Below are 57,671 nucleotides of genomic sequence, written 5' to 3'. Positions count from 1 at the left end.
TGGCGTGGAAGGTAACCGCGTACGTCACATGGATTACGGCGTTCAGATCAACAAGCTGATGTACACCCGTCTGCTGAAAGGCGGCGACATCACCCTGTTCAGCCCATCCGACGTCCCGGGCCTGTACGACGCCTTCTTTGCCGATCAGGATGAGTTCGAGCGTCTGTACGTTCAGTATGAAAACGACGACAGCATCCGTAAGCAGCGTGTGAAAGCGGTTGAACTGTTCTCCCTGATGATGCAGGAACGTGCTTCCACGGGCCGTATCTACATCCAGAACGTTGACCACTGCAACACCCACAGCCCGTTCGATCCGGTCGTTGCACCAGTGCGCCAGTCTAACCTGTGCCTGGAGATCGCCCTGCCGACCAAACCGCTGGAAGATGTGAACGACGAAAACGGCGAGATCGCCCTGTGTACGCTCTCTGCGTTCAACCTGGGTGCGATTAATAGCCTGGACGAGCTTGAAGAGCTGGCAGTGCTGGCGGTTCGCGCGCTGGATGCCCTGCTGGACTACCAGGATTACCCAATCCCGGCGGCAAAACGCGGGGCAATGGGTCGTCGTACTCTCGGTATTGGCGTGATCAACTACGCTTACTGGCTGGCGAAAAACGGCAAACGTTACTCCGACGGCAGCGCCAATAACCTGACGCACCAGACCTTCGAAGCCATTCAGTACTACCTGCTGAAAGCTTCTAACGAACTGGCCATCGAACAAGGCGCCTGCCCGTGGTTCAACGAAACCACCTACGCTAAAGGCATTCTGCCGATCGACACCTACAAGAAAGATCTGGACGGGATCGTCAGCGAGCCGCTGCACCTCGACTGGGAAGGCCTGCGCGAGTCGATTAAAACCCACGGCCTGCGTAACTCTACGCTCTCTGCCCTGATGCCGTCCGAGACCTCCTCGCAGATCTCCAACGCCACCAACGGCATCGAGCCGCCGCGCGGTCACGTGAGCATCAAAGCGTCGAAAGACGGGATCCTGCGCCAGGTGGTGCCAGACTACGAGCTGCTGAAAAACAACTACGAGCTGCTGTGGGAAATGCCAAACAACGACGGCTACCTGCAACTGGTGGGCATCATGCAGAAGTTTATCGACCAGTCGATCTCTGCGAACACCAACTACGATCCGTCACGCTTCCCGTCAGGGAAAGTACCGATGCAGCAGCTGCTGAAAGACCTGCTTACCGCCTATAAATTTGGCGTGAAAACCCTGTACTATCAAAACACCCGTGACGGTGCGGAAGATGCGCAGGACGATCTGGTCCCGTCCATTCAGGATGATGGCTGCGAAAGCGGCGCATGTAAGATCTAAGTAATTTTGCCGGGTAGCGTAACGCTTACCCGGCCTACGTTTTTGTAGGCCCGGCCCGCCGGGCAGTACAATCTCAACAGGACACACTCATGGCATACACCACCTTTTCACAGACGAAAAACGACCAGCTCAAAGAGCCGATGTTCTTCGGCCAGCCGGTCAACGTGGCACGCTACGATCAGCAAAAATATGACATCTTCGAAAAGCTGATTGAAAAGCAACTCTCCTTCTTCTGGCGCCCGGAAGAGGTTGACGTTTCCCGCGACCGTATCGATTTCCAGGCTCTGCCGGAACATGAAAAGCATATTTTCCTCAGCAACCTGAAGTATCAGACGCTGCTGGACTCCATCCAGGGCCGTAGCCCGAACGTGGCGCTGCTGCCGCTGATCTCTATCCCGGAGCTGGAAACCTGGGTTGAGACCTGGGCGTTCTCCGAGACGATCCACTCCCGCTCTTATACCCATATCATTCGTAACATCGTCAACGATCCGGCGATTGTGTTTGATGATATCGTCACCAACGATCAGATCCTGAAGCGCGCCGAAGGCATTTCTCACTTCTATGACGACCTGATCGAGATGACCAGCTATTGGCATCTGCTGGGTGAAGGCACGCACACCGTGAACGGCAAAACCGTGACCGTGAATCTGCGTGAGCTGAAGAAAAAGCTCTACCTGTGCCTGATGAGCGTGAACGCGCTGGAAGCGATCCGCTTCTACGTCAGTTTTGCCTGCTCCTTCGCCTTCGCAGAACGCGAGTTGATGGAAGGCAACGCCAAAATCATCCGCCTGATCGCCCGCGATGAAGCCCTGCACCTGACCGGCACCCAGCATATGCTGAACCTGCTGCGCAGCGGCGTGGACGATCCCGAGATGGCCGAAATTGCTGAAGAGTGCAAACAGGAAAGTTACGACCTGTTTGTTCAGGCGGCACAGCAGGAGAAAGAGTGGGCGGAATACCTGTTCCAGGGCGGCTCTATGATCGGCCTGAACAAAGATATTCTCTGCCAGTACGTGGAGTACATCACCAACATCCGTATGCAGGCGGTTGGTCTCGATCTGCCGTTCCAGACCCGCTCCAACCCGATCCCGTGGATCAACACCTGGCTGGTTTCCGATAACGTGCAGGTGGCGCCGCAGGAAGTGGAAGTGAGTTCCTACCTCGTCGGTCAGATTGACTCCGAAGTCAACACTGACGATTTGAGCGATTTCCAGCTCTGATGAGCCGCGTGACGCTTCGTCTTTCTGGCACAGAGCTCCTGTGCCAGGAAGAGCACCCTTCCCTGCTCGTTGCGCTGGAATCTCACCAGATTGAAGTTGAATACCAGTGCCGTGAAGGTTACTGCGGCTCCTGCCGCTGCCGTCTGGTGATAGGCCAGGTCGACTGGATCACCGAGCCGCTGGCCTTCATTAACGAAGGGGAAATTTTGCCCTGCTGCTGCCGGGCAAAAGGGGATATCGAAATCGAAATGTAAGCGCCCTTATCCCCTCTCCCGTGGGAGAGGGTTAAGGTGATGTCTTCGTCTTACCCGACCAACCAAATCTACTTCCGCTGAATAAACTCGACCGCCTTATCCGGGAAGTCGGTAAACAACCCGTCCACACCCGCCTGGTTATACAGCACGTCGTAAAGCTGATTCACGTCCGTCGCATAGTCCGGCAACTGGTCTGCACGCACCGTGTACGGGTGCACCTGCAGCTTGCTGGCATGGGCGTCTTTTACCATCGCCGTCAGCTTAACGTGACCCGGCGTTGAGCCGTCCGCCACCAGCATGTGGTAATCCGGCCCAATACCGTCCGCGTACTGCGCAATTTGCTGCATTGCTCCCGGTTTAAACATCCAGTCGTAGCTGTAGTTGATCCACTTGCCGTCAGGCTGTTTCTCCTGGGTTTCATTCCAGTCGGTATAGGCAATCAGTTGCACCAGATTGAGGTCCATCCCCATCTTCGGCTCCAGCTCGGTTTTGATGCGCTTCAGTTCAGCGGCATCAAAACACTGGAGATAAACCTTGTCCTCTTTGCGGGTGTAGCCGTACTCCTTTAGCACTGCCAGCGTTTTCGCCGCAATATCTTTGCCTTCCTGATGGTGGAACCACGGCGCTTTGATTTCCGGGTAGATACCGATGTTTTTACCGGTGGAGTGGTTCAGCCCCTGAACAAACTCTATTTCCTCTTCGAAAGTGTGAATGCGGAAGTCAGATTTGCCCATCGGGAAACGTCCCGTATAGACCTGCACCTTCTTGCCGTTTTCGATCTCAAAACCTTCGGTAAATTTCAGCGAACGGATTTCCGCCAGCGTAAAGTCGATGGCGTAATAACGGCCATCTTTACGGGCGCGGTCCGGGAAACGTTCCGCCACATCGGTCACGCGATCCAGATAATGATCATGCAGGACAACCAGTTGGTCGTCCTTCGTCATCACCAGATCCTGCTCCAGATAGTCAGCGCCCTGTGCATAGGCCATCGCTTTTGCCGGAAGCGTGTGCTCCGGCAAATAACCGCTCGCGCCACGGTGGGCGATAACAATTTTATCGGCCGCCAGCGCGGAGCCGGTCATCAGCCCCGCCAGCAGCAGGCCAGTCGCTAATTGAGTCAGTTTCAAAGCCCCTCTCCTTATTGACGACGTGCCAGCACTTCAGCGTGGTGACGTTTTTCCCCGATCATGACCACAATCAGCAGCAGTACCGCCAGGACGCTCCCGCCAATCATCACCATAAAGCCGCCGTCCCAGCCGAAGAAGTCAACGGTATAGCCAACAATGGCGCTGGCCGCGACCGAACCGCCCAGATAGCCAAACAGACCGGTAAAGCCCGCCGCTGTCCCTGCCGCTTTTTTCGGTGCCAGCTCCAGGGCGTGCAGGCCAATCAGCATTACCGGGCCATAGATCAGGAAGCCGATGACAATCATGCACGCCATGTCTACGGATGGATTACCCGGCGGGTTGAGCCAGTAAACGATGGTCGCAATGGTCACCAGAGTCATAAAGAAGACGCCCGTCGCACCACGGTTGCCCCGGAAGACTTTGTCCGACATCCAGCCGCATAGAAGCGTGCCCGGGATCCCCGCATACTCATACAGGAAGTAGGCCCAGGAAGATTTATCCAGCGCGAAGTGCTTCACCTCTTTCAGATAGGTTGGCGACCAGTCCAGAATGCCGTAGCGCAGCAGATAAACAAACACGTTTGCCACCGCGATGTACCACAGCAGTTTGTTTGGCAGCACATATTTCATGAAGATCTGTTTTGCCGACAGCTCTTCTTCGTGCTGCTCGCTGTAATCATCGGGATAGTCGTTTTTGTACTCTTCGATCGGCGGCAGGCCACAGGACTGCGGCGTATCACGCATCAGGGCAAAAGCGATAATCGCCACCACGATGGCGCCAAAGGCGGGCATATAGAGCGCCGCTTTCCAGTCGTTGAACCAGGCCATACCGAGCAGGAACAGCAGAGGTGGAATACCGCCGCCGACGTTATGCGCGCAGTTCCACACCGACACGATGCCGCCACGCTCTTTCTGCGACCACCAGTGCACCATGGTGCGTCCACACGGCGGCCAGCCCATCCCCTGGAACCAGCCGCAGAGGAACAGCAGCACAAACATGACCGCAATACTGGAGGTCGCCCAGGGAACGAAGCCCATAAAGAGCATCACCGCTGCCGCCAGAATCAGCCCGGCAGGCAGGAACACGCGCGGATTCGAACGATCCGACACTGACCCCATGATGAACTTGGAAAAACCGTAAGCGATTGAGATCCCGGACAACGCGAACCCCAGATCGCCGCGCGAAAAGCCCTGCTCCACCAGATAGGGCATGGCAAGCGCAAAGTTCTTACGCACCAGGTAATAAGCCGCATACCCGAAGAAAATCCCCAGGAAGATTTGCCAGCGCAGGCGGCGATAAAGCGGATCTATTTCTGCCTCTGGCAGACGCGCCTGATGCGGCGCAGGTTTAAAGATACTGAGCATGACAGCCTCCGTGGCCTTAGAGAAAGTGAGCAGGTGGCTCGCACCTGATTCCAGAGGCGGGGATGTTAAGAAATCACAGCGATTGTTACTGTGAATCAACGCACAGATTGTTACAGAAATATGACAGAATGCGCATAAAGACGCATGGAATGGCGTTTCATTTTCGTATCAGGCGCGTTTATGTTCGAAATCAAACAAACCACAACTTTCATGTGGCTAAATGATAGAAAAACGAACATAGAGGAAAGACGATGACACTTCAGGATCCTCGTTACAGCGATGTGATAATCATCGGCGGTGGCGCAACCGGGGCGGGGATTGCCCGGGACTGTGCGCTGCGGGGCTTAAGCGTTACACTTCTTGAACGCCATGATATCGCGACAGGGGCAACCGGGCGTAATCACGGCCTGCTCCACAGCGGCGCGCGCTATGCGGTCACGGATGCGGAATCCGCACGGGAGTGTATTGCTGAAAACCAGATCCTCAGGCGCATCGCCCGTCACTGCGTTGAACCAACCAATGGTCTGTTTATCACGCTGCCTGAAGATGATCTTTCGTTTCAACAAACCTTTATTTCCGCCTGTACCGCAGCCGGGATCGCTGCTGAAGCGATTGACCCTGCGCAGGCCCGCCGTATAGAACCCGCCGTAAACCCTGCCCTGATCGGCGCAGTTACGGTCCCGGACGGCACGGTGGATCCCTTCCGGCTGACGGCCGCCAATATGCTGGACGCCCGCGAGCACGGCGCGCGTATCCTGACCGGGCATGAGGTCACCGGGCTAATCCGCGAAGGCAACACCGTTCGCGGCGTGCGGGTATTTGATACGCAATACAAAGAGCACAGCGACCTGTTTGCCGCCGTCGTGGTGAACGCGGCGGGGATCTGGGGTCAGCGCATCGCGGAATATGCCGACCTCTCCGTTCGTATGTTTCCGGCAAAAGGTTCCCTGCTGATCCTCGATCACCGCATCAACAACCACGTCATTAACCGCTGCCGTAAACCCTCTGATGCCGATATCCTGGTGCCGGGGGATACCATTTCATTGATTGGCACCACCTCAACCCACGTTGACTACAGCGAAATTGACGCCAACCGGGTGACGGCTGACGAGGTGGATATCCTGCTGCGTGAAGGTGAAAAACTGGCACCTGTCATGGCACAAACCCGTATTCTGCGGGCGTATGCCGGCGTTCGCCCGCTGGTGGCCAGCGATGACGATCCGAGTGGACGTAACGTTAGCCGCGGCATTGTGCTGCTCGATCACGCCGAACGTGACGGGATGGAGGGCTTTATCACCATTACCGGCGGCAAGCTGATGACCTATCGCCTGATGGCGCAATGGACCACCGATGCCGTGTGCCGGAAACTGGGCAACACCAAAACGTGCGTCACGGCGGAAAAGCCTCTGCCCGGCTCGCGTGAAGCAACCGAAAAAACCCTGCAAAAAATCATCTCGCTCCCCGCCCCGCTGCGCGGCTCTGCCCTCTATCGTCACGGTGACAGAACACCCGCATGGATTGGCGGAGGGCGGCTTAGCCGCAGCCTGGTGTGCGAGTGTGAGGCGGTGACCGCCGGGGAGGTTCAATACGCCGTGGAGAACCTGACGGTGAACAATCTGCTGGACTTGCGCCGCCGTACCCGCGTCGGCATGGGAACCTGTCAGGGTGAACTGTGCGCCTGCCGGGCAGCAGGGCTGTTACAGCGCTTTCATGTCACTACCTCAGGCCAGTCACTGAGCCAGTTGAGTGAATTTTTAAACGAGCGCTGGAAAGGCATTCAGCCTGTCGCCTGGGGCGATGCCCTGCGTGAAAGCGAGTTTACCCGCTGGGTCTACCAGGGGCTTTGTGGTCTGGAGAAGGAGTCGCAGGATGAAATTTGATACCCTGATTGTCGGCGGTGGCCTGGCGGGTTTGCTCTGCGGCATCAAACTCACGACGCACGGGCTTCGCTGCGCCATCGTTACCCGGGGCCAGAGCGCGCTGCATTTCTCGTCCGGCTCGCTGGATCTGTTAGGGCCGATGGCCTTTGACGATTTGCCTCCAGCGCACCCGTACCGCCTTACGGGCGTCGAAAACGTTATACGCTACGCCAGGGAAGCGGAAACGCTGCTGGCACGCAGCGGCGCGGGCTTACAGGGCAACGCGCAGCAAAATCATCAGCGTGTGACCCCACTTGGCACCCTGCGATCTGCCTGGCTCAGCCCGGAAGAGGTTCCCGTCGCCCCCTTCGACGCGAAGCGTGTGCTGGTGGTCGGGATCAGCGGTTTTCTTGATTTCCAGCCGCACCTGGCCGCCGCCTCGCTGAGCCAGCGGGGGATTAACGTCGATGCCGCTGAGATCGACCTTCCTGAACTCGACGTACTGCGTGACAACCCCAGCGAGTTTCGTGCGGTGAATATTGCCCGCCTGCTGGATCATGAAGATAAATGGCCGCAACTGTATGAGGCACTCCGGCCGCTCGGCGAAACCTGCGATGCTCTGTTTATGCCGGCCTGTTTCGGCTTAACGGACAATCGCCTCTGGCACTGGCTGTCCGATCGCTTGCCCTGCTCTTTGGGTTTACTGCCGACGCTTCCCCCTTCGGTGCCGGGCATTCGTCTGCATAACCAGCTCCAGCGGCAATTTATTGCCCAGGGTGGCGTATGGATGGCAGGCGACGAGGTCAAAAAAATCACGCTGGCGCAGGGCGCGGTAAGCGAAATCTGGACCCGTAACCACGGCGATATTCCGTTGCGCGCCCGCCATACGGTGCTCGCCAGCGGCAGTTTCTTCAGCAACGGCTTGTTGAGCAGCCGGGACGGCATCCGCGAGGCCATCCTCGGGCTGGATGTTCGTCAAAGCGCCTCGCGTGCAGACTGGTACCAGAGTGATTTCTTCACGCCGCAGCCCTGGCAACAGTTCGGGGTGATCGTCGATGAACGTCTGCGTCCTCAACTCTCCGGTACACCCGTTGAAAATCTCTACGCCATCGGCTCGATTCTGGGCGGCTACGATCCTATTGCCCAGGGTTGCGGCGGCGGCGTATGCGCGATAACGGCACTGCATGTCGCCGGGCAGATTATCCACAGCATGGAGGCCGAACAATGAACGACACCCGCTTTGAAAGCTGCATTAAATGCACGGTCTGCACCACGGTCTGCCCGGTCAGCGGCGTAAACCCGCAATACCCGGGGCCGAAGCAGGCCGGTCCAGACGGGGAGCGCCTGCGCCTGAAGGACGGCGCGCTGTACGATGAAGCACTGAAATACTGCATCAACTGCAAGCGCTGCGAAGTGGCTTGCCCGTCAGATGTCAAAATCGGCGATATCATTCAGCGTGCCCGCGCGCGTTATAGCACCCAAAAACCGACGTTGCGTGATGCCATCCTCAGCCATACCGACCTGATGGGCACTGTTTCAACGCCGTTCGCCCCGCTGGTGAACGCTGCGACCTCGCTGAAACCGGTACGCAAGCTGCTGGATGCCACCCTGAAAATCGACCACCGTCGCAGTCTGCCGAAATATTCTCAGGGGACGTTTCGCGGCTGGTACAAATCCGTGGCGGCGGAACAGGCGCAGTTTAGCGATCAGGTGGCTTTCTTCCACGGCTGCTACGTGAATTACAATCACCCTCAGTTGGCAAAAGATCTGCTCAACGTCCTGAATGCGATGGGCACTGGCGTACAGCTACTGAATAAAGAGAAGTGTTGCGGTGTGCCGCTAATTGCCAACGGCTTCACGGATAAAGCGCGCAAGCAGGCGATCAGCAATGTCGCCGCCTTGCGCGAAGCCATTGTCGGAAAAGGGATCCCGGTGCTCGCCACGTCGTCTACCTGCACCTTCACGCTGCGGGATGAATATCCGCATCTTCTGGATGTGGAGAACACCGACCTGCGCGACCATATTGAACTGGCGACTCGCTTCCTGTGGCGCAAGCTGGACAGTGGACAGACCCTGCCACTGAAACCATTGCCATTGAACGTGGTTTATCACACGCCCTGTCATATGGAAAAAATGGGCTGGTCGCTGTATACGCTGGAATTGCTACGGCTGATACCGGGGCTGACGTTGACGGTGCTGGATTCGCGCTGCTGCGGCATCGCGGGCACCTACGGGTTTAAGCGAGAAAACTACCCCACCTCGCAGGCGATTGGCGCGCCGCTGTTCCGTCAGATTGAAGAGAGCGGCGCAGATATCGTGGTGACGGACTGCGAAACCTGCAAATGGCAGATTGAAATGTCCACCCGCAAACGTTGCGAGCATCCCATTACCTTACTGGCAAAGGCGCTGGGCTAGAGGTTGCCGGGGTGTCCGCCCCGGCAGATTCATCACTCGACAAACACCGACTCAACAACGTTGATCCAGCCGTGTTCGCTGGCGACCTCTTTCCCGTTCAGCCAGCGGCGCAGCATGTTGAGCGCCATCATGGCGCACACCTCCTGACGCACCGCCACACTGTGACGGGTGACACTCATTTTCACCCGCAGCGCGTGTGTGCCTTCCGGCGTCGCCAGCGCAAAGTTAAGGTGCTCGTCATCCACGCCACCGATAGCCAGCGCCAGTCCGGCAAAATGTTTCACTCTGCGTTCTGATGCCCAGCGAGCGGTCTGCGCCAGGGTTTCCTGCTGGAACGGCACCACTTCACTGGCCAGCAGCGGCGCGCTGGCGCGTGAAAGCTGTAATGCCAGCAATCCACCGGTAAACTGCTCGCTCAGGGTCACGCTCAACTGGCGGGACTGCAACTCACGGGCGATCTGCGCTGGCAGCCCTTCGGTCCCCTCAAAAATCAGGCTTTCACCCGCGACACGCTGCACTTCCGGCCACAGCGCCAGCATGGCGGCTTTCTCTGTTGCCGGGCCGGTGAGCTTAAGCTCGATAATCGGCATCGAGGAGCGATAGCCCATCGACACGCCCGGCGGGAGTTGCAGGTGATCCAGGCTCTGGGCCAGATCGCTTTCAGAGCGGCCAAAAGTGGTCAGGCGCAGACACAGAGGCGGCTCCGGCAGGGTAAAACGCTGACGAAGGCGCGGCAGGATCTGCTGCTCAACCATCACTTTGAATTCAGACGGCACGCCCGGCGTGAAGAACATCAGGCAGCGGTTGAGTTGAATGGCAAACCCGCAGGCGGTGCCAACCGGGTTATCAACCAGTTCGGCACTGGCGGGGATCTCAGCCTGTTTGCGGTTGCTCGGGGCCATGACGCGGCCACGATCGGAGAAAAAGCGCTCCATCTGTGCCAGCCACTCTTCATGCATCACCAGCCCTTCGCCTTTCGCTGTCGCGGCGGCCAGAGCGCTGAGATCGTCGCTGGTCGGGCCGAGTCCGCCGTTCACAATCAGCACGTCAGCCTGTTCGCTGCGCTCGCGCAGAATGTTCACCAGTGACTCAAGATTGTCGCCCACCGTATTGCGGCGCGTGAGTGGTAATCCCTGCTCAAAGAATAAATCGGCAAGCCAGGCCGCATTGGTATCAATAATTTGCCCATGCAGCACTTCGTCGCCAGTGGATAACATTTCCACGTTAATCATTGTGTTCTCCCACTTCTATGGTCAAAACACTATAGCGCAATGGTGATGGGTGAAAAGAGAAACTGGCGCAGCAGAGCACTGCGCCGAAATAGATTAGAAGCCCGCGCTCACGCCAACATATGGGCCATCGGCCAGAGCGTTATCGCGATTGCCGTCTTTACCGGCCAGGTTCAGATAACGATAACCGGCTTCAATAGTGATTGGACGCATGATGGTCCAGCGCGCACCGGCGTTGGCTTCTTTATAGCTGTTGATGCCGCTGGAGAGCGAGTCTGGAGAGTAATAGTACTCGCCAAACAGGCCGAAGCTGTCGCCAATCTTCCACTGCAGACCGCCGCCCACCGCCGCGGCGTAACCTTCGTCGCCGTTGTTTGGGTTGGTGTAGATCCCTTTTCCGCCGACAGTGGCCAGGAATGGACCGAGAGGAACGTTCAGACCGAGACCGAGGCTGGCGGCATCGCCATCATCGTCGTTATGGGTCCAGCCACCGGTCATCGCCAGACCGGACGTCTCGGTGCCAAGGCCAAAGCCCAGGTGGGTATAGTCCTTACCCGCCGAGCCGTTAAAAGAGATTGCGTTTGCCGCTGCTGACGCAAACATCAGGCCTAAGCCCAGTAATGCCACTTTTTTCATTGTCGTGATCCCGCGCAATGTGATTAGAATTATTCAAAACCGCGAGATTTTAACGTGAGTCGGCCTGCGATCAACGCTGCGGCGAGATAATAAAAAAATTAGATTGTAACGAGTTGATACTTACAGGTTTTAACAATGTTAAATTCGGAAAAAGCGTTACCCTGAGGATGCCAGCGACGTCAGTTTAACGGCACGGATGCGTTGAATGGCAGCGACGTTGAAAACGAAACGGGAGCCTGGGCTCCCGTTTTTATCGCAGGATGAATGCCTGCGCCCTGCCCTTTACCCGCAGCCGATCACCGCGAAGAGTCGCAATTCAACCTCGTAACGACTGATGAACCCACTGTTGAAGGGCGCGGCGGGCGATTTTAATTCCGCCATTTTTCAGTTCAGCCGGGAGCATAAGCCAGTGTACCGGCTTCTGAAAGCGCGCCAGCTTATCGCTCACCCAGTGCGGTAGCTGGGCGATATCCGTTCCCGCTTCGCACTCGACGACCGCCACCGGCCGTTGACCAAACTCGACATCATCGAAGGGAACCACATACACCTGGTTTACCTGAGGATGGGTGCCGATCACCCGCTCCAGCTCTTCCGGCTGGATCCCCTCCCCGCCGCTGAAAAAGAGATTATCCATCCGACCCAGGATGGTCAGCCGACCGTCGCACAACGCACCGCGATCGCGGGTGGCGAACCAGCCCTGCGCATTGGTCAGCGGGAGCAATGCGCCGTCTCGCCAGTAACCCGCCGCCATACTGCGTGCCTTGATCCAGACTTCTCCCTCGACGACCTGTATCTCTCGCCCCGGCAAAGGGAAACCGACATCTGGTTCTCCGTCCGCCTCTTTGGCGCAGACTGTGGAGGCAAATTCAGTCAGACCGTAACCACAGAAGGTCCGAATGCCCTGCTCGCGTGCCTTCTCCGTCAGCGCCACAGGAATGGCCGCCCCGCCGAGAAGGACGGCTTTCAGGGCGACGCGATGCTCACCATTGATCAGGCGCCACAGTTGGGTTGGCACCAGCGAGGCGTGAGTACAGCCCTGCAATGCCTGCTCCAGCGGCTGTTTCTCACGCACGGTCAGGCGAGCACCTGCTTGCAGCCAGCGCCATAAAATGCCCTGCCCGGAGACATGAAAAAGCGGCAGCGAAAGCAGCCAATCATCGTCGCCGCTAAACGGCATGAGGGCCAGCACACCCTGCGCGCTGGCAAGGTGGGCCGAACAGGTATGTACCGCCGCTTTAGGTAACCCGGTCGAGCCGGAAGTGAGCGTCATGGAGGCCAGACGCTCTGGTTGCCATGCAACGCTGTAATGCCCCCTGTCATCGCGTAAAGCCAGCCCAGGCAGCCCGTCGAACACGCCGGTTAACACCAGCGCAAAACGCAGGGTCATTTGCGGCAATAAGACATCCAGCAGCGGACGCGGCAGCTGAGGGTTAACGGGCAGAATGCGCGCCCCGCACTGAAGCAGCGCCAGCCACGCCAGCAGGGTGTGCGGATGATTGTGGGCGAGCAGCATCACGCCGTCACCTTCCTGTACGCCCTGACGATGAAAACCCGTCGCCAGGCGATCTACACGATCGCACAGCTGTTGCCAGGTGAGCGTCTCTTCGTTCAGGCGTAGCGCAGGTTTATCAGCCTGCCGCGCGCACCAGTGCCGCCACGGCCAGTCGGAAAAACTCATAGCAGCGGCTCCAGCGCCTCGACGTCGAGTTGCGGCAGCGTACTGTCAGGCCATGAGCGGATAAGCTGAGCTTGCATCAGGTTTAGCGTGTCCAGGCCGGGGACCGTGTCTGGCGTCAGCCAGGCTGCGATACGGGCCAGCTGTGTCAGCCCAAGACTGGATTCAATGGAGGAGCTTATCACCGCCGTCAGGCCTGCCGCCTGTGCCGCAGAGACCTGCTGGCGCACTTTCTCCAGGCTGCCGGTGAGGGTCGGTTTGATCACCACGGCGCTGACACCCGGCTCGGCGACAAACGCAAAATCATCCTCGCGCAGGCTTTCATCCCAGGCGATGGCAATCCCTGTCTCCCGGGCAAACGCCAGCGAATCCGCGCGCGTTTTACAGGGTTCCTCCAGAAAGGCGATGCGATCCCGATACGCCGGGTTAACGTACTTCGCAAACTGCTGCGCTTTCAATGGAGTCCAGGCACGGTTGGCATCAAGGCGCAGACGCAGATCCGGGATGGCCTCCAGCAGCAGATTCGCCACCATGCCGTCGCGCACCGCTTCGTATAGCCCCACCTTGATCTTCGCCACTTTTTCGCCCGGCATGGCGGCGAGCACGGCAAAGAGTTCGTCAGGATCCCCGGTACAGAGCGGGGCTGCGCGATAATCGGCTTTCTGCGGCAGCGTACCGTCCAGTTCGGCCAGCGCACAGCTGATGCCAAAATCCACCGCAGGCAGACCGGGCAACTGCGGATCTGCGCCGTCGCGCCAGGCCAGGCACCAGGCCCGCAGCGAGGCGTCCGCCTCCTCCAGCGACTCGCGGCTGAAGCCCGGCAGGGGGGAGATTTCGCCCCACCCTTGCCGATCGCCCTGCTGCAGATGAACGAACAGACCGTCGCGCGTTTTTAACCGCCGTTCGCGCAGAACCACACCCGCGTCCATCGGTACCTGCCAGCGGTAGATCTGTACGCTGCGCATTACGGATTCCGTTTGTATTTGCTGAAGTCTGGCTGGCGCTTCTCGTTGAACGCGTTACGCCCTTCCTGACCCTCTTCGGTCATGTAGAACAGCATGGTGGCATTGCCCGCCAGCTCCTGCAGCCCGGCCTGACCATCGCAGTCGGCGTTCAGTGCCGCCTTCAGACAGCGTAGCGCCATCGGGCTGTTTTGCAGCATTTCACGACACCAGCGCACGGTCTCTTTTTCCAGATCGGCAATCGGCACCACGGTGTTAACCAGCCCCATGTCCAGCGCTTCCTGGGCATTGTACTGACGGCACAGGAACCAGATCTCGCGTGCTTTTTTCTGACCCACGATACGGGCCATGTAGGAGGCACCCCAGCCGCCGTCGAAGGAGCCGACTTTCGGGCCGGTCTGGCCGAAGATGGCATTTTCTGCCGCGATTGTCAGGTCGCACATCATGTGCAGCACGTGACCGCCACCGATGGAGTAGCCAGCCACCATCGCAACAACCGGTTTTGGACAGGTGCGGATCTGGCGCTGGAAGTCGAGCACGTTCAGGTGGTGCACGCCAGAGTCATCCTGGTATCCGCCGTAATCGCCGCGCACTTTCTGATCGCCGCCGGCACAGAACGCTTTTTCGCCTTCCCCGGTAAGGACAATCACGCCGATATTGTCGTCGTAACGGGCATCTGCCAGCGCCTGGATCATCTCTTTAACGGTGACCGGACGAAACGCGTTACGCACCTCGGGACGGTTGATGGTGATTTTGGCGATCCCGTCCGCCGATTTGTGGTAACGAATGTCGGTGTAACCTTCGGAGCAGTCCTGCCATTCCACCGGTGCGTAGAGCATGTTTTCATCAGGGTAGATCATAGAGTGTCCTTTATGGATAAACGGAGTATCTGAGCCAGACGCTCGGCCACCGCAACGGGATTTTCCCGATGGGCGTTATGTCCGGCATGGGAAATTTGATGGCCGATCGCGGGAAGCTCCCGGGCAATCGCCCTGAACTTGTCGTCCCGCTCGCCATACAGATAGAAAAAGGGAACTGCGCACTCAGCGAGCGCAGCCCTTAAATCGGGTTGTTCAGCCAGGGATGTCGCCTGCAACATGGCGGCCAGGGTCGCGCCGTTGTTACGGCTGCGCAGGGCTACCAGCGCCCGACGCTGCGCGTCAGTTAATGAGGCAAAGACCGGCTGTTGATACCAGTCTGCAAACACCGCCTCTAAGGGTTCATGGCGAAAACGCGCAGCCCAGTGGGCATCAGAGGCGCGACGTCTTGCCCGTTCGTCATCATCACGCAACCCCGGATGCGCCCCTTCAACAATCAATCCCTGTAGTCCATCAGGGCGCTGGCAGGCGTGATACATCGCAATGCGGCCGCCAAGGGAGTACCCCACCAGCCAGTACGTTAGTATGTTGTAACTAAGAAGAGTGCGATTCAGCAATGTATGCATGTCGCTGAAATCGTGCACCGCAACGTGCGCCGATTCGCCGTGTCCCGGCAAATCAAGATATAAGCGGGGGTAATCCTCCAGGCACGCTTCGGGCAACTGCCATTCAAGGCGATCGCCGGAAAAGCCGTGCAGGAAAACCAGCCAGGGTTTTCCTGCCGCGTCGGTGCAGTGCGTGCCTTGCAGGATCATAGATGGCTTACCTGCGCCAGCAGGTTTTGCAGCATCTGCGCGCCATCGCTGTCGTTAACCACCACTTCGATAAGCGTGGCGCGAGGTTTGCTCCACGCCGTATTCAGGGCGCTCTCCAGCTCCCCCCAGCTTGTAGGGCGCTGATAGCGGAGGCTGAACATGGCTGCCGCGTGTTCAAACTGCACGTTTTGCGGCATCAGATAGAAGCGCTCACGCTCACTCTGCGGCGTCGGCAGCAGGGAGAAAATCTGCCCGCCGTTATTGTTGATCACCAGCAGCACAAAGGGCGCCGAAGCCTGACGTAACAAGGCCAGCGCGTTCAGGTCGTACAACGCCGACAGATCGCCAACAATCGCCAGCGTCGGGCGTGCGTTGGCACGCTGGACCCCGGCTGCGGTGGAGATCAGCCCGTCAATGCCGCTGGCGCCACGGTTACTGAACACCGGATAGCCTGCCGGCAGGCGGGAAAAGGCATCAATCAGACGCACCACCAGGCTGTTGCCGACAAACAGCTGCCCCTGCTCGGGCAGATAGTGGCGAATACGGTGCGCCAGCTGCGCCTCGCCAAACGCCTCGCTGTGTTGCGCTGTCAGCTGCCAGGCCTGGCGGGAGAGTTCCGGGATCGCCGTGGCCCAGGGGCCGCGTTTTTCCGCCGGATGCAGTTCCAGCCAGTCGGCGACATTCGAGACCAGCCGACGCCCGCGATGGTGCGCCGGATCCAGCCGCCCTTCCCGCGGATCGACCAGCCAGTACTCTTCCGGCGTGCAGGTTGCCTGCCACTGCAGCAGCCGTTTCCCCGTCAGACTGCCGCCCAGCTGGACCACAATCTGCGCCTGCTCCAGTTCGGTAACGGCCTTCGCATTGCCCAGCCACAGATCCGCACACGGCAGCGGCTGCCCGGTCTGGGAGAGTACGTCGCCAATCAGCGGCCAGCCCAGGGTTTGCGCCCACTCTGCCACCTTTTTTCCTTCCGCCGCGCTCATTCTGCCCGCCAGCACCACGCCGCGTTTTTGCCGCCAGAAGAACCAGTCGCGCTGTTCAGGGCTTGAAAGCGCTGCGGGGGCGCGCAGCCAGGGTTTATCGCTCTGCCACCAGTCACCCAGCGCCTGGTGCCAGGCAAGATCGGTATCATCCATTTCGCCATACAGCGGCTCGGCAAACGGACAGTTAATGTGCAGCGCCCCCGCGCGCAATGCGCCCATGGCGTTATCCACTGTGGAGACCAGCCAGCGGGCGGGAATATCCCGGGTCGGACGCGGCAGGGATAGCGTTTCCGAGGGATGTGAGGCGAAGAGACCCGGCTGACGAATGGCCTGGTTTGCGCCACAGTCGATCAGCTCCGGGGGACGATCCGCCGTTAGCAGCACCAGCTTTTCGCCGGTCAGACCGGCTTCAATCAGAGCCGGATAGAGGTTAGCCACCGCGGTACCGGAAGTTACAATAACCGCCACCGGGGTATTACTGGCTTTGGCCAGCCCCAGCGCCAGATGCCCAAGACCGCGTTCATCAAAATGGGTGTGATGAATAAAAGCACGGTTCTCTGCGGCAGCCAGGGTCAACGGCGTTGAACGCGAGCCGGGTGCGATGCAAATGTGCCTGACGCCATGGCGGGTCAGGGCTTCAAGGATCACCGCCGCCCAGCGCCGGTTAAAGGAACTCACTGACATGGAATTGTCCGGTATCAATATTGCGACTAAGTATAAATAATAGGAAAAGATGTAATTTTGATATGAATCGGGTAAGTACGACTCAGTATTAATCCTTTAGGAGGAGAGAACGCAGTCCGGCAGCTTTATTTTCAATCTCCTGCCACTCCTGTTCAGGGTCGGAACCGCTGACGATCCCCGCCCCGGCGTACAAGCGCACGCAGGTCTCCTGCACTCTGGCCGAACGCAATGCCACGCAGAACTCGCTTTGCGCTAACGACAGATAGCCAGCGGACCCGGCATACCACTCCCGATCGAAGGGTTCATTGCGGGCGATAAAATCCCACGCATTTTGGCGCGGCAGACCGGCGACGGCGGCGGTAGGTTGCAGCCGCATCAGGCACTGTTCATCGTCCGGCTGTTGCAATGCAGTCCAGATGCAGCGGCGTAAATGCTGCACCTTACGCAAGCGCACAATTTGCGGCGGCAGCACGTCAAGCACGCCGCCATCACGTTGCAGGCGCTGACAGATATCCTCGACCACCAGCATATTTTCACGCTGATTTTTATCGTCATGCATCAGCCAGTCCCCCATGCGGGCGGCCTGGGCATCATCCGGGTGACTGGCGACCGTACCGGCCAACGCCTCGGTACGCAGCAGGGTTCCACGCCGCCGCCACAGACGTTCCGGCGACGAACCGAGAAAGGCCCGGGTAGCATCAGGGCGCATTAGAAAGTGGTAGCACTGGAAATTCACCCGACGGCTGGCGGCTATCAGAGCGACAGGGTTGACCGGCAGGTTGAAATGCAGATCCGTTGCCCGGGCCAGCACTACTTTATCGAACTCCCCGCGGGCAATGGCGTCGGTTGCGCGGGTGATTAACGTCAGCCAGCCGGATTTCTCAGGCCGGTGGGTTTCGCTCACCACCGGCTGGTTAAGCGCCTTAACGGGCTGGCTGTCCCTGAGGGAACGCAGGAATTCGTGTGCGTGTTGCGCATCGTTTTTCAGCGAGGTTGCGCTGCAAAGTATCAGGCGCAGCGTCGCGGTTCCGCCGCTGCGCTGCCACAGCAGACGCGGCAGGAACAGGTTGCCCTGGTACGGATCGAAGGCGTTAACCCCCACCACCCGAACGTCTGGGCATTGCGGATAACAGTGCAAAAAATGACGGGCATCAGAGAGAGAGGCGAAGTGTTTTGTGGCCCCCAGCGCGGCGTACTCTTCATCACCGTTACGCTGCTGCCAGTAGAACTGAGGAAAACAGTGCTGGGCATTCAGCCAGGCGAGCGGGTCAAACGCATCGTTGAGCGCAAAGGAAACATCGAGGTGATGCAGGCCAGGTACATCAGGAATATCGTCTGCTAACTGGTGGCAAAGGCCTGCCAGCGCGGTGGAAATCGAGTGCACGCGAACTTCTCCCAGCTCAAAGACCTTACATTATACGGGGTACTGGCTGGAAAAAGCAGTACCCACGATTTGGCAGGGAGAAGCGTGCGTGTAGAATTAACGGCGGGCGAGCAGCAGACCGAGCACCAGACCGGCGGCGGCACCTACTCCGATACCTTGCCACGGTTTTTCACGGACATAATCGTCCGCACGATAGACCGCTTTTTTCGCCCGATAATAGTAAGTGTCCGACGCATGGCTTACGCGCGTTTTCACGTCATGCAGTGCCTGTTCAGCACGCGCCTTTAGCTCAATGTACTTTTGATCGGCCGGATCGCCTGAAGAACGAAGGACTTCTTCCAGCGTTTCACTTAACAGCGTCAGATCATCATCAACGTGCGATTCCGAAGATTGGAAGGACATAGTTTTCTCCTTGTAGTTGCATCAGTTCGCTAACTATAGACAATCCTTGCCGATTCTGCCTGCTACGCTTGTTCTGCCTCTTTCGCCATCCCGATATGCGGAATGCCATCTTCATCGTAAATGTCCGTCACGGGCACAAAGCCAAAACGGGCATAAAACGCCTGCAAATGGGCCTGCGCGCCAAGATATAACGCTTTGTTCGGCCACTGTTTTTCGCATGAATGCAGGGTGTGCTCCATCAGCGCATATCCGAGCTTTTCGCCCCGCGCCTGCTGGCTGATAATCACCCGGCCAATCACAACGGGAGAAAAATCGTCGTCGCTTTTCAGAATCCTCGCATACGCCACCAGTTGGTTATCTTTCCAGCCGAGGATGTGCCGGTTCTCCCCCACCAGATCGTCGCCATCGATATCCTGGTAAGGACAGGTTTGTTCCACTACAAAGACTTCGCAGCGAAGCTTGAGTAGCGCGTAAAGCACGGGAACGGTCAGCTCGCTATGGTGCAGATCTTGCCACTGGATCATGGGGGTCTCCTTATCGTGTCGGTAGCCGTTATACTAATGACTTTTCGTCCCTGGCACAGAGGCTGAGTGCATTATGGAGCTGCTTTTTTTAGGAACATCTGCTGGCGTGCCGACCCGGACGCGCAACGTCACCTCAATTTTGCTGGATTTACAGCACCCGACCCGCGGTGGCTTGTGGATGTTTGACTGTGGGGAAGGCACGCAGCATCAGCTGCTCCAGACCGCAAGCCATCCCGGCAAGCTGGATAAAATCTTCATTACCCACCTGCATGGCGATCACCTTTTTGGTCTACCGGGGCTGCTGTGCAGTCGCTCGATGGCGGGCAATCTCCACCCGATGACCATTTACGGCCCGCCCGGGATCCGTGAATTTGTCGAAACCAGCCTGCGCATCAGTGGCTCCTGGACCGATTATCCGCTCGAGATTGTCGAGATAAGCGCAGGAGTGGTGTTCAGCGATGATGCCTGGACCGTGACCGCGGCCGCGCTGAATCATCCCGTGGAGTGTTACGGCTATCGCATTGAAGAGCAGGATAAACCCGGCGCCCTGGATGGCGCGGCGCTGATTGCCGCCGGAGTTCCCTTCGGCCCCCTGTTCCAGCAGCTCAAGCGCGGTGAACGCATCACGCTGGACGATGGCCGGACGATCGATGGCGCAGACTATCTCTCGCCGCCCCGCCCGGGCAAGAAACTGGCTATCTTCGGGGATACCGCCCCCTGTGAGAACGCCCTCGCGCTGGCCAGGGGCGTCGATCTGCTGGTGCATGAAGCCACCCTGGAATCGGCGATGGAGGAGAAAGCCAACAGCCGCGGCCACAGTTCAACGCGTCAGGCCGCCATGCTTGCCCGCGAAGCGCAGGTGAAAAAACTGGTGATTACCCACGTCAGCTCGCGCTATGACGCCGGGGGCTGCGCCATGCTGCTGGCCGAGTGCCGCGCCCTGTTTGCCGACAGCGAGCTTGCAGAAGATTTTGCCGTGGTGCGCGTTTAACGCTCTATTTTTCCCCGGGTCTGCCGATAACCCTTAACAGGCAGGTATTTTTCACTCGAGGGTAGAATGGATAATTTCCAGAAAGACATTGATGACAGGGCAAATCTTACTCTGTCGAACCGTTTTGAGCTGTTGCTGTTCCGTCTCGGCACATCGATGAACGAAAATAAATCTGAGCTGTTTGGCATCAACGTCTTTAAGCTTCGCGAGATTGTGCCCATGCCAGCGTTCACCAAACCGGCGGGCATGAAGTCACCCCTGATGGGGATGGTCAATATTCGTGACCAGGTGATCCCGGTTATCGACCTGGCCGCCGTGGCAGGCTGCAAACCGGCGACGGGTCTGAACATTCTGCTGATCACCGAGTATGCCCGCAGCGTGCAGGCCTTTGCCGTCGAGTCGGTCGAAAACATTATGCGACTGGACTGGAAGCAGGTGCATGCGGCTGAAACCGCCGTCAGCGGACGCTATATCACCAGTATTGCCTGCCTGGACGAGAAGACGGATACCAACGATCTGGCGATGGTGCTGGACGTTGAGCAGATCCTGTATGACATCACCCCGGCCAATCATGACCTGCACGCGACCGACCTGAAAACCACCCAATTTAATATTAAGCCGGGTGCCGTGGCGATTGTGGCGGAAGACTCCAAAGTGGCGCGTTCGATGCTGGAAAAAGGGCTGCAGGCGATGGCGATCCCGGCGCTGATGCATATCACCGGCAAAGAGGCGTGGGAGAAAATTGGCGTGCTGGCAGCGCAGGCGCAGGCAGAAGGCGTACCGATCACCGATAAGATCGCTCTGGTCCTGACCGACCTTGAGATGCCGGAGATGGACGGCTTTACCCTGACGCGCAAAATCAAAACCGACGCCATCCTGAAGGACATTCCGGTGGTGATCCACTCTTCCCTTTCCGGCAACGCCAACGAAGACCATATCCGCAAGGTGAAAGCCGATGGCTACGTGGCGAAGTTCGAGCTGAATGAGCTGTCGTCGGTGATTGAAGAGGTGCTGGAGCGCTCGACGAAGAAGATTGATGGACCGTTGATTAGTCGTAAGCAGTTGGCCTGATTTGCGTTTTTTTGCCCGGCAGTGCGTCGCTTGCACGGGCAGAGGCAGCAAATAGAAAGCATAAAAAAACCCGCTGAGGCGGGTTTTTTCGTTCAGTGCGGGCTGGTGCCCTCACCCCAGCCCTCTCCCACAAGGAGAGGGAGAAGACCATAAAAAAACCCGCCGAGGCGGGTTTTATGTTCAGTGCGGGCTGTTGCCCTCACCCCAGCCCTCTCCCACAAGGAGAGGGAGAAGACCATAAAAAAACCCGCCGAGGCGGGTTTTTGTTTTTACCTTGCTTACATCAGCGGCATCGCGTGCTGCACGATGGTGATCAGCGGCTGCGGATAGATACCGAAGATCAGTACCAGCAAGGCCGAGATCAGCACCACAATACCCCCGGCGCTGTACTGCCAGTTGCCTGGCGCATCGCGGTTGAGCTGCTGAGGTGCGCTCAGGTACAGGCTCACGGCCACGCGCAGGTAGTAGTAGAGACCAATCGCGGAGCCGATAACGACACCCGCTGTCAGCCACCACAGACCCGCCTGCACACCCACTGCCAGCACGTAGAACTTACCGATAAAGCCCAGCGTCATCGGGATACCCGCCAGAGAGAGCATCATCACGGTCATCACCGCGGACAGGATCGGACGGTGCCAGAACAGACCACGGTAGGAGAACAGTGAATCTGCGTCCGGGCCACGGTACGGGCTGGACATCAGGCTTACCACGCCGAACGCGCCGAGGCTGCTGAACAGGTAACCGGCCAGGTAGACACCTACGGTCTCCATGGACATCTGGCCGCTCTGCAGCGCAATCAGTGCCACCATCAGATAGCCCAGGTGCGAGATGGAGGAGTAACCGAGCAGACGTTTGATATTGGTCTGGCTCAGCGCCATCAGGTTACCGAAGATGATGGAGACGAAGGCAATGATACCCAGAACCACACGAACCGCTTCGCTCTCGCCTACCGGTGCGTACAGGAACAGACGCATCACCACACCGAAGATAGCGATTTTGCTCGCTGTCGCCAGGAAGGTGGAGACCGGTGCCGGAGCACCCTGGTAAACGTCTGGCGTCCACAGGTGGAACGGCACCAGAGAGAGTTTAAAGCCGAGGCCTACAATCATCATGCCCAGACCTGCCAGCAGCAGCGGCTCATGCAGCATGCCGTCGCCGAGGCTCTTGCCAAGCGCTTCGAAGGAGAGGTTACCGGACTGAGCATAGATCAGCGCAATACCGAACAGCAGGAAGGACGAAGCAGCAGCAGACAGGATCGTATACTTGATACTCGCTTCCAGAGAGCGCTTCTGACGGAAGGCATAACCAATCAGGCCGAACAGCGGCAGAGAGATCAGCTCAATACCGAGGAACAGCGCCGCCAGATGGTTTGCGTTCGCCAGCAGAATACCACCCAGGGCGGCAATCAGAACCAGCAGGTAAAACTCTTCTCTGTTGTCGTTGTAGCCTTCCAGCCACGGGTACGCAAAGGTACAGGTTGCCAGGCTGGCTAACAGCACCAGCCCGGTGTACAGCATGGCGAAGCCGTCAACGCGCATCAGCGGAGTGACATCCATCGCACCCGCCTGGCCAACAAACCAGAGGGAGACTAACGCAGCGTTCAGACCCAGAACCGCCAGGGTGGCATTCAGGAAGTGATTGCGTCGCCACGCAATGGAGAGCATCACAACCACCACCGTCAATCCGACGATCAGCAGCGGTAGCAGCGCAATCAGTTGTTGTGGAGTTATTGTCATGGCGATTTACGGCCTTGTAGTAGAAGCAGAATTAACAAACCACTGCTGGATGTTGCCCATCGCGGAGTGCGAGGTATCCAGAATCGGCTGCGGATAGAAGCCCAGCAGCACCAGCAGTACGACCAGCAGCAGGATGATGAACAGCTCGCGCAGCGACATCCCCGGCAGCTCTTTGGCAGCGATTTCACTCTTCGCTTTACCGAAGTAAGCGCGGTGCAGCATCGCCAGTGAGTAAACCGAAGCGAACACCAGACCGAAGGTCGAAATCACGGTGATCATCGGCACCACTTTGAAGCTGCCGAACAGGATCATGAATTCGCCAACAAAGTTACCGGTACCCGGCATCCCGAGGGTGGCAACAGCGAAGAACATCGACATCGCTGGCAGCCATTTCATTTTGCCCCACAAACCGCCCATCTGACGCATGTCACGGGTGTGTAGACGTTCGTAAAGCTGGCCGCACAGGATGAAGAGGCCGGCTGCGGACAGACCGTGCGCAATCATCTGGATCACCGCGCCCTGGTACGCCAGCTGGCTGCCGGTGTAGATAGCAATCAGCACGAAGCCCATGTGGGAAACGGAGGTATAGGCGATCAGACGTTTGATGTCGTACTGCGTGAAGGCCATCCACGCGCCGTAGAAGATACCGATCACGCCGAGCCACATGGCAATTGGCGCGAACTCTGCGGAGGCGTTCGGGAACAGCGGCAGAGCGAAACGCAGCAGACCGTAGGCCGCGGTTTTCAGCAAGATGCCCGCCAGGTCAACGGAACCCGCCGTTGGTGCCTGGGAGTGCGCATCCGGCAGCCAGCCGTGCAGTGGAACCACCGGCATTTTCACCGCAAACGCGATAAAGAAGCCCAGCATCAGCAGGTATTCAACACCGTGTGACATCGGGGTCTTCAGCAGGTCCTGATAGTTGAAGGTCCAGACGCCGGTCGCGTTGTAATGCACGAACACCAGCGCCAGGATGGCAATCAACATCACCAGACCACTCGCCTGGGTGTAAATGAAGAACTTGGTTGCCGCCGTGATACGCGTTTTACCGTCGGACGCCTTATGGCCCCACAGCGCGATCAGGAAGTACATCGGCACCAGCATCATTTCCCAGAAGAAGAAGAACAGGAACATGTCGATGGCAAGGAACACGCCGATAACGCCGCCCAGGATCCACATCAGGTTCAGGTGGAAGAAGCCCTGATATTTTTCGATTTCTCGCCAGGAGCACAGGACCGCCAGAACGCCGAGCAGACCGGTCAGCACCACCATCAGCAGCGACAGACCATCAATCGCCAGGTGAATGGTAATACCGAAACGCGGGATCCACGGCAGAATGAATTCAGACTGCCACTGCGGAATGCCCGCAGACTGGGTCAGAGAATAGCCGCCCTGCAACCAGAGTTGCAGGCCAAGCGCAAGCGTCAATCCCATGGTGATCAGCGCAATCCAGCGCGGCATCTTCACGCCAAAGCGTTCGGTCTGCCAGCACAGGAAGCCGCCGATGAAGGGAATTAATATTAGCCAGGGTAGTAACATGGCGATTTGCATTCCTTTTTAAGGCCCCCAGCAGGGGCCTGATTTTCAACGAATTCGAATAAATTCACTTAACGATCAACGCAACACCATCAGCAGCGCCAGCACCACAACCGCACCGATGCTCATGGACGCCACATACCAGCGCAGATACCCGTTCTCGCTGAACAGCAGGCCTTTACCTGCAAAGCGGGAGAGGATCGCCGGAGTGTTCATCAGTGAGTTCAGCGGATCGCGTTTAATCAGCCACGCAATGCCGAGGAATGGTTTCACGAAGATCATGTCGTACAGCCAGTCGAAGCCCCACGCGTTGTACCACCAGGTGCCCAGCAGACGGCCCGGCGCACTGTTGGCAACGGCAGTCACCAGCGTACGTTTGCCCAGCCACAGCCATGCAGCAATCAGGATGCCCGCGATAGCGACCACACCGGAGGTGATTTCAAGCGTCAGAACGCGACCGTGCTCAAGCTCGGTGGTGTCCGGCAGTACGCCCTGCAGCGGTGGCACAATCATCGCGCCAACGAAGGTGGACAGCACCAGCAGCACAATCAGCGGCAGGTGGTGGGTGATCCCCTTCCCTGCGTGAGCGTGAATTTGTTCTTTACCGTGGAAGACGATGAAAATCATACGGAAGGTATACAGAGAGGTCATGAATGCACCGACCAGACCCGCAACCATCAGATTGATATGACCATTTGCCATGGCGCCCGCAAGGATTTCGTCCTTACTGAAGAAGCCCGCGGTGATCAGCGGCAGTGCCGCCAGCGCCGCGCCACCTACCAGGAAGCAGACGTAAACCAGCGGAATGGATTTGCGCAGACCGCCCATCTTGAAGATGTTCTGCTCGTGGTGGCAGGCAAGGATCACCGAACCAGACGAGAGGAACAGCAGCGCTTTAAAGAACGCGTGCGTCATCAGATGGAAAATCGCCGCATCCCACGCCTGTACGCCCAGCGCCAGGAACATGTAGCCAATCTGGCTCATGGTGGAGTAAGCGAGAACGCGTTTGATGTCGGTTTGCACCAGCGCGGCAAAGCCTGCCAGCACCAGCGTCACTGCACCGACGATACCGACCAGGTGCAGAATTTCCGGGGTCATCAGGAACAGACCGTGGGTACGCGCAATCAGGTAAACACCAGCGGTAACCATGGTCGCGGCGTGGATCAGCGCGGAGACAGGGGTTGGACCCGCCATCGCGTCGGCCAGCCATGTTTGCAGAGGCAGCTGTGCGGATTTACCCACAGCACCACCCAGCAGCATCAGCGTTGCCCACCACAGCATGTTGTTGCCTGCTTCGAAGTGCGCTGGCGCCAGCTCCACCATTTCGCGGAAGTTCAGCGTGCCCAGTTCGTTGTAGAGAATGAACAGCGCGAAGGCGAGGAAGACGTCACCCACACGGGTCACGACGAACGCTTTCATGGCTGCTGCGCCATTCTTCGGATCGGTGTAGTAGAAACCGATCAGCAGGTAAGAGCAGAGACCCACGCCTTCCCAGCCGAGATACATCAGCAGCAGGTTATCGGCCAGCACCAGAACGACCATGCTGGCGATAAACAGGTTGGTGTAGGCGAAGAAGCGGGAGTAACCCTCTTCACCGCGCATATACCAGGAGGCGAACATGTGGATCAGGAAGCCCACGCCGGTCACCACGGAGAGCATGGTCAGGGAGAGACCATCCAGCACCAGGTTGAAACCGATGTTGAAATCACCGACCGACATCCAGGTCCACAGCGGCACGCTGTGAGGCTGACGTCCGTTACTGAAGAAGTCGATACCCGCATACGCTGTAACCAGCGCAGCCAGACCAATAGAGCCAATGCCAACGGTAGCAGACAGATTCTCAGACCAGCGGCCGCGAGAAAATGCCAGCAGCAGGAAGCCAATCAGCGGAAAAATAATGGTTAAGGCAAGCATGTTCATCCACGCAACTCACTTACTGAATCGATGTTCAGGTTCTGGCGGCGACGGTGGAGCTGCAGTAACAGCGCCAGGCCAATACTCGCTTCGGCAGCCGCAAGGCTGATGGCGAGAATGTACATCACCTGACCATCGGTCTGGCCCCAGTAGCTCCCGGCGACCACGAAGGCCAGCGCGGCAGCGTTGATCATGATCTCCAGGCCAATCAGCATAAACAGCAGATTGCGGCGGATAACCAGACCGGTTAAGCCCAGCACGAATAAAATCGCTGCGAGGATCAGTCCATGTTGTAAAGGAATCATGCGCGTTCCTCCGTTTTTCTTTTCGCGCTGTCGTCCTTGCGGTTGCTCAGCACTTCACCACTACGCTCTTCGCGGCCCACGTGGAACGCGACAACCAGACCTGCCAGCAGCAGCATCGAGGCCAGTTCAACCGCCAGTACGTATGGCCCAAACAGGGTGATACCCACTGCTTTGGCGCTGATTGGCGTACCGTCGATACCCTGGTCGTTGACACCCAGAATGGCGTAGACGATCACCGCCAGCATGATGGCCGACAGAATTGCCGGACCAATCCACACCTGCGGTTTCAGCCACTGACGTTCCTGTTCGATTTCCGAGCCGCCCAGGTTCAGCATCATCACCACGAAGACGAACAGAACCATAATGGCACCGGCGTAAACGATGATCTCAAGCGCACCCGCAAAGTGTGCGCCCAGCGCAAAGAACACCCCGGAAATGGCCAGCAGCGAAATGATTAAATAGAGCAGCGCATGCACCGGGTTGGTGTGCGTAATCACTCGCAGCGTAGCCAGGATGGCGATCAGGCCACAGATATAAAAAGCGAATTCCATTGCCCCTCTCCTTACGGTAACAGGCTCTTGACGTCGATAGGCTTGGCTTCGTTCTCTGCTTCGCCCTTATCTTTGCCGTCGATTGCCATACCCGCCATCCGGTAGAAGTTATATTCCGGGTATTTGCCCGGACCGGAAATCAGCAGATCCTCTTTTTCGTACACCAGGTCCTGACGCTTGTATTCGCCCAGCTCGAAGTCCGGGGTCAACTGAATCGCCGTGGTCGGGCACGCTTCTTCGCACAGACCGCAGAAGATGCAGCGTGAGAAGTTGATGCGGAAGAACTCCGGGTACCAGCGACCGTCTACCGTCTCGGCTTTTTGCAGAGAGATACAGCCTACCGGACAGGCTACCGCACACAGGTTACAGGCAACGCAGCGCTCTGAGCCGTCTGGATCGCGCGTCAGCACGATACGGCCACGGTAGCGCGGCGGCAGATATACCGGCTCTTCCGGGTACATCCGGGTTTCGCGTTTGGCAAACGCGTGCAGGCCGATCATCCAGATACTGCGTACCTGGGTGCCGAAACCTACCAATAATTCTTTCAAGGTCATGGTCTAAAGCCCCTTATGGCTGCTGCCAGAGAATGACAGCCGCCGTTACCAACAAGTTGACGAGCGTCAGCGGCAGGCACACTTTCCAGCCGAAGGACATTACCTGGTCATAACGCGGACGCGGTAACGCTGCGCGAATCAAAATGAACATCATCATGAAGAACGCGGTTTTCAGCGCGAACCAGATGAACGGCGGTAAGAACGGGCCATGCCAGCCACCAAAGAACAGCGTTACCATCAACGCGGAAATGGTGACGATACCGATGTACTCGCCCACGAAGAACAGACCGAACTTCATACCGGAATATTCAATGTGGTAACCGTCGGCCAGTTCCTGTTCGGCTTCTGGCTGGTCAAACGGGTGACGGTGACACACCGCCACGCCCGCGATAGCAAAGGTAACAAACCCAAAGAACTGCGGGATCACGTTCCAGATATCGGCCTGGTTGTTGACGATGTCGGTCATGTTGAATGAACCGGCCTGCGCCACCACGCCCATCAGGGAAAGACCCAGGAACACTTCGTAGCTCAGGGTCTGCGCAGACGCACGCATCGCACCCAGCAGGGAGTATTTGTTGTTACTGGACCAGCCGGCGAACAGCACCGCGTAGACCGCAAGGCCTGCCATCATCAGGAAGAACAGGATCCCGATGTTCAGATCCGCCACAACCCAGGTCGGGCTAACCGGAACGATAGCAAACGCCAGCAGCAGCGAGGTAAAGGCGATCATTGGTGCCAGAGTAAAGATCACGCGATCCGAGAAGCGCGGAACCCAGTCCTCTTTAAAGAACATCTTGATCATGTCCGCGACCAGCTGGAGTGAACCACCCCAGCCCACGCGGTTCGGTCCGTAACGGTTCTGGAACAGACCGAGCAGACGACGTTCACCGAAGCTCATGAACGCGCCGCAGGTGACGACCACCAGCAAAATAACAACCGCTTTCAGGATGTTCAGCAGGATGTCGATAAGATCAGGCGTTAACCAACTCATGCTTTTGCCTCCTGCAGGTTATCAAGACGCGCGCCCGCCAGCACTGGCGCGATGCCAGGCATACCCATTGGCAGACCCACCTGCCCTGCTGTCAGACCTTCAGAGATAATCAGCGGCAGGCTGATTGTCTGGCCTTCGTAGCTAAAGCTGATGTTAGCGCCTGCGTTCACGCCAAGCTTCGCGGCATCTGCCGGGTTGAGCTTGATGTACGGCTGCGGCATACGGGTCTGGAAGACCGGGGAACGCTGAGACAATTCGTCGCTACCGAACAGATGGTAGTACGGCGCAATACGCCAGTTACCCTCTTCCGCCTGGAAGCTTGCCGGAACGGTAGAGAAGAACGCCAGACCGGTTTCGGAGGCTTCAATCAGGCGCACGCCCGGATCGCCGTGACGCAGAGAACCGCCCACTTCAGCCTGGAACTTGTTCCATGCCTGTGGGGAGTTCCAGCCTGGCGCCCATGCGAACGGGATCTGCGAACGCGGAGCAGACGGCTGGTTGTTCCCTTCCATTGAGAAGGCGAACATGGTGTCTTTATCCTGCGGCTGACGCGGTTCGTGCACGCTGATGTTGGCGCGCATGGCGGTACGGCCGCTGTAGCGGTGCGGTTCACGCGCCAGTTTCTGGCCGCGAATACGGAAGCTTGCTTCCGGCGCCGCATCTTTAATGCCAGCCAGCTGCGGCAGTTGTGCCACGGCGGCGTCGATCACGTGGTCGAGCTGGGTCCAGTCCACTTCACGGCTCAGCACGGTGCTGTGCAGGGAGTGCAGCCAGCGCCAGCTTTCCAGCATCACAATGCTGTTGTCGTAGTACGCCGGGTCATAAACCTGGAAGAAGCGCTGGGCACGGCCTTCGTTGTTCACAACGGTACCGTCGCTTTCTGCGAAGCTTGCTGCAGAGAGCACCAGATGCGCTTTGTCCATGATCGCCGTGCGCTGATGGTCGATAACCATCACCAGCGGCGCTTTAGACAGGGCAGCGTCCACGCGGGCAGCAGAAGCATGACGATGGAGGTCGTTTTCCAGCACCACGACAGCGTCTGCAGCACCGGATTCCAGTTCGCTTAACGCCTCTTCCAGCGAGCCGCCGCCGATCATGCCCAGACCGATGCTGTTTACCGCACGGGCGATCATGGTCACGCCAACGTCAGCACCGCGACCTTTCAGGGCTTTAGCCACGTTGGCCGCCGCTTCAATGATCTCTGTGCTACCGGCGTTAGTACCGGAAATAATCAGGGGCTTTTTCGCACCGGCCAACGCCTGCACAATCACGTCAACCTTGTTCTGCAGATCGCGATCCAGGCCTTCAACGGCCGGGGCGCTGTTGTCCAGCGCGTGAGCGATAGCAAAGCCAAGACGCGCCTGATCTTCAACCGGGGCACGGTAGGTCCAGGCCGCGATGTCGTCCAGACGGGTGTTGTCGACGTTAGTGACAAACAGCGGATGCTTGGCGCGCTGACCGATGTTGAGGATCGCCGCGATCTGCCAGTCAGCCACTTTCTGGGCCGCTGCCATTTCACGTGCTTTACCCTTCACCGCCTGACGAACCGCCAGGGCAGCGCGCGCACCGGTCTGGGTTAAATCTTCACCCAATACCAGAACCGCATCATAAGATTCGATTTCGCGCAGCGCAGGGGTATGAATACCGCCTTCACGCAGCACTTTTAGCACCAGTTGCAGACGTTCCTGCTCGCCCTTAGCGATACCGGTGTAAAAGTTTTCCGCGCCTACCAGTTCACGCAGCGCGAAGTTGCTTTCGATGCTGGCGCGCGGGGAGCCGATACCGATCACTTTCTTCGACTGGCGCAGAATATCTGCCGCGCCCTGCATCGCCTGTTCGGCGTTCAGCGTGATCACGTCATCGCCACGGCGCTGAACCGGCTGACGCGGACGGTCTTTCAGGTTCACATAGCCATAGCCGAAACGACCACGGTCGCAGAGGAAGTAGTGGTTAACGGTACCGTTGTAGCGGTTTTCGATACGACGCAGTTCACCGTAACGTTCACCCGGGCTGGTGTTACAGCCGAGGGAGCACTGCTGGCAGATGCTCGGCGCAAACTGCATGTCCCACTTACGGTTGTAACGCTCGGAGTGCGTTTTATCCGTGAAGACGCCGGTCGGACAGATTTCGACCAGGTTACCGGAGAATTCGCTCTCCAGTACGCCGTCTTCCGGGCGACCAAAGTAGACGTTGTCGTGTGCGCCATACACGCCCAGATCTTCGCCGTCTGCGTAGTCTTTGTAGTAACGCACGCAGCGGTAGCAGGCGATGCAGCGGTTCATTTCGTGAGAGATGAACGGCCCCAGATCCTGGTTGCGGTGGGTACGTTTGGTGAAACGGTAACGACGGAAGCTGTGCCCGGTCATCACGGTCATATCCTGAAGGTGGCAGTTACCGCCCTCTTCACACACCGGACAATCGTGCGGGTGGTTGGTCATCAACCACTCCACCACGCTTTCGCGGAACTGTTTGGCTTCCGCGTCGTCGATAGAAATAAAGGTACCTTCGGCGGCTGGCGTCATACAGGACATCACCAGGCGACCACGCGTGTCTTCCGCGTTTTGATATTGCTTCACCGCACACTGGCGGCAAGCACCGACGCTCCCCAGCGCCGGATGCCAGCAAAAATACGGAATATCAAGGCCGAGGGACAGACAAGCTTCCAGCAGGTTGTCCGCGCCATTGACCTCGTATTCTTTGCCGTCTACATGAATCGTAGCCATTAGCATGCTTCCAGTTGGCTCGGTATAAACCGAGCGTTAATCAAAATTCTTCTTATCACCCTCACCCTACCCCTCTCCCTGAAGGAGAGGATATAGCCCGGTTTTCTCCCTCTCCCTTGAGGGAGAGAGCCGGCTTGAGGGGGAATTACCAGCGCGCTTTCAGCAGGTTCGGCTGAATACCATTGATTGAATGGGTATTGCTGAACGGCTGCTTGATGCCTGCTTCGAATTCGTCGCGGAAATATTTAATCGCGCTCTGTAGGGGTTCAACCGCACCTGGCGCATGCGCACAGAAGGTTTTACCTGGACCCAGGAATCGACACAGTTGCTCAAGTGTCTCGATATCACCAGGCTGGCCTTCGCCACGCTCGATAGCACGCAGGATCTTAACGCTCCACGGCAGACCATCACGGCACGGGGTACACCAGCCGCAGGACTCACGGGCGAAGAACTCTTCCAGGTTACGCACCAGCGATACCATGCCGATCTCGTGGTCGACGGCCATCGCCAGCGCCGTACCCAGACGGCTGCCTGCTTTACCAATGCTTTCGAATTCCATCGGCAGGTCAAGGTGGGCTTCGGTCAGGAAGTCTGTTCCTGCCCCACCTGGCTGCCAGGCTTTGAATTTCAGGCCATCACGCATGCCGCCGGCGTAGTCTTCAAGAATTTCACGTGCGGTGGTGCCAAACGGCAGTTCCCAGACGCCCGGATTCTTCACGCGACCGGAGAAGCCCATCAGCTTGGTACCGGCATCTTTACTTGAAGAGATGCCCTGATACCACTCCACGCCATTAGCAAGGATAGCCGGGACGTTGCACAGGGTTTCGACGTTGTTTACACAGGTCGGTTTACCCCACACGCCGGAGCTTGCCGGGAACGGTGGCTTGGAACGTGGGTTAGCACGGCGGCCTTCAAGGGAGTTAATCAGTGCGGTCTCTTCACCACAGATATAACGCCCTGCCCCGGTGTGCACGAACAGCTCAAAGTCAAAACCGGTGCCGAGAATGTTTTTGCCCAGCAGGCCCGCTTCGGTGGCTTCAGCGATCGCGCGACGCAGGTTCTCTGCCGCTTCGATGTACTCACCGCGCAGGAAGATGTAGCCGCGGTAGGCTTTCAATGCGAACGCGGAGATCAGCATGCCTTCCACTAGCAGGTGCGGCAGCTGCTCCATCAGCAGACGGTCTTTATAAGTCCCTGGCTCCATTTCATCGGCGTTACACAGCAGGTAACGGATGTTCATGGATTCGTCTTTCGGCATCAGGCTCCACTTCAGACCGGTGGAAAAGCCTGCGCCGCCACGCCCTTTCAGGCCAGCGTCTTTTACTGCATTGACGATCTCATCAGGCGCCATACCGCCCAGGGCTTTGCGCGCCCCGGCGTAACCGTTTTTGCTTTGGTATTCTTCAAGCCATACCGGCTGTTTGTCATCGCGCAGACGCCAGGTCAGCGGATGAGTCTCAGCAGTACGAATTACAGTTTTCATTTGTACTGCTCCAGCAGGTCAGGAATGGCTTCCGGCGTCAGATGGCTGTGAGTATCCTCATCAATCATCATGGTCGGCCCCTTGTCGCAGTTACCCAGGCAGCAGGTTGGCAGCAGCGTAAAGCGACCATCAAATGTGGTCTGCCCCGGCTTGATATCGAGCTTTTTCTCGATAGCGGCCTGAATGCCCTGATAACCGGTGATGTGACAAACAACGCTGTCACAATAGCGGATCACATGGCGGCCAACTGGCTGGCGGAAGATCTGGCTATAGAAGGTGGCTACGCCTTCTACGTCGCTTGCCGGGATCCCCAGTACTTTTGCGATCTCATAGATCGCGCCATCCGGCACCCAACCACGCTGTTTCTGTACGATTTTCAGCGCTTCAATGGACGCCGCACGCGGGTCTTCGTAGTGGTGCATCTCGTGCTCAATGGCGGCACGCTCTGCTTCACTCAGCTCAAAAGCCTCGGTTTGTGGTTGTTGATTCTCGTGCATAATTAGCGGTCCACATCTGACATAACAAAATCGATACTACCCAGATACACAATCAGGTCGGAGACCAGACTGCCGCGAATGGCGGCCGGGATCTGCTGCAGGTGCGCGAAGCTTGGCGTACGCACACGGGTACGGTAGCTCATGGTGCTGCCGTCGCTGGTCAGGTAGTAACTGTTGATACCCTTGGTCGCTTCGATCATCTGGAAGGATTCTTGCGCCGGCATGACCGGACCCCAGGAAACCTGCAGGAAGTGCGTGATCAGGGTTTCGATATGCTGCAGCGTGCGCTCTTTCGGTGGCGGCGTGGTCAGCGGGTGATCCGCCTTGAACGGGCCTTCCGGCATGTTGTTGAGGCACTGCTCAAGAATGCGCAGGCTCTGGCGCAGCTCTTCCACTTTCAGCATCACACGGGTGTAGCAGTCGGAAACACCGCCGCCAACCGGGACTTCAAAGTCGAAGTTCTCGTAGCCAGAGTAAGGACGGGCTTTACGCACGTCGAAATCAATACCGGTGGCACGCAGACCTGCACCTGTTGTCCCCCACTCCAGCGCCTCTTTCGCGCCGTAGGCAGCAACGCCCTTCGAACGACCAATCAGAATGGTGTTACGCAGTGCGGCTTTCTCATACGACGCCAGACGTTTCGGCATCCAGTCGAGGAATTCACGCAGCAGACGATCCCAGCCGCGCGGCAGATCGTGTGCTACACCGCCGATACGGAACCAGGCCGGGTGCATACGGAAACCGGTAATCGCTTCTACCAGATCGTAGATTTTCTGACGATCGGTAAAGGCGAAGAAGACCGGGGTCATTGCGCCGACGTCCTGAATGAACGTGGAGATGTACAGCAGGTGGCTGTTAATACGGAACAGTTCTGACAGCATCACGCGAATCACGTTAACGCGATCCGGGGTGGTGATCCCTGCCAGTTTCTCAACGGCCAGCACGTAAGGCATTTCGTTTACGCAGCCGCCGAGGTATTCGATACGGTCGGTATACGGAATGTAGCTGTGCCAGGATTGACGCTCGCCCATCTTCTCAGCACCACGGTGGTGGTAACCGATATCAGGCACGCAGTCGACGATCTCTTCGCCATCAAGCTGAAGAATAATACGGAACGCACCGTGCGCAGACGGGTGGTTTGGACCGAGGTTGAGGAACATGAAGTCCTCGTTGTCGGTACCGCGCTTCATGCCCCAGTCTTCCGGCTTGAAAGTCAGCGCTTCCATCTCCAGATCCTGTTTGGCTTTGGTCAGCTCAAACGGGTCGAATTCGGTGGCGCGCGCCGGATAGTCTTTACGCAGCGGATGACCCGTCCAGGTTGGCGGCATCATGATGCGCGTCAGGTGCGGGTGGCCGTCGAAGGTCATGCCGAACATTTCCCAGGTTTCACGCTCATACCAGTTGGCGTTCGGGAAAAGTTTTGTGATGGTCGGCAGATGCATGTCGTTTTCAGACAATGCCACCTTGAGCATGATATCCGTGTTGCGGTCTATTGAGATCAGGTGGTAGAAAACGGAAAAATCCGCCGCGGGTAAACCCTGGCGGTGAGTACGCAGACGTTCGTCCATGCCGTGTAAGTCAAACAGCATAACGTACGGTTTAGGCAGTTTCTTGAGGAAATCAACCACTTCCAGTAACTGTTCACGCTTCACCCAAACAACGGGTACCCCGGTGCGGGTGGCCTGAACAGTAAAGGCATCCGGCCCAAAACGGTTGCGCAGTTCGCCAATGACCGGGTCATCCAGATGATCCCGTGTTTGCCAGGCGGCGTCTTGCGCGGTTAAGTCGGTCATAGTGTTCACCATTGCAAAAGGTCCGTGGTGACTGTCGGGCGTGGCTTCGCGCTATTTGAATAGTGATATGCGAAGGTTATCTCCATGCCCACAGGCGCAAATTAAATTTCGTCTGGTGTACGCAGATTGGTCACTGCAATACGTTCGCCGCGTTTACGCTCGCGCTCGGACTGCATGTTAGCGCGGTATACACCCTGGTCGCCCACGACCCAGGAGAGCGGACGGCGTTCTTTGCCAATCGACTCCTGCAACAGCATCAGCGCCTGCATATAGGCTTCTGGACGCGGTGGGCAGCCCGGGATGTAAACGTCCACCGGGATGAACTTATCTACGCCTTGCACGACAGAATAAATGTCGTACATACCGCCAGAGTTTGCACAAGCACCCATGGAGATAACCCATTTTGGCTCGAGCATCTGGTCGTACAGACGCTGAATGACCGGCGCCATTTTGGTAAAGCAGGTCCCCGCCACCACCATCAGGTCAGCCTGACGCGGAGAGGCACGGAGTACTTCTGCACCAAAACGCGCAACGTCATGCACCGCAGTGAATGACGTCACCATTTCAACGTAGCAGCAAGAAAGGCCAAAGTTGTAAGGCCAGATGGAGTTTTTACGACCCCAGTTGACCATATCGTGCATGGCATTTTCGAGCTTGCCCATGTACACGCTTTTATTGACTTCTTGCTCCAGGGGGTCGGTTACGATCTCCTGTTTTTGCAGGGGGTAACGGTCATTCTCACCGTTAGGATCTATGCGGGTGAGCGTATAATCCATCTTATTGCCTCGCTGTTACTGCTGACGATTAGAGATACTGTTTTCCGGGTTGAAACGTTCACGGCGTGAACGCGCAGGTGTCCAGTCCAGCGCGCCAATACGCACCAGATAAACCAGACCGGCCAGTAACACTAAAATGAAAATTGCGGCCTCGACAAAGCCTACCCAACCACTCTCACGAATGGAGGTTGACCATGCGAACAGGTAAAGCGCTTCCACGTCAAAAATGACGAAGAACATGGCCACCAGATAGAACTTGGCGGACAAACGTAAACGCGCAGTACCTACCGAATCGATACCCGATTCAAATGGCGTGTTTTTGTGCCTTGCCCGGGCGCGACCGCCGAGGAACCAGCCGCCGACAAGCATCAGGCAGCACAGGCCAATGGCTACGATAAGAAAGATTGCGAATGCCCAGTGATGAGCGATGACTTCTGTGGATGTTGACATACTCATTGCTTACTCATCAAAAGTGATACCTAAAATCCTGCTCTTTCTGGCAGATGGGCATCACATCGATTCATGGGGAGGAACAAATAACCTTACACTAACTGTCGAAAAATGAGACATAGACAGCAAAATGATGTGGTTTTTTACTCCTTTCTATAACCTTTTGTCAACTTTAACAAAAGTTTCTTCACATTAGATTACATTGTTCGAACTTCATTAACATTTAATGCCCTTTACCCTCAAAACGTGTGAGGCGCGTTCCGGCGTTGGGGTGTTGAATCGTGTCCGTAGTGATCTAACACAAAGATTACCTGCCTATTTTGACAGGATTTGCTACCGATTCCTCCCCCCAAAGAGGAGTATTTTCTTGATCTGTGACACGCTTTTGTTAATTCAATCAAAAAAACAGCAACATCTTAGCTGCTTTTTTAACATGCCCATTGACTTTGGAGAGAAGCGGGTGAGCGGTTCAGGCAGGGCGCCATCGAGAATTATCAATTTGATAAAGAAGACAATTGTCAAATGATAACGCTAATGTGTACGGAAGCAGATGCAAAAAAAGAACCACTCTGCGGGTTATCAGCCTGAGTGGTTCTTTTTCCGGGAACAAAATGTTAACAAAGCATGAGAAGTTCGTTTACTCGAAATCGCGCTCAATCACCAGGGAGTCATCCCCCCCTTCCGGAGTAACATTATTGTACTGCCAGGGGTTATCGTAATTTTCCATGGCATTGAAAATAGTCTGCGCCAGTTCGTTTTTGCTGAGCGGGTTGTGGCACAGCATATACTCCGTATCCGGCAGCGCAGGCAGCCCATCCGCTTTGCCTAGCACCCGTAAATCCGGGCTCATCATCTCAACCGGACGTGCCGTGACGCCCAGCCCCGCTTTCACCGCTGCGCGAACCGCAGGCAAGGTGGAGGCCACATAGGCGAGTCGCCATGGCACGTTGGCAGCATTGAGCGTAGCCAGCACGATGTCGCGGAACGGACTAGGATCGTCCAGCAGCACCAGAGGAACGGGCTCGCCGCGCTGCAGAGAAAACTCTGCGGCACAGTACCAGTGGGTTGGCGAAGTCCGCAACGTCAGACTCTCAAACTGGCCGGTGCGGTGGGTTGTCACCACCAGATCGACCTCCTGCTCCTGCAACATATCAACCATAAATGCATTGCGTTTTACTCTGACGTCCAGCGCAAGCTTCGGATAAACCGAACTGATTCGGTTGAGCAGGAACGGCAGAATGGTATCGGCCGACTCATCAGATGCGCCTAAGGTTAAGACGCCCTGCAGATTACTAAACATTAAAGATGTACACGCTTCATCGTTGAAACGTAAGATTTTTCTGGCATAACCCAGCAGCTGAATACCGTGTTCCGTTAACAGCTTATTGCGACCATGACGGGCAAAAAGCTCTTTACCCACCAGTTGCTCCAGGCGTTGCATTTGTTGGCTGACCGCAGATTGCGTGCGGCAAACTGCGGCCGCGGCAGCAGCAAAGGTGTTCAGATCGGCGACCGCCACAAAGGTTCTCAGCAGATCGAGGTCGAGATTCAGTATCGGACGATTTGCATTAATCATATCTTTTCACTTACAGGTTGCTCGTACGGAGCTGCCCCGGGTTTAAGCTGTGTGCGTAAAAGTAATACAGTTCCTTCTGAAAAAAATCCTCTGACGTCCCGGTCTGGCAGAGTGCCTGCGTAATGTAATTGTGCTGGGTATATCAGTGGTCAGAAACAACTTATCTGACGATATTTTTATTCTCAAAAACGATTGAGATAAATAGAAGTTTGTCGGTTGATGTAAATTCCGTTAAAGACAATGCCTTTCCGACGTCAACTTTATCGCAGTAGAGGTTAAGCAGCAATGGTGTTACTTAACTTCTCAAGGCAGAGATAATTCAAACAATTACAACAAACTTCAAAGGTTCAGCCAACAAGACCTGCTGTGGCCTGTTATCTTTACTCGCTAAACCCGGTGACATCTTACCCTAAAACCTTTTTATTTATAAGCCTTATTGCGCTTCCAGTGATTTAACCTGGTTGATAACTCGCTAAACTAATTTTATTTATATTAACGAAAGTTGTGATTTTGTCTTTATTTGGAAATAACTAATAATTCGCCCAGGACTTAATGATTAATAATACTTAACATTAATTTCACATGGGCAACCTTTATATAAAGACGCCGTGAAGTAAATGCTAGTGCATTTCATTCAGCTTTTACGAAATGTTGCTTAAGGAAACTGTAGCACTGCTACCCTGAACCTCTCAATAATCGTCTTTTTTGCAGCGTAAAATCCATTTTAATATGCAACAACCAAAATAAATAACCAAATAACAATAAAAATGTGGATTATAAAATACATCATAGCTTAAAAAACAGTTAAAAATGTCGATATCGCTTTTGAGAGATGAACAAAATCTTCTTCTGCCGACGCTTCAAAATTGGCCAAGCGAGGAGTACATTGTTTCGTGCTGGCTTCCACGGCAGGAAGTCGCAATCACAGCGAAAAGGTTAAAGATTCATGTCACCCATCGAAAAATCCAGCAAGTTAGATAACGTTTGTTACGACATTCGTGGCCCGGTTCTTAAAGAGGCAAAACGTCTCGAAGAAGAAGGTAATAAAGTACTTAAGCTCAATATAGGCAACCCGGCGCCATTTGGTTTTGATGCACCGGATGAAATTCTGGTTGATGTGATCCGCAACCTGCCGACAGCGCAAGGCTACAGCGACTCCAAAGGTCTCTACTCAGCGCGTAAAGCCATCATGCAGCACTATCAGGCGCAGGGCATGCGCGATGTGACCGTAGAAGATATCTATATCGGTAACGGTGTTTCGGAACTGATCGTCCAGGCGATGCAGGCCCTGCTGAACAGCGGTGACGAAATGCTTGTTCCGGCTCCGGATTACCCGCTCTGGACGGCGGCGGTATCGCTCTCCAGCGGTAAAGCTGTGCACTACCTGTGTGATGAGTCCGCTGACTGGTTCCCGGATCTGGATGATATTCGCGCCAAAATTACGCCGCGCACCCGCGGGATCGTCATCATTAACCCGAACAACCCGACCGGTGCCGTTTACTCTAAAGAGCTGCTGCTGGAGATTGTTGAGCTGGCCCGCCAGCATAACCTGATCATCTTCGCAGACGAGATCTACGACAAAATTCTCTACGACGCGGCGCAGCACCATTCTATTGCCGCGCTGGCACCGGATCTGTTGACCGTCACCTTTAACGGCCTGTCGAAAACCTACCGCGTCGCCGGTTTCCGTCAGGGCTGGATGGTGCTGAACGGGCCGAAAAAACACGCCAAAGGCTATATCGAAGGTCTGGAAATGCTGGCCTCCATGCGCCTGTGCGCCAACGTACCGGCACAGCACGCTATCCAGACGGCACTGGGCGGCTATCAGAGTATCAGTGAATTTATCGTGCCTGGCGGGCGTTTGTATGAGCAGCGTCAACGCGCATGGGAGCTGATTAACGATATTCCGGGCGTCTCCTGCGTGAAGCCAAACGGCGCGCTCTATATGTTCCCGAAAATCGACATCAAACGCTTTAACATCTTTGACGACCAGAAGATGGTGCTCGACTTCCTGTTGCAGGAGAAAGTGTTGCTGGTTCAGGGGACGGCGTTTAACTGGCCGTGGCCGGACCATGTGCGTATCGTTACGCTACCGCGTGAGGATGAGCTGGAGATGGCCATCAGCCGCTTCGGGCGTTTCCTCGGCGGATACCATCAGTAAAGATAACCCTCGGGCTGCCACTGGCAGCCCGATTTGCATCTCACCGCCCCTCCCCTCACAATGAAATCTGTCGCTATGCAAGACCAAAGGTAACTTATGAGTCAGAGTCATTTTTTCGCCCATCTTTCCCGCCTGAAACTGATCAACCGCTGGCCGCTGATGCGTAATGTGCGCACCGAAAACGTCTCCGAACACAGCCTGCAGGTCGCTATGGTTGCCCACGCGCTGGCGGCCATCAAGAACCGCAAGTTCAATGGTCAGGTGAATGCCGAACGTATCGCCCTGCTGGCCATGTACCATGATGCCTCCGAGGTGCTGACGGGCGATCTGCCGACCCCGGTGAAGTACTTTAATTCGCAAATCGCCCAGGAGTACAAAGCGATTGAGAAAATCGCCCAGCAGAAACTGGTCGATATGGTGCCGGATGAGCTGCGGGATATCTTTGAACCGCTGGTTGATGAGCAGAGCTATAGCGAAGAGGAGCGGTCGATTGTGAAGCAGGCTGACGCGCTCTGCGCCTACCTGAAATGTCTGGAAGAGCTGTCTGCCGGGAACCACGAGTTTTTACTGGCAAAAACCCGGCTGGAAAAGACCCTGGAAGCGCGTCGCAGCGAGGAGATGGACTACTTTATGGAGGTCTTCGTCCCGAGCTTCCAGCTGTCCCTGGATGAGATCAGTCAGGATTCACCTTTATAATGTTTTGCCGGGTAAGGCGCAGCCTTACCCGGCGAATTGTCAGAACGGAAACAGCATCGGGATCATCACGACGCACACCACCATCACCAGGACGGTAAAGGGTACGCCGAGTTTCACGAAGTCACTAAAGGTGTATTTGCCTGGCCCAAGCACCAGCGTATTAACCGGTGAAGAGACCGGGGTCATAAAGGCGGCTGAGGCGGCCATCGCCACCATCATCGCGAACGGATAAGGCGATACCCCCATCGATTTCGCCATTGCCAACGCTATAGGTGCCATCAATACCGCAGTCGCGGTATTAGAGATAAACAACCCGATGGTGGCGCACATGATAAACAGGCACATCAACATCATGTAAGGGCCATAACCGCCCCCCAGCTCCATCAATCCCTTCACCACCAAATCGACACCGCCGGTTTTTTGCAACGCCAACGCGAAAGGCATCATGCCGACAATCAGAATGATGCTCGGCCAGTGGATCGCTTTGTAAGCGCTTTCAGCGTCGATGCAGCGGAATTTCCCCATCAGCAGACAGGCAATGATGGCCGCGATCGGGTTCGGGATTTCGTCGGTCAACATCAGGGCGACCATCAGCACCAGACAGAAAATGGCATGCGGCGCCTGGCTGTGGGCGGGAGACGCATCGCTGACCTCAACGGGTAAGTTCATCACCACAAAGTCCCGGCCTCTCTGGCCCAGTTGGGTGATCAGCTTCCAGTTGCCCACCACAAGGAAGATATCCCCTAATTCAAGAGGTTCATCCACCACCGAGCCGTCCATCGCCACGCCATCGCGTTTTAACCCCACCACGTTCAGACCGTAACGGGTACGGAAACCTATTTCGCGGACGGTTTTGCCGAGCAGCTCCGACTCGGGGATCAGCGATACCTCTGCCATCCCCACGTCCAGCGCCTGATCGGAGAAATACTCTCCGCGCAGCACCATCGGCTCCAGCAACTGTTCGCTACAAAACTCGCGCAGATCGACCTCTGCCGAAGACATATCAATCAGCAACACGTCCCGGGCGCGAAACTCCGATACACCATTAACGTTCACGATCACCCGGCGAAAACGACGCCAGCGCTCTACCCCGATGACGTTAGCCCCGTAACGTTCACGGAGTTTCAAATCATCCAGGCGTTGACCAATCAGCGGCGAGCCGGGGCGGATCGCCAGACGGCGGGCGCGTCCGGTCAGGCGATACTCTTTAATCAGATCGCGGAAGGTGCGGCGCTTCCAGCCGTCGCGGGGTTTATCCTGCTTGTCGCTCTTGAGGGCAAAACGGGTCAGCAGCATATAGATAATGCCCAGCACGAGGATCACCAGCCCCAGCGGCGTCACGCTAAAGAAGCTGAAGCCCTCCAGCCCTTCACGCAGCAGTTCGCTGTTGACCACCAGGTTCGGCGGCGTGGCCACCAGCGTCATCATGCCGCTGATAAGCCCGGCGAAGCTGAGGGGCATCATCAGGCGCGATGGCGAGATCTGCATGCGCATAGAGACGCTCAGCACCACTGGTATAAAGATGGCCACGACCCCGGTGGAACTCATAAACGCGCCCAGACCGGCGACGGTCAGCATCAAAAAGATCAGCATTTTGGTTTCGCTGTTGCCCGCCACGCTCACCAGCCAGGAGCCCATGCTGGTGGCCACGCCGGTACGTACCAGGCCATCACCGATGATAAACAGGGCGGCAATCAAAATAACGTTGGGATCGCTAAAGCCTGAAAAGGCTTCCGGGAGGGTTAAGGTGCCGCTGAGGACAAAGGCTACGATCACCAGCAGAGCCACGGCATCCATACGGACTTTGCCCGTCGCAAAAAGAATAATCGCGATAAGGAGCAGGCTTAAGACCCAAATAAGTTCACCGTTCAAAACAGATCCTTGTCAGAAGAGAGTGAGGCCGATAGTGCCATAAAAAAGCCCCAACAATGTGGGGCTATATCATGGGATTACATTTTTCGGGAGACTGTTACATTCCTGTCGGCAGAGCGGGTGACGTCTACGGCCTCCAGCGTGGTGAGTACCAGGTCCGCTTCGTCCAGTCGTGGCGAATCGGCGGGAACCTTCACAGCGATGACGTGACAGCCTGCGTTAAGGCCCGCCAGCACGCCAGCGGCGGCATCTTCCACCACCACACACTCTTCCGGTGCCAGCCCCAGACGCTTCGCGCCGAGTAAAAAGGCATCGGGTTCCGGCTTGCCGCGCGTCACCTGTTCGGCGGTGATAAACACCTCTGGTACTGGCAACCCTGCCGCTTTATGCCGCGCATGGGCCACAGGAACAGAGCCGGAAGTGACGATAGCCCACGGGATCTCCGCTTCATTCAGATGCTGGAGCAGTTCAAGCGCTCCCGGCAAGGCGGTGATGCCGTCAGTATCGGTGGCCTCAACCTGCTCAAGCCAGGTAAACTCCGCCTGGATATCTGCTTCGCTTCTTCCCTGGAGAAAGTGCCGTAAAGAGGTTATGGCCTGTTTGCCATGGATAAAATTCAGCACCGCCTGATGGTCAATGCCATGCCTGTCGGCCCAGCGACACCAGGAGCGCTCCACCACCGGTAACGAATCTACCAGCGTACCGTCCAGATCAAACAGAAAACCTTTACACTGCACATCAACCTCCGTCAGGCGTTAATAATTTGTTGAATCTCATTGCTGCTCAGATGGTACTGACGCGGGCAGGCGTGCCACACGCTGAGCATACGTTGATATTTGTCCCACATTGGGGTCTGGGCATTAAAGCCATGAGTACCGGCATCGAAATGGGTATAGCGCCCTTCCACATTGACCATAAAGCGAACATAGCTCAGGTAACGGGATTCAGTGGCCGCATCATAGCCCAGGAAGGTAACACGACGCTCGTCAATGGTCTGTGCATCCTTCAGGTTGGTCCATGAAACATGCAGGGCGTGATACATCTCCATGATGTCAATAACGGTACGACAGGTCTCTTCCTTAAGTTCGCCAAACTCGCGATCCAGCTCGCGCATCTGTAAACCGAAACCACGTTCGACGATAGTCTGCAAGCGGCGATAGCGCTCTGCGTTGTCGGGATCAAGCATCGTCATCATTTTGTACTGATTAGACAAAATCAGACGTTGAGCGTGGGTCATTTCCATCTTCGACTCCTGTTGCACATGGCAGCGTAAAAAAAAGACACGGTAACGTTGGGTTACTGTGCCTTCTTTTATTCATCGTTTCGATGATCAATCACAAGTCATCGAGGAATGTTTTATCAAGTTGCTTAAATGCCCGCTTCAGGGTATCTGCCAGCGCCTGATAGTCGGGCTTACCCTCGACCGGCGCCAGCGCCTGACCGGCATCCTGCAACTTACCGCGGACCTCATAGAACCAGGACAGCACCGACGGTGGCAACGGGGTGACCGAACGCTTGCCCAACCACCACAATCCCTGCATCGGCAGGCTCAGGGCAAACAGGGCGGTAGCTACCGCTGGGCCAAGTTGCCCACCCAGCGCAATCTGCCAGCACAGGGTGAAGACCGCGATGGGCGGCATCAGCCGGATAGCGTGGCGGGTGGCGCGAATCACCCGGTTTTCAATAAAGACGGGCGCGAGGCGCTTTTCCAGTGGCCACGTCTTAGAGTAATGCTGTCCCCGGCGAAACAGGCTAAAAAAGCTCACGGAAGGGTTCACAGGTGTCGACATGGCTTACCTCAACTTCACATATAAAAATTAAAATATTCGTGCAAAACAACAACTGGTCATGACAACGTTCAAAAACTTTTGTCAGGGCTACCCAGTATCGGGTATCCTGTGCCGGCCTGCAAAGGCCTTAGACGAGGAATGTTCACTCGTCAAATTATCGCACATTATGCCATTGCCGGAAAAATGCGCAAAATGGCATAAAATCATATGTATTCTTTTCGTCATGCCAAAATGTACTTCGGGCATGATGTTAATCATAAATGTCAGCGATATCTTGCGCTACGATCCTTGACTCACTGACGTTTTTTAGCCACGTATCAATAATAGGTACTTCCATGTCGAGTAAGTTAGTACTGGTTCTGAACTGCGGTAGCTCCTCACTTAAATTCGCTATCATCGATGCGATCAACGGTGAAGAGTACCTTTCTGGTTTGGCCGAATGTTTCCATCTTCCTGAAGCACGTCTTAAGTGGAAAATGGACGGCAGCAAACAGGAAGCGGCTTTAGGTGCAGGCGCCGCTCACAGCGAAGCGCTGAACTTTATCGTTAACACTATTCTGGCACAAAAACCAGAACTGTCCGCTCAGCTGACCGCTATCGGTCACCGTATCGTTCATGGTGGCGAGAAGTACACCAAGTCTGTGATCATCGATGACTCTGTTATTCAGGGCATTAAAGACTCCGCTTCTTTTGCACCGCTGCATAACCCGGCTCACCTGATCGGTATCACTGAAGCGCTGAAAGCCTTCCCGCATCTGAAAGACAAAAACGTGGCCGTGTTTGATACCGCGTTCCACCAGACCATGCCGGAAGAGTCTTACCTCTACGCCCTGCCGTACAAACTGTACAAAGAGCATGGCGTTCGCCGCTATGGCGCGCACGGCACCAGCCACTTCTACGTGACGCAAGAAGCCGCGAAAATGCTGAACAAGCCGGTAGAAGAAGTGAACATCATCACTTGCCACCTCGGCAATGGCGGTTCCGTTTCTGCTATCCGTAACGGCAAATGCGTTGACACTTCTATGGGTCTGACCCCGCTGGAAGGTCTGGTGATGGGTACTCGCTCCGGTGATATCGACCCGGCGATCATCTTCCACCTGCACGATACCCTGGGCATGAGCGTTGAAGATATCAACAAAATGCTGACCAAAGAGTCTGGCCTGCTGGGTCTGACCGAAGTCACCAGCGACTGCCGTTACGTTGAAGACAACTACGCAGAGAAAGAAGACGCTAAACGTGCAATGGACGTTTACTGCCACCGTCTGGCGAAATACATCGGTTCTTACACTGCGCTGATGGACGGTCGTCTGGACGGCGTGGTCTTCACCGGTGGTATCGGTGAGAACGCGGCAATGGTGCGCGAGCTGTCCCTGGGCAAACTGGGCGTGCTGGGCTTTGAAGTTGACCATGACCGTAACCTGGCTGCGCGCTTTGGTAAGTCTGGCTTCATCAACAAAGAAGGCACCACTCTGGCAATGGTTATCCCAACCAATGAAGAGCTGGTCATCGCGCAAGACGCGAGCCGTCTGACTGCCTGATTCCACACCGCCAGCAATGCTGGCGGTGCTGTTTTGTAGCCCGCCCGTTTTCGGCGGTAACGAAAGAGGATAAATCGTGTCCCGTACTATTATGCTGATCCCGACCGGAACCAGCGTAGGCCTGACCAGCGTCAGCCTCGGTGTGATCCGTGCGATGGAACGTAAAGGCGTTCGCCTGAGCGTGTTCAAGCCTATCGCTCAACCACGTGCTGGTGGCGATGCGCCAGACCAGACCACAACTATCGTTCGTGCGAACTCTAATCTGCCCGCCGCTGAACCGCTGAAGATGAGCCACGTTGAGTCTCTGCTTTCCAGCAACCAGAAAGACGTGCTGATGGAAGAGATCATCGCTAACTATCACGCTAACGCACAGGATGCGGAAGTCGTGCTGGTTGAAGGCCTGGTTCCGACGCGCAAGCATCAGTTTGCCCAGTCCCTGAACTTCGAAATTGCCAAAACGCTGAACGCAGAAATCGTGTTCGTAATGTCCCAGGGGACTGATACCCCGGAACAGCTGAAAGAGCGTATTGAGCTGACCCGCAGCAGCTTCGGCGGCGCGAAAAACAGCAACATCACCGGCGTGATCGTGAACAAACTGAACGCCCCGGTGGATGAGCAAGGCCGTACCCGCCCTGACCTGTCTGAAATTTTTGACGACTCGTCCAAAGCGCAGATCGTGAAAATCGATCCCGCTAAGCTGCAGGAATACAGTTCTCTGCCAGTGCTGGGCGCGGTGACCTGGAGCTTCGACCTGATCGCGACCCGTGCGATCGACATGGCGCGCCACCTGAACGCGACCATCGTCAACGAAGGCGATATCAACACCCGTCGCGTGAAGTCCGTGACCTTCTGTGCGCGTAGCATTCCGCACATGCTGGAGCACTTCCGTGCAGGTTCTCTGCTGGTGACCTCCGCAGACCGTCCTGACGTGCTGGTTGCAGCCTGCCTCGCGGCGATGAACGGCGTGGAAATCGGTGCGATCCTGCTGACCGGTGCCTATGAAATGGACCCACGCGTCAGCAAGCTGTGCGAACGCGCCTTTGCTACCGGCCTGCCGGTCTTCATGGTTAACACCAACACCTGGCAGACCTCTCTGAGCCTGCAGAGCTTCAACCTGGAAGTGCCGGTTGATGACCATCAGCGCATCGAGAAAGTGCAGGAATACGTTGCCGGTTGCATCAATGCTGACTGGATTGAATCCCTGACTGCTACCTCCGAGCGCAGCCGTCGCCTCTCTCCACCAGCCTTCCGTTATCAGCTCACCGAGCTGGCGCGTAAAGCGGGCAAACGTGTTGTTCTGCCAGAAGGCGACGAACCGCGTACCGTTAAAGCGGCTGCCATCTGTGCCGAGCGCGGTATCGCGACCTGTGTGCTGCTGGGTAACCCGGATGAGATCACCCGTGTTGCCGCTTCTCAGGGCGTAGAGCTGGGTTCCGGTATTGAAATCGTTGACCCGGAAGTGGTGCGCGAAAGCTACGTTGCCCGTCTGGTCGAGCTGCGTAAGAGCAAGGGCATGACTGAAGCCGTTGCCCGCGAACAGCTGGAAGACAACGTGGTGCTCGGTACGCTGATGCTGGAGCAGGACGAAGTTGACGGTCTGGTTTCCGGTGCTGTTCACACGACTGCGAACACCATCCGTCCACCGCTGCAGCTGATCAAAACAGCCCCAGGCAGCTCGCTGGTCTCTTCTGTGTTCTTCATGCTGCTGCCGGAACAGGTATACGTGTACGGTGACTGCGCGATCAACCCGGATCCGACCGCTGAACAGCTGGCCGAGATCGCCATCCAGTCTGCGGACTCCGCGATTGCCTTCGGTATCGAACCGCGCGTTGCAATGCTCTCCTACTCCACCGGTACTTCTGGTGCAGGTAGCGACGTTGAGAAAGTGCGTGAAGCGACCCGTATTGCACAGGAAAAACGCCCGGATCTGGTTATCGATGGCCCGCTGCAGTATGACGCCGCGGTTATGGCTGACGTAGCGAAATCCAAAGCGCCTAACTCGCCAGTTGCGGGTCGTGCTACCGTGTTCATCTTCCCGGATCTGAACACCGGTAACACCACCTATAAAGCGGTACAGCGTTCAGCCGACCTGATCTCCATCGGGCCGATGCTGCAGGGTATGCGCAAGCCGGTGAACGACCTGTCTCGTGGCGCGCTGGTAGACGATATCGTCTACACCATCGCCCTGACCGCGATCCAGTCTTCCCAGCAGTAAGCAGTATCTAAACGCAAAAAGGCGACCTGATGGTCGCCTTTTTTTATGGTCGCGATTACGCTTCTTCGTGCTTAACCGGCTCGTTGCTGGCGTTGCGGCTCATCCACAGGGCCAGCGCTTTCAGCGAATCGGGTGTGAAGTCATCACAACGGGCGGTGATTTCAGCCGGGGTCATCCAGCAGACTTCACTCACCTCTTCTTCCTGCAGCGCAAACGGGCCGTGGGAGACGCAGCTGAAAAGGCCTCCCCAGACGCGACAGTGGTCATCTTCAAAATAGAACTGCCCATGTTCGGCGAACGGTACGCCAGCAATCCCCAGCTCCTCTTCCGCTTCGCGGCGGGCGGAATCGAGTAACTGTTCATCGGCCTGCACCACGCCACCGGCGGTAGCATCAAGCATCCCGGGCATGAAGTCTTTCGTTTCGGTACGGCGCTGAACCAGAATATTGCCCATCCCATCATGCACCACGATATAGGTCGCGCGATGACGCAGACGCTGCGCCCGCATCTGCTCGCGGCTCGCCTGTGCAATTACCTCATTGTCTTCGTTGACAATATCCACCCATTCCGTACTTGCCAAATGACTGTGCTCCACCATCGGAAACCTTCTCTTTAAAGCGCTCTCGCGGCGCGTTTTACTGTTGAGGAGTAAATTACGGATTAATCTCTGACTGCGCAATAACCTGGCCGTCATTCAGCGTCATAACGCACAAATGGTTTCCTTCCAGCATGCCGTAGCTGGGGGGAAAGCCGCCTTTGGGCAGGCTGACCGAGCCAGGATTGAAATGTATAAGGTCGCCCTGTTTCCCGGCGACCGGAATATGAGTATGGCCGTAAACCAGCACATCGCCAGCATTCAGCGTGGGCAGATTATCCGGGCCAAAAAGATGACCGTGGGTAACAAACAGGCGGCGATTCTCCAGCAGGATTTGCTGCCAGGGCGCGGTAATGGGAAAGTTCAGCAGCATCTGGTCAACTTCGCTGTCGCAGTTGCCGCGCACGGCGATAATCCGCGACGCGTAAGCGTTGAGCCGCCCGGCGACCTCAGCAGGCGCATAGCCTTCGGGCAGCGGATTGCGTGGGCCATGGTTCAGCACATCCCCGAGGATCACCAGCCATTGCGCCCCGCTCTGGTTGAACAGCGAAAGCACCCGTTCGGTCGCCGGCAGCGAGCCGTGGATGTCCGAGGCAAACATCAACTTCATCAGAGTTTCCTTATGTCGAAATGCTGCCCCATCATACCGGAATATCAGCCCGCCCGCTTCGCCGACAACGCCACGTAGCGCTGTACGGAAGCCCGCTGCCACTGGAAGTTAGCGTAATCCACCAGTTGCTGCGGCACGTCATCACCATTGAGCACCAGACGGTTAAGCATCAGTGCCAAATCCGCATCTGCGATACACCACTCGCCGAACAGGTTTTGCTGGCCGTGGGCAAGCAGGGAGGCGGCGATATCATAAAGCTGGTTGGCTGCCCGCTGTGCGGTTTCACTCAGGGCCGGTTTTTTCACTCCACCAAATACCACGTCGGTAGAGCGTTCCTCGCGGATCGGCACCAAATCGCTGCGCAGCCACGCCTGGATTTGTCGTGCACGGGCGCGTTTTTGCAGGTCCAGGGGGTAGATCCGCTCCCACTCCGGCGGCGCAAAATGCTCCTCCAGATATTCAGTGATGGCAGAAGATTCGCTCAGTTCAAAGCCGTCATTCTCCAGCACCGGCACGCGACGGGTCAGAGCATAGCCCCGCCAATGCGGCTGGCGGTTTTCACCCCGGCTGAGGTCAATGGTTTTCAGGGTAAAGGGCAAACCTTTCTCGGCCAGCGCGACATACACGCTCATGACATAAGGGGAGTAATAATCGGCATCTGACCACAAGGTAATTGCAGGTTGGCTCATAAGGTCCTCGTAATGCTTCGGGTGATGGTTGATATCCAAAATATAACCTCCTGCTCCGGCTGTCACTTGATGAAAACTCACGATTTATCATCACCGCCTATACTCGATCCTATGCCGCGATAATCGTTATGACAGGAGTTGCGATGATTGACCTTTACTACGCCCCGACCCCCAACGGGCATAAAATCACGCTTTTTATGGAGGAGGCCCAGCTGGATTACCGCATCCTGCCGGTTGATATCAGCAAAGGTGAGCAGTTCCGCCCTGAATTTCTTGCCATTTCGCCTAACAATAAAATTCCGGCCATCGTCGATCATGATCCTGACGATGGCGGTGCACCGCTGAGCCTGTTTGAGTCCGGCGAGATCCTGCTCTATCTGGCGGAAAAAACCGGTAAATTGCTGAGCGGTGAATTACGGGAACGCCACGTCACCCTGCAGTGGCTCTTCTGGCAAGTGGGCGGGCTGGGGCCGATGGTCGGTCAGAACGCCCACTTTAACCACGTTGCGCCGCAGCCGATCCCCTACGCCATCGAACGTTTCCAGGTGGAGACGCAACGGCTCTATAACGTGCTGAATAAGCGTCTGGAAAAATCACCGTGGCTGGGAGGCGATCATTACAGCATCGCAGATATCGCCTGCTGGCCGTGGGTCAATACCCGAGAAAGCCATCGCGTAGACCTGGTATCGTGGCCAGCGGTGAATAACTGGTTTGAGCGCATCCGTACCCGTCCGGCAACCGAACGCGCCATGCAAAAAGCACAGCAGATATAAACGCTTTCCTCATGTATTATGGTGCCGATAATGACACGGAGGAAGCCTGCAATGTCCCAGAACGACGCGATTATTCGTATTAAAAATTTACGCCTGCGCACCTATATCGGTATCAAAGAGGAGGAGCGCGCTAACCGTCAGGATATCGTGGTAAATGTGGTGATCCACTACCCGGCCGATAAAGCCCGGGACAGTGAAGATATCAATGACGCACTTAACTATCGCACCGTCACTAAAAGCATTATTCAGCACGTCGAGAGTAACCGATTCTCTTTGCTGGAAAAATTAACTCAGGATGTGCTGGATATCGCACGCGAACATCACTGGGTCACCTATGCTGAAGTAGAAATCGATAAACTTCACGCGCTGCGCTATGCCGACTCCGTCTCAATGACGTTAAGCTGGCAACGCTAGGCGCAACCCTGGAGGTTGTATGAAGATCCTGGTAACCGGCGGTACTGGCCTGATTGGCCGGCATCTCATCCCCCGCTTACAGACGCTGGGCCATGAGATAACGGTGGTGACGCGCAGTCCAGATAAAGCGCGTCAGGCATTCGGCTCCGGCATCACTATCTGGAAAGGGCTAACCGAGCATCAGGATCTTAATGGGTTTGACGCCGTCATCAATCTGGCGGGGGAACCCATCGCCGACAAACGCTGGACTGAAGATCAGAAGCAGCGGCTGTGCAACAGCCGCTGGAACATTACCCAGCGGCTGGTGGATATGTTCAAGGCCAGCGACAACCCGCCGTCGGTATTTATCTCCGGTTCAGCAACAGGGTATTACGGCGATTTAGGCGAAGTGGTGGTCACTGAAGAGGAGCCGCCGCACAACGAATTTACCCATAAACTGTGTGCCCGCTGGGAGCAGATCGCCTGTGGGGCACAGAGCGATCATACTCGCGTCTGCCTACTACGCACTGGCGTGGTGCTGGCGCCGAAAGGCGGGATTCTGGCGAAGATGCTGCCGGTATTTAAGCTGGGACTGGGCGGGCCGATCGGCACTGGCCGTCAGTATCTGGCGTGGATCCATATTGATGATATGGTAAACGGCATTCTCTGGCTGCTGGATAACGATCTGCGCGGCCCGTTCAATATGGTCTCCCCTTACCCGGTTCGTAACGAGCAGTTCGCCCATGCTCTGGGGCATGCAGTGCATCGCCCTGCTGTCATTCGCGCACCGGCCACCGCTATCCGCATGCTGATGGGAGAATCCTCAGTGCTGGTGCTGGGCGGTCAGCGCGCGCTGCCGAAGCGCCTTGAGGCCGCCGGGTTTGCCTTCAGGTGGTACGATTTAGAAGAGGCCCTGGGAGATGTGGTAGGTTAAATCTGCCCGATCGACTGTGCTACATTGTTATGCCCGATCTCAGGTTCAGGCGTAACAATGGCAACGATCACCACTTCCAGGCTAACACTTTCCCCCTTTGAGCCATCTGACTGGCCCTTTTTCCGTACGCTACGCGAATCGCCCGACATCATGCGCTATATGGCCGCTCTCGCGCCGGAAAAAGAGACCCGACGCCTGTTTGCCATCCGCCTGACTGCTCCGCACACCTTTGTTATTCGCACTCACGATGATGACACCCCGCTGGGGGATATTGGGCTGCAAATTAGCAATACGTATCCTGAAGAAGCCGATATCGGTTACACGGTCATCCCCGCCGCACAGGGCCGGGGGATTGCCAGCGAGGCGCTGCGCGCCGTCTGTGAATATGCGTTTATTCGGGTGGGGGTAAAGGCGGTTAATGCGTACGTGCTGGCGGATAACGGCGGTTCGGTCCGGGTATTAGAAAAAGCAGGATTTGTGCGCACCCAGATACTGGAACAGGCGTATGAGATTAACGGTGTGCGCTACGACGACTGGGTGTACCGACTGGAGAGTGGGGTGGCCTGAGTGCCGGGCGGGGCTGCGTTTACCCGACCTGCCAAAACCGTAGGCCCGGTAAGCGTAGCGCCACCGGGCGTTTACAGCAGTCGTGCGGCCTGATGCCCTCTCCCACAGGAAGGGGGCGACATCTCATCTACTTCAAGGATCCTTTCAGGAACTGCTGCAGACGTGGGCTCTTCGGATTCGCCAGCACCTCATCCGGGTGCCCCTGCTCTTCGATTATGCCCTGATGCAGGAAAATCACGTGGTTGGAGACATTACGGGCGAAGCCCATCTCGTGAGTTACCACCACCATCGTTTTTCCCTCTTCGGCCAGCTGCTGCATAATACGCAGCACTTCACCCACCAGTTCAGGATCGAGCGCCGAGGTCGGTTCGTCGAACAGCAGCACTTCCGGCTCCATCGCCAGCGCACGGGCGATAGAGACACGCTGCTGCTGACCACCGGACAGATGCACCGGGTATTTAATCTGCTGACGCGCGTCGATGCCCACCTTCGCCAGGTATTTTTCCGCACGGGCGCGGGCTTCCTGCTTGCTTAAGCCCAGCACCTGCACCGGCGCTTCCATCACGTTCTCCAGCACCGTCATATGGCTCCAGAGGTTGAAGTGCTGGAACACCATTGTCAGGCGGGTACGCAACATCCGCAGCTGGTGTTTATCCGCCACCTTCAGCTGACCATCTTTATCCTGCACCAGATTAATGTTCTCGCCGCTGACCACAATCTTGCCCGCACTCGGTTTTTCGAGGAAGTTGATGCAGCGCAGGAAGGTACTTTTACCCGACCCTGATGAGCCGATAATACTGATCACATCGCCCGCATTTGCCTGCAGCGACACCCCTTTCAGCACTTCATGTTCGCCGTAGCGTTTGTGCAAATCAATAACGTTTAATTTGTTCTCAGCCATCTTAATTCTCAGTGCGTCGAAGAAGGTTTTATGTGCTGCAACCAGCGTTTTTCCGCTTTGCGGAACAGGCTAATCAGGACGTAAGAAATGATTAAATAGAGCACAGCCGCGATCCCGAAGGCAGTAAACGGCTGATAGGTTGCCGAGTTAATGTCACGGGCAATCTTCAGCAGATCCGGTACGGTGGCGGTAAACGCCAGCGCGGTGGAGTGCAGCATTAAAATCACTTCGTTGCTGTAGGCAGGCAGCGCAATGCGCAGCGCCGACGGCAGAATAATGCAGCGGTAGAGCTTCACAGAGGAAAAACCATAGGCCCGCGCCGCCTCAATCTCGCCATAGGGAACGGAACGAATCGCCCCGGCGAAGATTTCGGTGGTGTAGGCACAGGTATTCAGCGTCAATGCCAGCACGGTACAGTTCAGCCCGCTACGGAAGAACGCGTTCAGCATCTCTGTGCCCTTCACGATCTCCAGGGTATACATCCCGGAGTAGAAGACCAGCAGCTGCACATAGAGCGGCGTACCGCGGAAAATGTAGGTAAACAGCCAGATAGGGAAGCGAATGTATTTGTTATTCGACACGCGGCCAATGGCAAGGAATATCGCCAGAATGCCACCCATCACCACAGACGCAATCAGCAGCCAGAGGGTGATCGCCACACCGGTAAAGCGGTATCCGTCGGTCCACAGCAGTGATTTCCAGTATTCCTGAATAATCTCGATCACAGGTCAGCCCTCTTCACACCCACGGAGTAGCGACGCTCGAGCAGCAGCAGCACACCATTGGAAACGGTGGTAAACACCAGATAAATCAGCCCGCACACGATGGCGAAGTAGAACGGTTCCCAGGTGCTTTTGCCCGCGAGCTGCGTGGCTTTCACCACATCTTCCAGCCCCAGTAACGAGACCAGCGCCGTTGCCTTGAGGATAACCTGCCAGTTGTTGCCGATGCCCGGCAGCGCAAAGCGCATCATGGCCGGAAACATAATACGGCGGAAGGTTTGAGAGGAGGTAAAACCGAATGCAGTGGCCGCTTCGATATGCCCTTTCGGCACTGCGAGATAGGCTCCGCGGAAGGTTTCAGTAAAGTAGGCCCCGTAGATAAAGCCCAGGGTAATGATACCGGCCACCATAGGATCGATATCAATCTGCGCCATACCGATGGCATCCGTAATGCCGTTGAGAGCGATTTGCAGACCGTAGAAAATCAGCAGCATCAGCACCAGGTCAGGCACACCACGAATCAGGGTGGTATAGCCTTCAAACAGCAGAACCAATGCCCGATTGGTCGAAAGCTTCGCGCCCGCGCCCGCCAGGCCTATTAACACCGCCAGCACCACCGAACTGAGAGCCAGTTCAAGGGTGACGAGTGCGCCTTGTAAAATTACGCCAGAAAATCCGTACAGCATACCGCCTGCCCTGTCGTGTCGTGAGTGGTGACGCCGTGTCTTTTCCCCTCCCGTAACAGGAGGGGCCGCACGTTATTGAGTGGGGGGTTTAGCCACCGTAGACATCAAAGTCGAAGTATTTCTTCGCCAGTTTTTCGTAAGTACCGTCCGCACGCATCTCGGCAAAGGCTTTGTTCAGCGCTTCGCGCAGTTCGTTGTCCTCTTTACGCAGCCCCATACCGGTGCCCACGCCGAAGAGTTTCTCGTCCTTAATAGACGGACCGCCGAACTTGTAATCTTTCCCTACCGGCTGCTTCAGGAAGCCTTCGCTGGCAGCAACTTCGTCCTGGAAGGCGGCATCGATACGGCCCGCGGTCAGGTCAGCATAAATATTTTCCTGGCCCTGATAAGAGACGATTTCGATCCCTTTCGGTGCCCAGTGTTCGTTACCGAAAGTCTCCTGGGTAGTGCCCTGCAGCACGCCCACGCGCTTACCTTTCAGCGATTCCAGGGTTGGCTGGATATCAGAAGATTTTGCCACCACCAGACGGGAATCCGCTGCATAAAGCTTGTCGGTGAAGGCAATCTCCTGCTGGCGTTTTTCGGTGATAGAGAGAGACGACATAATGGCGTCGATTTTTTTCGCTTTCAGCGAAGGGATCAGCGCATCCAGTGGGTTTTCAACGAAGGTACACTCTGTTTTGATACGTTTGCACAGCTCTTTCGCCAAATCGATATCAAATCCTACCAGTTCACCCTGCGCATTCTTCGATTCAAAGGGGGCATAAGTCGGGTCAGTACCAATACGAACTTTTTGCGGAATTGCTGCGAACGCCGCAGTGGCGCTGGAAAAGGCCAGAGCCAGAGAAAGTGACAACACCAGTTTTTTCATATCTATCCTCAACAGACTGTCTTCTTACGGGATTTTAACGCCGACGGGCTGCTCTTAATGTGCCATTAATCGCCGCGGCAAGGCAAAAGATTATGCCCCGCACGCGCGAAAAAGTGCATTGCGAGTGCTTAACTATTCACTTTATAACCAGCCCGGCGCAGTGGTTGCACCGCGATGGTTCGCAATTGCCGCTACGCACCATAACGGTGAGCCATTATGGTGCGCACCCGTCAGTAACGGTTAGTCGCCGTAGACATTGAAGTCGAAGTATTTCTTCGCCAGTTTGTCGTAGGTGCCGTCTTTACGCAGTTCGGTAAAGGCTTTATCAAAGGCCGCTTTCAGCTCGGTATCGTCTTTACGCAGGCCGATCCCGGTACCGTCACCAAAGTACTTTTTGTCTTTAACCGACGGGCCAGCAAAAGCAAACTCTTTCCCTGCCGGTTGTTTCAGGAAGCCTTCGCTTGCTGCGACTTCATCCTGGAAAGCGGCATCCAGACGCCCTGCGGCCAGGTCGGAATAGATCAGATCCTGGTTCTGGTAAGCCACGACATCAACGCCCTTTTCACGCCAGTTGGCATTGGCAAAGCCTTCCTGCGTGGAGCCTTGCAGAACGCCAACGTGCTTACCTTTCAGGGAATCGATGGTGGGCTGAACAGGGGAGCCTTTCGCCGCAATCAGGCGTGAGTCGGCTGCGTACAGTTTTTCAGAGAAAGCGATCTCCTGCTGGCGTTTCTCAGTGATAGAGAGCGAAGAGATAATCGCGTCGATTTTCTTGGCTTTCAGCGATGGGATCAGCGCATCAAAGTCACTGCCCACCCAGGTGCATTTCACGGACATGCGTTTGCACATCTCATTCCCCAGGTCGATATCAAACCCAACAAAGTCGCCCTTGGCATCTTTCGATGAGAACGGCGCATAGGTCGCGTCAGTACCGATACGTACGGTCTGTGGGAGCGCCGCATAGCTGCTTGCCGCTGCGCTTAATCCCACCAGCAAAGACAGAGCCAGAACCGTCTTCTTCATACATTACCCTCAAGTGTCGTGA

At 56.4% G+C, this 57,671-nt stretch carries 54 protein-coding genes (1 of these 54 cut by a window edge); 16 read left to right on the top strand and 38 right to left on the bottom strand.

Annotated elements, in window-relative coordinates:
• The 3 genes from nrdA to yfaE all read left to right on the top strand — a co-directional run.
• Positions 1-1,318: the 3' portion of a class 1a ribonucleoside-diphosphate reductase subunit alpha gene (gene nrdA / locus ACF8PE_RS03745; RefSeq protein ID WP_032612721.1), read on the top strand. It extends 968 nt beyond the left edge of the window; 1,318 of the gene's 2,286 nt are visible here — the last part of the coding sequence; the start codon falls outside the window, past its left edge; it ends in the stop codon at positions 1,316-1,318.
• An 89-nt stretch (positions 1,319-1,407) separates the two neighbouring features.
• Entirely contained in the window at positions 1,408-2,538 is a 1,131-nt protein-coding gene (gene nrdB, locus ACF8PE_RS03740; protein WP_032612723.1) for a class Ia ribonucleoside-diphosphate reductase subunit beta, read from the top strand.
• Positions 2,538-2,792 carry a class I ribonucleotide reductase maintenance protein YfaE gene (gene yfaE, locus ACF8PE_RS03735; RefSeq protein WP_032612725.1) on the top strand — a complete coding sequence of 85 codons (255 nt, stop codon included), beginning with the start codon at positions 2,538-2,540 and terminating at the stop codon, positions 2,790-2,792. Before nrdB ends, yfaE begins: the two co-directional genes overlap by 1 nt.
• A gap of 68 nt (positions 2,793-2,860) precedes the next feature.
• On the opposite strand, the gene glpQ is transcribed toward yfaE, so the two are convergent.
• Together glpQ and glpT are read right to left on the bottom strand one after the other, a co-directional pair.
• Positions 2,861-3,919, bottom strand: a complete 1,059-nt coding sequence (glpQ, locus tag ACF8PE_RS03730; RefSeq protein ID WP_204231152.1) for a glycerophosphodiester phosphodiesterase — start codon at positions 3,917-3,919, stop codon at positions 2,861-2,863.
• 11 nt (positions 3,920-3,930) lie between these two features.
• Positions 3,931-5,283 (bottom strand): glycerol-3-phosphate transporter, encoded by a 1,353-nt coding sequence (gene glpT / locus ACF8PE_RS03725; RefSeq protein WP_032612729.1) that lies wholly within the window; start codon positions 5,281-5,283, stop codon positions 3,931-3,933.
• Between the two features lie 251 nt (positions 5,284-5,534).
• Here glpT and glpA point away from each other — a divergent pair, with 251 nt between their 5' ends.
• From glpA to glpC, 3 genes are read left to right on the top strand one after another with little or no spacing between them, the layout of a single operon-like run.
• Complete coding sequence (gene glpA, locus ACF8PE_RS03720; RefSeq protein WP_392494612.1) at positions 5,535-7,163, top strand: anaerobic glycerol-3-phosphate dehydrogenase subunit A; 1,629 nt, start codon at positions 5,535-5,537, stop codon at positions 7,161-7,163.
• Positions 7,153-8,370, top strand: a complete 1,218-nt coding sequence (gene glpB / locus ACF8PE_RS03715) for a glycerol-3-phosphate dehydrogenase subunit GlpB (RefSeq protein ID WP_059307485.1) — start codon at positions 7,153-7,155, stop codon at positions 8,368-8,370. Before glpA ends, glpB begins: the two co-directional genes overlap by 11 nt.
• Positions 8,367-9,557, top strand: a complete 1,191-nt coding sequence (glpC, locus tag ACF8PE_RS03710; protein ID WP_392494611.1) for an anaerobic glycerol-3-phosphate dehydrogenase subunit GlpC — start codon at positions 8,367-8,369, stop codon at positions 9,555-9,557. The genes glpB and glpC overlap by 4 nt, the downstream gene beginning before the upstream one ends.
• A gap of 32 nt (positions 9,558-9,589) precedes the next feature.
• On the opposite strand, the gene ACF8PE_RS03705 is transcribed toward glpC, so the two are convergent.
• From ACF8PE_RS03705 to ACF8PE_RS03660, 10 genes are all read right to left on the bottom strand, one after another.
• Positions 9,590-10,789 (bottom strand): nicotinamide mononucleotide deamidase-related protein YfaY, encoded by a 1,200-nt coding sequence (locus ACF8PE_RS03705; protein WP_059307483.1) that lies wholly within the window; start codon positions 10,787-10,789, stop codon positions 9,590-9,592.
• 93 nt (positions 10,790-10,882) lie between these two features.
• A complete protein-coding gene (locus tag ACF8PE_RS03700; RefSeq protein ID WP_032612739.1) occupies positions 10,883-11,422 on the bottom strand; it encodes a YfaZ family outer membrane protein in 540 nt (179 codons plus the stop codon).
• A gap of 316 nt (positions 11,423-11,738) precedes the next feature.
• On the bottom strand, positions 11,739-13,100 hold the full coding sequence (gene menE / locus ACF8PE_RS03695; protein WP_392494610.1) for an o-succinylbenzoate--CoA ligase: 1,362 nt from the start codon (positions 13,098-13,100) through the stop codon (positions 11,739-11,741).
• Positions 13,097-14,062 (bottom strand): o-succinylbenzoate synthase, encoded by a 966-nt coding sequence (gene menC / locus ACF8PE_RS03690; RefSeq protein ID WP_392494609.1) that lies wholly within the window; start codon positions 14,060-14,062, stop codon positions 13,097-13,099. The genes menE and menC overlap by 4 nt, the downstream gene beginning before the upstream one ends.
• Positions 14,062-14,919 carry a 1,4-dihydroxy-2-naphthoyl-CoA synthase gene (gene menB / locus ACF8PE_RS03685; protein ID WP_032612745.1) on the bottom strand — a complete coding sequence of 286 codons (858 nt, stop codon included), beginning with the start codon at positions 14,917-14,919 and terminating at the stop codon, positions 14,062-14,064. Before menB ends, menC begins: the two co-directional genes overlap by 1 nt.
• Positions 14,916-15,692: a 2-succinyl-6-hydroxy-2,4-cyclohexadiene-1-carboxylate synthase gene (gene menH, locus ACF8PE_RS03680; RefSeq protein WP_392494608.1), complete on the bottom strand. Its 777-nt coding sequence runs from the start codon at positions 15,690-15,692 to the stop codon at positions 14,916-14,918. The genes menB and menH overlap by 4 nt, the downstream gene beginning before the upstream one ends.
• Complete coding sequence (gene menD / locus ACF8PE_RS03675; RefSeq protein WP_392494607.1) at positions 15,689-17,359, bottom strand: 2-succinyl-5-enolpyruvyl-6-hydroxy-3-cyclohexene-1-carboxylic-acid synthase; 1,671 nt, start codon at positions 17,357-17,359, stop codon at positions 15,689-15,691. Before menD ends, menH begins: the two co-directional genes overlap by 4 nt.
• Before the next feature lie 88 nt (positions 17,360-17,447).
• Entirely contained in the window at positions 17,448-18,743 is a 1,296-nt protein-coding gene (gene menF / locus ACF8PE_RS03670; protein WP_077227423.1) for an isochorismate synthase MenF, read from the bottom strand.
• A gap of 96 nt (positions 18,744-18,839) precedes the next feature.
• Complete coding sequence (elaB, locus tag ACF8PE_RS03665) at positions 18,840-19,145, bottom strand: stress response protein ElaB (RefSeq protein WP_032612753.1); 306 nt, start codon at positions 19,143-19,145, stop codon at positions 18,840-18,842.
• Positions 19,146-19,207: 62 nt separating this feature from the next.
• Positions 19,208-19,669, bottom strand: coding sequence for a GNAT family N-acetyltransferase (locus ACF8PE_RS03660; RefSeq protein WP_103792203.1), 462 nt, complete (start codon positions 19,667-19,669; stop codon positions 19,208-19,210).
• A 73-nt stretch (positions 19,670-19,742) separates the two neighbouring features.
• Between ACF8PE_RS03660 and rnz the strand changes: the two genes are divergently transcribed.
• A complete protein-coding gene (rnz, locus tag ACF8PE_RS03655) occupies positions 19,743-20,660 on the top strand; it encodes a ribonuclease Z (protein ID WP_155167090.1) in 918 nt (305 codons plus the stop codon).
• A gap of 66 nt (positions 20,661-20,726) precedes the next feature.
• Positions 20,727-21,731, top strand: coding sequence for a chemotaxis protein (locus ACF8PE_RS03650; protein WP_059307475.1), 1,005 nt, complete (start codon positions 20,727-20,729; stop codon positions 21,729-21,731).
• A 278-nt stretch (positions 21,732-22,009) separates the two neighbouring features.
• Here ACF8PE_RS03650 and nuoN read toward each other — a convergent pair whose 3' ends face one another.
• The 14 genes from nuoN to lrhA form a co-directional block, all read right to left on the bottom strand.
• On the bottom strand, positions 22,010-23,467 hold the full coding sequence (nuoN, locus tag ACF8PE_RS03645) for an NADH-quinone oxidoreductase subunit NuoN (protein ID WP_032612766.1): 1,458 nt from the start codon (positions 23,465-23,467) through the stop codon (positions 22,010-22,012).
• A 6-nt stretch (positions 23,468-23,473) separates the two neighbouring features.
• Positions 23,474-25,003 carry an NADH-quinone oxidoreductase subunit M gene (gene nuoM, locus ACF8PE_RS03640; RefSeq protein WP_032612768.1) on the bottom strand — a complete coding sequence of 510 codons (1,530 nt, stop codon included), beginning with the start codon at positions 25,001-25,003 and terminating at the stop codon, positions 23,474-23,476.
• 75 nt (positions 25,004-25,078) lie between these two features.
• Positions 25,079-26,920 (bottom strand): NADH-quinone oxidoreductase subunit L, encoded by a 1,842-nt coding sequence (gene nuoL, locus ACF8PE_RS03635; protein ID WP_059307474.1) that lies wholly within the window; start codon positions 26,918-26,920, stop codon positions 25,079-25,081.
• Positions 26,917-27,219 carry an NADH-quinone oxidoreductase subunit NuoK gene (gene nuoK / locus ACF8PE_RS03630; protein ID WP_032612773.1) on the bottom strand — a complete coding sequence of 101 codons (303 nt, stop codon included), beginning with the start codon at positions 27,217-27,219 and terminating at the stop codon, positions 26,917-26,919. Before nuoK ends, nuoL begins: the two co-directional genes overlap by 4 nt.
• Complete coding sequence (nuoJ, locus tag ACF8PE_RS03625) at positions 27,216-27,770, bottom strand: NADH-quinone oxidoreductase subunit J (protein ID WP_032612775.1); 555 nt, start codon at positions 27,768-27,770, stop codon at positions 27,216-27,218. The genes nuoK and nuoJ overlap by 4 nt, the downstream gene beginning before the upstream one ends.
• A gap of 11 nt (positions 27,771-27,781) precedes the next feature.
• Positions 27,782-28,324, bottom strand: a complete 543-nt coding sequence (gene nuoI / locus ACF8PE_RS03620; RefSeq protein WP_003861491.1) for an NADH-quinone oxidoreductase subunit NuoI — start codon at positions 28,322-28,324, stop codon at positions 27,782-27,784.
• Between the two features lie 13 nt (positions 28,325-28,337).
• Positions 28,338-29,315 carry an NADH-quinone oxidoreductase subunit NuoH gene (nuoH, locus tag ACF8PE_RS03615; protein WP_032612777.1) on the bottom strand — a complete coding sequence of 326 codons (978 nt, stop codon included), beginning with the start codon at positions 29,313-29,315 and terminating at the stop codon, positions 28,338-28,340.
• Positions 29,312-32,038 carry an NADH-quinone oxidoreductase subunit NuoG gene (gene nuoG, locus ACF8PE_RS03610; protein ID WP_032612779.1) on the bottom strand — a complete coding sequence of 909 codons (2,727 nt, stop codon included), beginning with the start codon at positions 32,036-32,038 and terminating at the stop codon, positions 29,312-29,314. The genes nuoH and nuoG overlap by 4 nt, the downstream gene beginning before the upstream one ends.
• 145 nt (positions 32,039-32,183) lie before the next feature.
• Positions 32,184-33,521: an NADH-quinone oxidoreductase subunit NuoF gene (gene nuoF, locus ACF8PE_RS03605; RefSeq protein WP_032612781.1), complete on the bottom strand. Its 1,338-nt coding sequence runs from the start codon at positions 33,519-33,521 to the stop codon at positions 32,184-32,186.
• Complete coding sequence (nuoE, locus tag ACF8PE_RS03600) at positions 33,518-34,018, bottom strand: NADH-quinone oxidoreductase subunit NuoE (RefSeq protein ID WP_014071107.1); 501 nt, start codon at positions 34,016-34,018, stop codon at positions 33,518-33,520. Before nuoE ends, nuoF begins: the two co-directional genes overlap by 4 nt.
• Positions 34,019-34,020: 2 nt before the next feature.
• Positions 34,021-35,823: an NADH-quinone oxidoreductase subunit C/D gene (gene nuoC, locus ACF8PE_RS03595; RefSeq protein WP_072250777.1), complete on the bottom strand. Its 1,803-nt coding sequence runs from the start codon at positions 35,821-35,823 to the stop codon at positions 34,021-34,023.
• Between the two features lie 89 nt (positions 35,824-35,912).
• On the bottom strand, positions 35,913-36,587 hold the full coding sequence (nuoB, locus tag ACF8PE_RS03590; RefSeq protein WP_032612787.1) for an NADH-quinone oxidoreductase subunit NuoB: 675 nt from the start codon (positions 36,585-36,587) through the stop codon (positions 35,913-35,915).
• A gap of 15 nt (positions 36,588-36,602) precedes the next feature.
• Complete coding sequence (gene nuoA, locus ACF8PE_RS03585; protein ID WP_392494606.1) at positions 36,603-37,043, bottom strand: NADH-quinone oxidoreductase subunit NuoA; 441 nt, start codon at positions 37,041-37,043, stop codon at positions 36,603-36,605.
• 631 nt (positions 37,044-37,674) lie between these two features.
• Entirely contained in the window at positions 37,675-38,613 is a 939-nt protein-coding gene (gene lrhA, locus ACF8PE_RS03580; RefSeq protein ID WP_059307472.1) for a transcriptional regulator LrhA, read from the bottom strand.
• A 946-nt stretch (positions 38,614-39,559) separates the two neighbouring features.
• Between lrhA and ACF8PE_RS03575 the strand changes: the two genes are divergently transcribed.
• Together ACF8PE_RS03575 and yfbR are read left to right on the top strand one after the other, a co-directional pair.
• Entirely contained in the window at positions 39,560-40,774 is a 1,215-nt protein-coding gene (locus tag ACF8PE_RS03575; protein ID WP_032612793.1) for a pyridoxal phosphate-dependent aminotransferase, read from the top strand.
• Positions 40,775-40,870: 96 nt separating this feature from the next.
• Positions 40,871-41,470: a 5'-deoxynucleotidase gene (gene yfbR, locus ACF8PE_RS03570; protein ID WP_032612795.1), complete on the top strand. Its 600-nt coding sequence runs from the start codon at positions 40,871-40,873 to the stop codon at positions 41,468-41,470.
• A gap of 39 nt (positions 41,471-41,509) precedes the next feature.
• Here yfbR and ACF8PE_RS03565 read toward each other — a convergent pair whose 3' ends face one another.
• The 4 genes from ACF8PE_RS03565 to yfbV form a co-directional block, all read right to left on the bottom strand.
• Positions 41,510-43,342, bottom strand: a complete 1,833-nt coding sequence (locus ACF8PE_RS03565; protein ID WP_392494605.1) for an SLC13 family permease — start codon at positions 43,340-43,342, stop codon at positions 41,510-41,512.
• A gap of 77 nt (positions 43,343-43,419) precedes the next feature.
• Complete coding sequence (locus ACF8PE_RS03560) at positions 43,420-44,079, bottom strand: sugar phosphatase (protein ID WP_392494604.1); 660 nt, start codon at positions 44,077-44,079, stop codon at positions 43,420-43,422.
• 11 nt (positions 44,080-44,090) lie between these two features.
• Positions 44,091-44,585, bottom strand: a complete 495-nt coding sequence (locus tag ACF8PE_RS03555) for a YfbU family protein (protein WP_032612801.1) — start codon at positions 44,583-44,585, stop codon at positions 44,091-44,093.
• Positions 44,586-44,676: 91 nt separating this feature from the next.
• Entirely contained in the window at positions 44,677-45,132 is a 456-nt protein-coding gene (gene yfbV / locus ACF8PE_RS03550) for a terminus macrodomain insulation protein YfbV (protein ID WP_032612804.1), read from the bottom strand.
• Positions 45,133-45,467: 335 nt separating this feature from the next.
• On the opposite strand from yfbV, the gene ackA reads away from it, so the two are divergent.
• Together ackA and pta are read left to right on the top strand one after the other, a co-directional pair.
• On the top strand, positions 45,468-46,670 hold the full coding sequence (gene ackA, locus ACF8PE_RS03545) for an acetate kinase (RefSeq protein ID WP_032612806.1): 1,203 nt from the start codon (positions 45,468-45,470) through the stop codon (positions 46,668-46,670).
• 76 nt (positions 46,671-46,746) lie between these two features.
• Positions 46,747-48,885 carry a phosphate acetyltransferase gene (gene pta / locus ACF8PE_RS03540; protein ID WP_032612808.1) on the top strand — a complete coding sequence of 713 codons (2,139 nt, stop codon included), beginning with the start codon at positions 46,747-46,749 and terminating at the stop codon, positions 48,883-48,885.
• A gap of 55 nt (positions 48,886-48,940) precedes the next feature.
• Here pta and yfcD read toward each other — a convergent pair whose 3' ends face one another.
• From yfcD to yfcF, 3 genes are read right to left on the bottom strand one after another with little or no spacing between them, the layout of a single operon-like run.
• Positions 48,941-49,483, bottom strand: a complete 543-nt coding sequence (gene yfcD / locus ACF8PE_RS03535) for an NUDIX hydrolase YfcD (protein ID WP_032612811.1) — start codon at positions 49,481-49,483, stop codon at positions 48,941-48,943.
• A 55-nt stretch (positions 49,484-49,538) separates the two neighbouring features.
• Positions 49,539-50,090, bottom strand: a complete 552-nt coding sequence (gene yfcE, locus ACF8PE_RS03530) for a phosphodiesterase (protein ID WP_392494603.1) — start codon at positions 50,088-50,090, stop codon at positions 49,539-49,541.
• A gap of 44 nt (positions 50,091-50,134) precedes the next feature.
• On the bottom strand, positions 50,135-50,779 hold the full coding sequence (gene yfcF / locus ACF8PE_RS03525; RefSeq protein WP_392494602.1) for a glutathione transferase: 645 nt from the start codon (positions 50,777-50,779) through the stop codon (positions 50,135-50,137).
• Positions 50,780-50,922: 143 nt separating this feature from the next.
• On the opposite strand from yfcF, the gene yfcG reads away from it, so the two are divergent.
• Genes yfcG through ACF8PE_RS03505 form a run of 4 tightly spaced genes read left to right on the top strand, consistent with a single transcriptional unit; the run spans position 50,923 to position 53,446 of the window.
• Complete coding sequence (gene yfcG / locus ACF8PE_RS03520) at positions 50,923-51,552, top strand: GSH-dependent disulfide bond oxidoreductase (RefSeq protein ID WP_392494601.1); 630 nt, start codon at positions 50,923-50,925, stop codon at positions 51,550-51,552.
• A gap of 51 nt (positions 51,553-51,603) precedes the next feature.
• Positions 51,604-51,966, top strand: a complete 363-nt coding sequence (gene folX / locus ACF8PE_RS03515; protein ID WP_032612819.1) for a dihydroneopterin triphosphate 2'-epimerase — start codon at positions 51,604-51,606, stop codon at positions 51,964-51,966.
• Between the two features lie 19 nt (positions 51,967-51,985).
• Positions 51,986-52,879 (top strand): TIGR01777 family oxidoreductase, encoded by an 894-nt coding sequence (locus ACF8PE_RS03510; RefSeq protein WP_392494600.1) that lies wholly within the window; start codon positions 51,986-51,988, stop codon positions 52,877-52,879.
• Between the two features lie 57 nt (positions 52,880-52,936).
• Positions 52,937-53,446 (top strand): GNAT family N-acetyltransferase, encoded by a 510-nt coding sequence (locus ACF8PE_RS03505; protein ID WP_392494599.1) that lies wholly within the window; start codon positions 52,937-52,939, stop codon positions 53,444-53,446.
• 127 nt (positions 53,447-53,573) lie between these two features.
• Here ACF8PE_RS03505 and hisP read toward each other — a convergent pair whose 3' ends face one another.
• From hisP to argT, 5 genes are all read right to left on the bottom strand, one after another.
• Positions 53,574-54,347: a histidine ABC transporter ATP-binding protein HisP gene (hisP, locus tag ACF8PE_RS03500; protein WP_032612825.1), complete on the bottom strand. Its 774-nt coding sequence runs from the start codon at positions 54,345-54,347 to the stop codon at positions 53,574-53,576.
• Positions 54,348-54,355: 8 nt separating this feature from the next.
• A complete protein-coding gene (locus tag ACF8PE_RS03495) occupies positions 54,356-55,072 on the bottom strand; it encodes an ABC transporter permease (RefSeq protein ID WP_032612827.1) in 717 nt (238 codons plus the stop codon).
• Positions 55,069-55,755, bottom strand: coding sequence for a histidine ABC transporter permease HisQ (locus tag ACF8PE_RS03490; protein WP_059307467.1), 687 nt, complete (start codon positions 55,753-55,755; stop codon positions 55,069-55,071). The genes ACF8PE_RS03495 and ACF8PE_RS03490 overlap by 4 nt, the downstream gene beginning before the upstream one ends.
• An 88-nt stretch (positions 55,756-55,843) precedes the next feature.
• Positions 55,844-56,626, bottom strand: a complete 783-nt coding sequence (hisJ, locus tag ACF8PE_RS03485) for a histidine ABC transporter substrate-binding protein HisJ (protein ID WP_032612831.1) — start codon at positions 56,624-56,626, stop codon at positions 55,844-55,846.
• Positions 56,627-56,866: 240 nt separating this feature from the next.
• Complete coding sequence (argT, locus tag ACF8PE_RS03480) at positions 56,867-57,649, bottom strand: lysine/arginine/ornithine ABC transporter substrate-binding protein ArgT (RefSeq protein ID WP_032612833.1); 783 nt, start codon at positions 57,647-57,649, stop codon at positions 56,867-56,869.
• Positions 57,650-57,671 lie beyond the last annotated feature (22 nt).

Origin of the sequence: Leclercia sp. GLN_9, from assembly GCF_043105735.1 — a bacterium.
In the GTDB taxonomy this organism is placed as follows: Bacteria; Pseudomonadota; Gammaproteobacteria; order Enterobacterales; family Enterobacteriaceae; genus Enterobacter; species Enterobacter adecarboxylatus.
This window is presented reverse-complemented; position numbering and strand designations above follow the sequence as displayed.

Bases quoted from the DNA above. Each gene is read 5' to 3' on its own strand.
- menC (WP_392494609.1), bottom strand. From the start codon at position 14,062: ATGCGCAGCGTACAGATCTACCGCTGGCAGGTACCGATGGACGCGGGT.
- ACF8PE_RS03555 (WP_032612801.1), bottom strand. From the start codon at position 44,585: ATGGAAATGACCCACGCTCAACGTCTGATTTTGTCTAATCAGTACAAA.
- ACF8PE_RS03505 (WP_392494599.1), top strand. From the start codon at position 52,937: ATGGCAACGATCACCACTTCCAGGCTAACACTTTCCCCCTTTGAGCCA.
- glpB (WP_059307485.1), top strand. From the start codon at position 7,153: ATGAAATTTGATACCCTGATTGTCGGCGGTGGCCTGGCGGGTTTGCTC.
- yfcG (WP_392494601.1), top strand. From the start codon at position 50,923: ATGATTGACCTTTACTACGCCCCGACCCCCAACGGGCATAAAATCACG.
- nuoJ (WP_032612775.1), bottom strand. From the start codon at position 27,770: ATGGAATTCGCTTTTTATATCTGTGGCCTGATCGCCATCCTGGCTACG.
- yfcE (WP_392494603.1), bottom strand. From the start codon at position 50,090: ATGAAGTTGATGTTTGCCTCGGACATCCACGGCTCGCTGCCGGCGACC.
- menE (WP_392494610.1), bottom strand. From the start codon at position 13,100: ATGAGTTTTTCCGACTGGCCGTGGCGGCACTGGTGCGCGCGGCAGGCT.
- nuoF (WP_032612781.1), bottom strand. From the start codon at position 33,521: ATGAAAACTGTAATTCGTACTGCTGAGACTCATCCGCTGACCTGGCGT.
- ackA (WP_032612806.1), top strand. From the start codon at position 45,468: ATGTCGAGTAAGTTAGTACTGGTTCTGAACTGCGGTAGCTCCTCACTT.
- hisP (WP_032612825.1), bottom strand. From the start codon at position 54,347: ATGGCTGAGAACAAATTAAACGTTATTGATTTGCACAAACGCTACGGC.
- menH (WP_392494608.1), bottom strand. From the start codon at position 15,692: ATGATCCTGCAAGGCACGCACTGCACCGACGCGGCAGGAAAACCCTGG.
- yfbV (WP_032612804.1), bottom strand. From the start codon at position 45,132: ATGTCGACACCTGTGAACCCTTCCGTGAGCTTTTTTAGCCTGTTTCGC.
- nuoK (WP_032612773.1), bottom strand. From the start codon at position 27,219: ATGATTCCTTTACAACATGGACTGATCCTCGCAGCGATTTTATTCGTG.
- elaB (WP_032612753.1), bottom strand. From the start codon at position 19,145: ATGTCCTTCCAATCTTCGGAATCGCACGTTGATGATGATCTGACGCTG.
- yfcF (WP_392494602.1), bottom strand. From the start codon at position 50,779: ATGAGCCAACCTGCAATTACCTTGTGGTCAGATGCCGATTATTACTCC.
- ACF8PE_RS03510 (WP_392494600.1), top strand. From the start codon at position 51,986: ATGAAGATCCTGGTAACCGGCGGTACTGGCCTGATTGGCCGGCATCTC.
- ACF8PE_RS03660 (WP_103792203.1), bottom strand. From the start codon at position 19,669: ATGATCCAGTGGCAAGATCTGCACCATAGCGAGCTGACCGTTCCCGTG.
- menB (WP_032612745.1), bottom strand. From the start codon at position 14,919: ATGATCTACCCTGATGAAAACATGCTCTACGCACCGGTGGAATGGCAG.
- yfcD (WP_032612811.1), bottom strand. From the start codon at position 49,483: ATGGTGGAGCACAGTCATTTGGCAAGTACGGAATGGGTGGATATTGTC.
- nuoA (WP_392494606.1), bottom strand. From the start codon at position 37,043: ATGAGTATGTCAACATCCACAGAAGTCATCGCTCATCACTGGGCATTC.
- nuoE (WP_014071107.1), bottom strand. From the start codon at position 34,018: ATGCACGAGAATCAACAACCACAAACCGAGGCTTTTGAGCTGAGTGAA.
- nuoC (WP_072250777.1), bottom strand. From the start codon at position 35,823: ATGGTGAACACTATGACCGACTTAACCGCGCAAGACGCCGCCTGGCAA.
- ACF8PE_RS03700 (WP_032612739.1), bottom strand. From the start codon at position 11,422: ATGAAAAAAGTGGCATTACTGGGCTTAGGCCTGATGTTTGCGTCAGCA.
- nrdB (WP_032612723.1), top strand. From the start codon at position 1,408: ATGGCATACACCACCTTTTCACAGACGAAAAACGACCAGCTCAAAGAG.
- yfaE (WP_032612725.1), top strand. From the start codon at position 2,538: ATGAGCCGCGTGACGCTTCGTCTTTCTGGCACAGAGCTCCTGTGCCAG.
- argT (WP_032612833.1), bottom strand. From the start codon at position 57,649: ATGAAGAAGACGGTTCTGGCTCTGTCTTTGCTGGTGGGATTAAGCGCA.
- nuoN (WP_032612766.1), bottom strand. From the start codon at position 23,467: ATGACAATAACTCCACAACAACTGATTGCGCTGCTACCGCTGCTGATC.
- ACF8PE_RS03650 (WP_059307475.1), top strand. From the start codon at position 20,727: ATGGATAATTTCCAGAAAGACATTGATGACAGGGCAAATCTTACTCTG.
- menD (WP_392494607.1), bottom strand. From the start codon at position 17,359: ATGTCAGTGAGTTCCTTTAACCGGCGCTGGGCGGCGGTGATCCTTGAA.
- glpT (WP_032612729.1), bottom strand. From the start codon at position 5,283: ATGCTCAGTATCTTTAAACCTGCGCCGCATCAGGCGCGTCTGCCAGAG.
- ACF8PE_RS03575 (WP_032612793.1), top strand. From the start codon at position 39,560: ATGTCACCCATCGAAAAATCCAGCAAGTTAGATAACGTTTGTTACGAC.
- nuoG (WP_032612779.1), bottom strand. From the start codon at position 32,038: ATGGCTACGATTCATGTAGACGGCAAAGAATACGAGGTCAATGGCGCG.
- glpC (WP_392494611.1), top strand. From the start codon at position 8,367: ATGAACGACACCCGCTTTGAAAGCTGCATTAAATGCACGGTCTGCACC.
- nuoH (WP_032612777.1), bottom strand. From the start codon at position 29,315: ATGAGTTGGTTAACGCCTGATCTTATCGACATCCTGCTGAACATCCTG.
- folX (WP_032612819.1), top strand. From the start codon at position 51,604: ATGTCCCAGAACGACGCGATTATTCGTATTAAAAATTTACGCCTGCGC.
- glpA (WP_392494612.1), top strand. From the start codon at position 5,535: ATGACACTTCAGGATCCTCGTTACAGCGATGTGATAATCATCGGCGGT.
- nuoI (WP_003861491.1), bottom strand. From the start codon at position 28,324: ATGACCTTGAAAGAATTATTGGTAGGTTTCGGCACCCAGGTACGCAGT.
- nuoB (WP_032612787.1), bottom strand. From the start codon at position 36,587: ATGGATTATACGCTCACCCGCATAGATCCTAACGGTGAGAATGACCGT.
- ACF8PE_RS03490 (WP_059307467.1), bottom strand. From the start codon at position 55,755: ATGCTGTACGGATTTTCTGGCGTAATTTTACAAGGCGCACTCGTCACC.
- nuoM (WP_032612768.1), bottom strand. From the start codon at position 25,003: ATGTTACTACCCTGGCTAATATTAATTCCCTTCATCGGCGGCTTCCTG.
- lrhA (WP_059307472.1), bottom strand. From the start codon at position 38,613: ATGATTAATGCAAATCGTCCGATACTGAATCTCGACCTCGATCTGCTG.
- hisJ (WP_032612831.1), bottom strand. From the start codon at position 56,626: ATGAAAAAACTGGTGTTGTCACTTTCTCTGGCTCTGGCCTTTTCCAGC.
- ACF8PE_RS03705 (WP_059307483.1), bottom strand. From the start codon at position 10,789: ATGATTAACGTGGAAATGTTATCCACTGGCGACGAAGTGCTGCATGGG.
- yfbR (WP_032612795.1), top strand. From the start codon at position 40,871: ATGAGTCAGAGTCATTTTTTCGCCCATCTTTCCCGCCTGAAACTGATC.
- nuoL (WP_059307474.1), bottom strand. From the start codon at position 26,920: ATGAACATGCTTGCCTTAACCATTATTTTTCCGCTGATTGGCTTCCTG.
- rnz (WP_155167090.1), top strand. From the start codon at position 19,743: ATGGAGCTGCTTTTTTTAGGAACATCTGCTGGCGTGCCGACCCGGACG.